Source organism: Alteromonas sp. AWJ4_197 (assembly GCF_056160285.1).
Genome location: NZ_JBSWWW010000008.1, coordinates 57,672 through 115,342 on the forward strand (window position 1 = coordinate 57,672; position 57,671 = coordinate 115,342).

The 57,671-nt window shown below is 49.0% G+C and carries 48 protein-coding genes (2 of these 48 cut by a window edge); 19 read left to right on the forward strand and 29 right to left on the reverse strand.

Annotated elements, in window-relative coordinates:
* Positions 1–1,265 carry the 3' portion of a mechanosensitive ion channel family protein gene (locus tag ACXAGC_RS18180; RefSeq protein WP_474846081.1) on the forward strand. The gene continues 85 nt to the left of window position 1, outside the view, so the window shows 1,265 of its 1,350 coding nt (coding positions 86–1,350); its start codon lies off the left edge, out of view; the stop codon is at positions 1,263–1,265.
* 93 nt (positions 1,266–1,358) lie between these two features.
* On the opposite strand, the gene ACXAGC_RS18185 is transcribed toward ACXAGC_RS18180, so the two are convergent.
* The gene (locus ACXAGC_RS18185) at positions 1,359–1,550 is read right to left on the reverse strand and encodes a hypothetical protein (RefSeq protein WP_119503482.1); all 192 of its coding nucleotides are present in this window, start codon (positions 1,548–1,550) and stop codon (positions 1,359–1,361) included.
* Positions 1,551–1,918: 368 nt separating this feature from the next.
* On the opposite strand from ACXAGC_RS18185, the gene ACXAGC_RS18190 reads away from it, so the two are divergent.
* Both ACXAGC_RS18190 and ACXAGC_RS18195 read left to right on the forward strand, forming a co-directional pair.
* On the forward strand, positions 1,919–2,719 hold the full coding sequence (locus ACXAGC_RS18190) for a DUF2884 family protein (protein ID WP_474846083.1): 801 nt from the start codon (positions 1,919–1,921) through the stop codon (positions 2,717–2,719).
* Between the two features lie 48 nt (positions 2,720–2,767).
* The gene (locus tag ACXAGC_RS18195) at positions 2,768–3,613 is read left to right on the forward strand and encodes an NAD-dependent epimerase/dehydratase family protein (protein WP_474846084.1); all 846 of its coding nucleotides are present in this window, start codon (positions 2,768–2,770) and stop codon (positions 3,611–3,613) included.
* A gap of 4 nt (positions 3,614–3,617) precedes the next feature.
* Here ACXAGC_RS18195 and ACXAGC_RS18200 read toward each other — a convergent pair whose 3' ends face one another.
* The 3 genes from ACXAGC_RS18200 to ACXAGC_RS18210 form a co-directional block, all read right to left on the reverse strand.
* The gene (locus tag ACXAGC_RS18200) at positions 3,618–5,039 is read right to left on the reverse strand and encodes a sodium-dependent transporter (RefSeq protein WP_474846086.1); all 1,422 of its coding nucleotides are present in this window, start codon (positions 5,037–5,039) and stop codon (positions 3,618–3,620) included.
* Positions 5,040–5,319: 280 nt separating this feature from the next.
* Positions 5,320–6,054: an SDR family NAD(P)-dependent oxidoreductase gene (locus ACXAGC_RS18205; protein WP_474846088.1), complete on the reverse strand. Its 735-nt coding sequence runs from the start codon at positions 6,052–6,054 to the stop codon at positions 5,320–5,322.
* A 1-nt stretch (position 6,055) separates the two neighbouring features.
* Complete coding sequence (locus ACXAGC_RS18210; protein WP_474846090.1) at positions 6,056–6,451, reverse strand: thiol-disulfide oxidoreductase DCC family protein; 396 nt, start codon at positions 6,449–6,451, stop codon at positions 6,056–6,058.
* Positions 6,452–6,621: 170 nt separating this feature from the next.
* Here ACXAGC_RS18210 and msrA point away from each other — a divergent pair, with 170 nt between their 5' ends.
* Together msrA and dps are read left to right on the forward strand one after the other, a co-directional pair.
* On the forward strand, positions 6,622–7,158 hold the full coding sequence (gene msrA / locus ACXAGC_RS18215) for a peptide-methionine (S)-S-oxide reductase MsrA (RefSeq protein ID WP_474846092.1): 537 nt from the start codon (positions 6,622–6,624) through the stop codon (positions 7,156–7,158).
* A 265-nt stretch (positions 7,159–7,423) separates the two neighbouring features.
* Positions 7,424–7,936, forward strand: a complete 513-nt coding sequence (gene dps, locus ACXAGC_RS18220) for a DNA starvation/stationary phase protection protein Dps (RefSeq protein WP_474846094.1) — start codon at positions 7,424–7,426, stop codon at positions 7,934–7,936.
* Between the two features lie 53 nt (positions 7,937–7,989).
* On the opposite strand, the gene ACXAGC_RS18225 is transcribed toward dps, so the two are convergent.
* Positions 7,990–9,765: a sigma 54-interacting transcriptional regulator gene (locus tag ACXAGC_RS18225; RefSeq protein WP_474846096.1), complete on the reverse strand. Its 1,776-nt coding sequence runs from the start codon at positions 9,763–9,765 to the stop codon at positions 7,990–7,992.
* 105 nt (positions 9,766–9,870) lie between these two features.
* Positions 9,871–12,294, reverse strand: a complete 2,424-nt coding sequence (locus ACXAGC_RS18230; protein ID WP_474846098.1) for a TonB-dependent receptor — start codon at positions 12,292–12,294, stop codon at positions 9,871–9,873.
* Positions 12,295–12,728: 434 nt separating this feature from the next.
* Here ACXAGC_RS18230 and ACXAGC_RS18235 point away from each other — a divergent pair, with 434 nt between their 5' ends.
* The 3 genes from ACXAGC_RS18235 to ACXAGC_RS18245 are packed head-to-tail and all read left to right on the forward strand — an operon-like array spanning position 12,729 to position 16,232.
* On the forward strand, positions 12,729–14,222 hold the full coding sequence (locus ACXAGC_RS18235; RefSeq protein ID WP_474846100.1) for a benzaldehyde dehydrogenase: 1,494 nt from the start codon (positions 12,729–12,731) through the stop codon (positions 14,220–14,222).
* Positions 14,223–14,241: 19 nt separating this feature from the next.
* Positions 14,242–15,351, forward strand: a complete 1,110-nt coding sequence (locus ACXAGC_RS18240; RefSeq protein WP_474846102.1) for an NAD(P)-dependent alcohol dehydrogenase — start codon at positions 14,242–14,244, stop codon at positions 15,349–15,351.
* Positions 15,348–16,232, forward strand: a complete 885-nt coding sequence (locus tag ACXAGC_RS18245; protein WP_474846104.1) for an alpha/beta fold hydrolase — start codon at positions 15,348–15,350, stop codon at positions 16,230–16,232. The genes ACXAGC_RS18240 and ACXAGC_RS18245 overlap by 4 nt, the downstream gene beginning before the upstream one ends.
* On the opposite strand, the gene ACXAGC_RS18250 is transcribed toward ACXAGC_RS18245, so the two are convergent.
* On the reverse strand, positions 16,183–17,307 hold the full coding sequence (locus ACXAGC_RS18250; RefSeq protein WP_474846106.1) for a hypothetical protein: 1,125 nt from the start codon (positions 17,305–17,307) through the stop codon (positions 16,183–16,185). The genes ACXAGC_RS18245 and ACXAGC_RS18250 overlap by 50 nt on opposite strands.
* Before the next feature lie 113 nt (positions 17,308–17,420).
* On the opposite strand from ACXAGC_RS18250, the gene ACXAGC_RS18255 reads away from it, so the two are divergent.
* The 5 genes from ACXAGC_RS18255 (at position 17,421) to ACXAGC_RS18275 (ending at position 22,362) form a co-directional block, all read left to right on the forward strand.
* Complete coding sequence (locus tag ACXAGC_RS18255; protein WP_474846108.1) at positions 17,421–19,286, forward strand: metallophosphoesterase family protein; 1,866 nt, start codon at positions 17,421–17,423, stop codon at positions 19,284–19,286.
* A 10-nt stretch (positions 19,287–19,296) separates the two neighbouring features.
* Positions 19,297–19,836 carry a flavodoxin FldB gene (gene fldB, locus ACXAGC_RS18260; protein ID WP_119502549.1) on the forward strand — a complete coding sequence of 180 codons (540 nt, stop codon included), beginning with the start codon at positions 19,297–19,299 and terminating at the stop codon, positions 19,834–19,836.
* Positions 19,820–20,623 (forward strand): CLCA_X family protein, encoded by an 804-nt coding sequence (locus ACXAGC_RS18265; protein WP_474846110.1) that lies wholly within the window; start codon positions 19,820–19,822, stop codon positions 20,621–20,623. Before fldB ends, ACXAGC_RS18265 begins: the two co-directional genes overlap by 17 nt.
* A gap of 141 nt (positions 20,624–20,764) precedes the next feature.
* Entirely contained in the window at positions 20,765–21,172 is a 408-nt protein-coding gene (locus ACXAGC_RS18270; protein ID WP_119503483.1) for an ExbD/TolR family protein, read from the forward strand.
* 185 nt (positions 21,173–21,357) lie between these two features.
* The gene (locus ACXAGC_RS18275; RefSeq protein WP_474846112.1) at positions 21,358–22,362 is read left to right on the forward strand and encodes a choice-of-anchor A family protein; all 1,005 of its coding nucleotides are present in this window, start codon (positions 21,358–21,360) and stop codon (positions 22,360–22,362) included.
* Here ACXAGC_RS18275 and ACXAGC_RS18280 read toward each other — a convergent pair.
* The 7 genes from ACXAGC_RS18280 to ACXAGC_RS18310 all read right to left on the reverse strand — a co-directional run bounded on the left by ACXAGC_RS18280 (position 22,342) and on the right by ACXAGC_RS18310 (position 32,156).
* The gene (locus ACXAGC_RS18280) at positions 22,342–24,645 is read right to left on the reverse strand and encodes a cellulose synthase subunit BcsC-related outer membrane protein (protein WP_474846114.1); all 2,304 of its coding nucleotides are present in this window, start codon (positions 24,643–24,645) and stop codon (positions 22,342–22,344) included. The two genes, ACXAGC_RS18275 and ACXAGC_RS18280, sit on opposite strands and share 21 nt — an antisense overlap.
* Entirely contained in the window at positions 24,635–25,675 is a 1,041-nt protein-coding gene (locus tag ACXAGC_RS18285) for a family 8 glycosyl hydrolase (RefSeq protein ID WP_474846116.1), read from the reverse strand. The genes ACXAGC_RS18280 and ACXAGC_RS18285 overlap by 11 nt, the downstream gene beginning before the upstream one ends.
* Positions 25,675–27,945, reverse strand: a complete 2,271-nt coding sequence (locus tag ACXAGC_RS18290; protein WP_474846118.1) for a cellulose biosynthesis cyclic di-GMP-binding regulatory protein BcsB — start codon at positions 27,943–27,945, stop codon at positions 25,675–25,677. Before ACXAGC_RS18290 ends, ACXAGC_RS18285 begins: the two co-directional genes overlap by 1 nt.
* On the reverse strand, positions 27,945–30,152 hold the full coding sequence (gene bcsA / locus ACXAGC_RS18295) for a UDP-forming cellulose synthase catalytic subunit (RefSeq protein WP_474846120.1): 2,208 nt from the start codon (positions 30,150–30,152) through the stop codon (positions 27,945–27,947). Before bcsA ends, ACXAGC_RS18290 begins: the two co-directional genes overlap by 1 nt.
* Before the next feature lies 1 nt (position 30,153).
* Positions 30,154–30,633: a hypothetical protein gene (locus tag ACXAGC_RS18300; protein ID WP_474846122.1), complete on the reverse strand. Its 480-nt coding sequence runs from the start codon at positions 30,631–30,633 to the stop codon at positions 30,154–30,156.
* Positions 30,634–30,792: 159 nt separating this feature from the next.
* Entirely contained in the window at positions 30,793–31,464 is a 672-nt protein-coding gene (locus ACXAGC_RS18305; protein WP_474846124.1) for a tRNA1(Val) (adenine(37)-N6)-methyltransferase, read from the reverse strand.
* Between the two features lie 53 nt (positions 31,465–31,517).
* On the reverse strand, positions 31,518–32,156 hold the full coding sequence (locus ACXAGC_RS18310) for an NAD(P)H-binding protein (protein ID WP_474846126.1): 639 nt from the start codon (positions 32,154–32,156) through the stop codon (positions 31,518–31,520).
* Positions 32,157–32,216: 60 nt separating this feature from the next.
* On the opposite strand from ACXAGC_RS18310, the gene ACXAGC_RS18315 reads away from it, so the two are divergent.
* Positions 32,217–34,430, forward strand: coding sequence for a S9 family peptidase (locus ACXAGC_RS18315; protein WP_474846128.1), 2,214 nt, complete (start codon positions 32,217–32,219; stop codon positions 34,428–34,430).
* A 52-nt stretch (positions 34,431–34,482) separates the two neighbouring features.
* Here the strand turns inward: ACXAGC_RS18315 and ACXAGC_RS18320 are convergent, their stop codons facing one another.
* Together ACXAGC_RS18320 and ACXAGC_RS18325 are read right to left on the reverse strand one after the other, a co-directional pair.
* Positions 34,483–34,857: a PH domain-containing protein gene (locus ACXAGC_RS18320; protein WP_474846130.1), complete on the reverse strand. Its 375-nt coding sequence runs from the start codon at positions 34,855–34,857 to the stop codon at positions 34,483–34,485.
* A 21-nt stretch (positions 34,858–34,878) separates the two neighbouring features.
* Entirely contained in the window at positions 34,879–37,767 is a 2,889-nt protein-coding gene (locus ACXAGC_RS18325) for a putative bifunctional diguanylate cyclase/phosphodiesterase (RefSeq protein ID WP_474846301.1), read from the reverse strand.
* Between the two features lie 140 nt (positions 37,768–37,907).
* Here ACXAGC_RS18325 and ACXAGC_RS18330 point away from each other — a divergent pair, with 140 nt between their 5' ends.
* Positions 37,908–38,915, forward strand: coding sequence for a serine/threonine dehydratase (locus ACXAGC_RS18330; protein WP_474846303.1), 1,008 nt, complete (start codon positions 37,908–37,910; stop codon positions 38,913–38,915).
* Positions 38,916–38,918: 3 nt separating this feature from the next.
* Complete coding sequence (locus ACXAGC_RS18335; RefSeq protein ID WP_474846132.1) at positions 38,919–40,580, forward strand: amidohydrolase; 1,662 nt, start codon at positions 38,919–38,921, stop codon at positions 40,578–40,580.
* 75 nt (positions 40,581–40,655) lie between these two features.
* On the opposite strand, the gene ACXAGC_RS18340 is transcribed toward ACXAGC_RS18335, so the two are convergent.
* Positions 40,656–40,886 (reverse strand): DUF1653 domain-containing protein, encoded by a 231-nt coding sequence (locus ACXAGC_RS18340; RefSeq protein WP_474846134.1) that lies wholly within the window; start codon positions 40,884–40,886, stop codon positions 40,656–40,658.
* A 1-nt stretch (position 40,887) separates the two neighbouring features.
* Complete coding sequence (gene dinB / locus ACXAGC_RS18345; protein ID WP_474846136.1) at positions 40,888–41,964, reverse strand: DNA polymerase IV; 1,077 nt, start codon at positions 41,962–41,964, stop codon at positions 40,888–40,890.
* A gap of 186 nt (positions 41,965–42,150) precedes the next feature.
* Here dinB and ACXAGC_RS18350 point away from each other — a divergent pair, with 186 nt between their 5' ends.
* Together ACXAGC_RS18350 and ACXAGC_RS18355 are read left to right on the forward strand one after the other, a co-directional pair.
* On the forward strand, positions 42,151–42,663 hold the full coding sequence (locus ACXAGC_RS18350; protein WP_119502565.1) for a glycoside hydrolase family 108 protein: 513 nt from the start codon (positions 42,151–42,153) through the stop codon (positions 42,661–42,663).
* A gap of 453 nt (positions 42,664–43,116) precedes the next feature.
* Positions 43,117–44,739, forward strand: a complete 1,623-nt coding sequence (locus tag ACXAGC_RS18355; protein WP_474846139.1) for a S8 family serine peptidase — start codon at positions 43,117–43,119, stop codon at positions 44,737–44,739.
* Between the two features lie 73 nt (positions 44,740–44,812).
* On the opposite strand, the gene nqrM is transcribed toward ACXAGC_RS18355, so the two are convergent.
* From nqrM to ACXAGC_RS18405, 10 genes are all read right to left on the reverse strand, one after another.
* Positions 44,813–45,046, reverse strand: coding sequence for a (Na+)-NQR maturation NqrM (nqrM, locus tag ACXAGC_RS18360; protein WP_119502567.1), 234 nt, complete (start codon positions 45,044–45,046; stop codon positions 44,813–44,815).
* A gap of 9 nt (positions 45,047–45,055) precedes the next feature.
* Entirely contained in the window at positions 45,056–46,075 is a 1,020-nt protein-coding gene (locus ACXAGC_RS18365; RefSeq protein ID WP_474846305.1) for an FAD:protein FMN transferase, read from the reverse strand.
* Positions 46,076–46,141: 66 nt separating this feature from the next.
* Positions 46,142–47,371 carry an NADH:ubiquinone reductase (Na(+)-transporting) subunit F gene (gene nqrF, locus ACXAGC_RS18370; RefSeq protein ID WP_474846141.1) on the reverse strand — a complete coding sequence of 410 codons (1,230 nt, stop codon included), beginning with the start codon at positions 47,369–47,371 and terminating at the stop codon, positions 46,142–46,144.
* A gap of 20 nt (positions 47,372–47,391) precedes the next feature.
* The gene (gene nqrE / locus ACXAGC_RS18375) at positions 47,392–48,000 is read right to left on the reverse strand and encodes an NADH:ubiquinone reductase (Na(+)-transporting) subunit E (protein ID WP_119502569.1); all 609 of its coding nucleotides are present in this window, start codon (positions 47,998–48,000) and stop codon (positions 47,392–47,394) included.
* 3 nt (positions 48,001–48,003) lie between these two features.
* A complete protein-coding gene (locus ACXAGC_RS18380) occupies positions 48,004–48,636 on the reverse strand; it encodes an NADH:ubiquinone reductase (Na(+)-transporting) subunit D (protein WP_119502570.1) in 633 nt (210 codons plus the stop codon).
* 12 nt (positions 48,637–48,648) lie between these two features.
* Positions 48,649–49,413, reverse strand: coding sequence for a Na(+)-translocating NADH-quinone reductase subunit C (locus ACXAGC_RS18385; protein WP_474846143.1), 765 nt, complete (start codon positions 49,411–49,413; stop codon positions 48,649–48,651).
* On the reverse strand, positions 49,403–50,602 hold the full coding sequence (locus ACXAGC_RS18390; protein WP_119502572.1) for an NADH:ubiquinone reductase (Na(+)-transporting) subunit B: 1,200 nt from the start codon (positions 50,600–50,602) through the stop codon (positions 49,403–49,405). The genes ACXAGC_RS18385 and ACXAGC_RS18390 overlap by 11 nt, the downstream gene beginning before the upstream one ends.
* 3 nt (positions 50,603–50,605) lie before the next feature.
* Positions 50,606–51,943 carry a Na(+)-translocating NADH-quinone reductase subunit A gene (locus ACXAGC_RS18395; RefSeq protein ID WP_474846145.1) on the reverse strand — a complete coding sequence of 446 codons (1,338 nt, stop codon included), beginning with the start codon at positions 51,941–51,943 and terminating at the stop codon, positions 50,606–50,608.
* Between the two features lie 684 nt (positions 51,944–52,627).
* Positions 52,628–53,806: an enoyl-ACP reductase FabV gene (gene fabV / locus ACXAGC_RS18400; protein ID WP_474846147.1), complete on the reverse strand. Its 1,179-nt coding sequence runs from the start codon at positions 53,804–53,806 to the stop codon at positions 52,628–52,630.
* A 146-nt stretch (positions 53,807–53,952) separates the two neighbouring features.
* Positions 53,953–54,573, reverse strand: a complete 621-nt coding sequence (locus tag ACXAGC_RS18405) for an FKBP-type peptidyl-prolyl cis-trans isomerase (RefSeq protein ID WP_474846149.1) — start codon at positions 54,571–54,573, stop codon at positions 53,953–53,955.
* Positions 54,574–54,806: 233 nt separating this feature from the next.
* Here ACXAGC_RS18405 and ppc point away from each other — a divergent pair, with 233 nt between their 5' ends.
* Positions 54,807–57,431 carry a phosphoenolpyruvate carboxylase gene (ppc, locus tag ACXAGC_RS18410; protein ID WP_474846151.1) on the forward strand — a complete coding sequence of 875 codons (2,625 nt, stop codon included), beginning with the start codon at positions 54,807–54,809 and terminating at the stop codon, positions 57,429–57,431.
* Positions 57,432–57,513: 82 nt separating this feature from the next.
* On the opposite strand, the gene ACXAGC_RS18415 is transcribed toward ppc, so the two are convergent.
* Positions 57,514–57,671, reverse strand: partial view of a DUF2271 domain-containing protein gene (locus tag ACXAGC_RS18415; protein ID WP_474846153.1) — the 3' end only. It continues 1,249 nt past the right edge of the window; only the last 158 of its 1,407 coding nucleotides appear in the window; its start codon lies off the right edge, out of view; its stop codon occupies positions 57,514–57,516.

The following is a 57,671-nucleotide window of genomic DNA, read 5'->3' on the forward strand; positions in this document are numbered from 1 at the left end:
ACAACACCCTTGCGATCTCCGGCATTCTGCTGGTCGCAGCGGTGTTTTATATTGTCAGTCGTATACTGCTGAAAGTGCAGATCGCCATGCTGGTGAAACGCAGTAAAAACAGCTGGGACGACGCATTACTGAATCACGGTTTCTTCCGGCGGTTAACGCACCTTGTTCCGGCCATTGTGATTTTTCTGCTGACGCCGGTACTTATCAATGAAGAAAACCTGTTACACGGGTTCATGATAAAAACCTCCATGCTGTACATGATGATTACAGCGCTTATCGGCTTATTTGCCCTGCTGAACACGGTTCAGGATGTGTATAACGCATCTTATCTGGCCAAACGGGCATCAATAACCGGCTTCATTCAGGTCGCCAAACTATTCTTCTCAGTCATCGTATTGTTGCTGTGTGTTTCACTGATTGTCGACAAGAACCCGCTGCTGATCATGTCAGGCCTGACTGCACTGGCCGCGGTACTGTTACTCATTTTCCGTGACACCATTTTAGGCTTTGTGGCAGGTATTCAGATTGCAGCGAACCGGATGTTTAACACCGGAGACTGGATCCAAATCACCAAATTTGAGGTGGACGGAGAAATACTGGAAATCGGTCTGACAAATGTGAAAGTGCAGAACTGGGACAAGACCATTTCTACGCTGCCAAGCTATTCACTGACAACAGAAGCGGTCAAGAACTGGCGGGGTATGCAGGAATCGGGAGGACGCAGGATCAAGCGCTCGGTTTACATCGATATTCATTCCATCAAACTTTGCGACAGCAATATGATGGCCCGCTTCAGTAAGATCCGCTACATCTCAGAGTATATCGATAAGAAAGTAAAAGAACTGCAGGCGTACCACAAAGACTATTCCATTGATGAGTCGGACCTGCTGAACAGCCGCCGACTTACCAACATTGGCACTTTCCGCGCATATCTGGAAGCCTATTTACAGAAACACCCCAATATTAATCAGTCACTGACTCTGATGGTAAGACAAATGCCCCCTAACGAGTTAGGGTTACCACTGGAAGTTTACTGCTTCAGTGCGAAGAAAGAGTGGGTTGCCTATGAGAAAGTACAGGCAGATATCTTCGATCATATTATGGCAATGCTGCCCATGTTCGATTTACGGGCTTATCAGCGGGACAGCCATTTAATGCTGGCCAGTCACTATGACGATGCCCCGGAAGCCGTGTATGAAGGCAAAAGGGAATCAAAGGATAACGCGGACGGAGAAGAAAGTTCAGCGGGAGACCGTCCGCAATAGCAGAGACAGTTAAGGCTTGCCGTCACCGGCAAGCCTTAATCAATGGGAATATCTGAAAGGATTTTCCGGCGCAGAGTAAATCTGCCGGAAACATCAGGAAAGGGCGTATGCCATCAGTACGCAAACTACCAGGCCTGACACGCCGAAGAAACCATATTCAATTTTCTCCTGCATACCTTCCGCCCCGGCTTTAGCACTCATGAATCCCATGATAATACTGGACATACCCAGTACAAAAGCAATCAGGCCGGCGCCAAAACCAACAGCACTTATCCACTCACTCATCACATTACCCTTCACTGTTCTTTTCATTTTTAAACCTGCCTGTCATACAGAAGACAAAGTGCAGGTTTTCAGTCTGCTTGTATTATGCAACAAAATCCTGAAAATGCGTAATTAATCATCACTCTGTGCAAGGTCTGTTTGATCCTGGTCAATTGCGCCACTTTATCGGAATTTACACTAATCCACAGAGTAAAAATGCGATCTCACTCTATTTAAAACATAAGCAAACCATTGATAAATAATAATTTTTAAAGTTGGCCTCAGGGTTGCTATATCAGCACAAACGTTACTGAATCATTCAGGCTGTTTACCGGAACACCACCCGCCGGACAAGCTGCCGCAACCGACAGATTTAAAAAGGAAGAGACATGAAAACTTTAGCTGCCCTGACAATGACCGCTGCCCTCTGTGCTTCACCCGCCTTCGCAGGCATGGACTCTGAGCACTGCGATATGAACCTGCAGGGCGATGTTAACTGGCAAAAAGGCGTACTGACGCTCTTTACGGCCAACGACGAGCATGTGGTGATTAATGGTTCAGGCCAGATGACTGTAAACAACCGCTCAGTGTCACTGACCAGCGAGCAGCAACAATGGGTGAATGACTATTACCACAACATTGAAACGGCAATTCCAATGACACTGGAAATTACCTACGACGCACTGGAACTTGCCGGCAACTCCATCAATGAAGCCTTCGGTGAACTGCTGGGAGAGGACAACGGCATCGTGACGGATTTAAATGAAATGTTTGCCGGTTTGCGTACTGAAATGGACAGCCATTTTTATGATGTTGACGGTGAAGTGCGTATGAACAGTGAGGATTTCGAAGAAGATGGCTGGATTTCAGAACGCTGGGAAAACAAATTTGAAGACCAGGTAGAAAACATCATTGCCAATTCCACCGGTCGCCTGCTGATTGCTATCGGCAAGGCCATGCTAAGCGGTGACGAAGACTTTGCTAACTTTGAACAACACATGGAAAACTGGGAAGAAGATTTCGAACAGCGTGTTGAGGCAAAATCTGCGGCTATCGAAAAACGCGCTGACGCCCTGTGTGAAGTGCTGAAAAAAGCCGATTACGCCGAGCTTAAAATGCAAAAACACATTCCGGGCCTCGAAAACCTGAATGTGCTGACCATCAACAGTGACTCTGATTTAAAGATGTAAAAATACGTATCGTGCTACACTGCCGGAAACTTGTTTTCCGGCTTTTTTATGTCTGATATATCTGCAAACTCAATTCACTCCCTTAACCTCACACTGTGTGGCTGTGGGTGGCTGGGTCAGTTCCTGGTTGATGCATTGCCTGAAGCAACCATTACCGGTACAACCCGTTCACAGGAAAAGGCAGACGCGCTGCGCGAAAAAGGCGTGACCCCGGTGTTGTTCGCGCTGGGTGATGATGCCACATCACTGATAAAACAGAGTGCTGACAACGCAGTAATACTGAATATTCCGCCGGGACGAAAAAAAGCGGTGGGTGATGACTTTACCCGCGCAATGACGGCTCTGGCGACTGACTTCCTGAACGCAGGGACAAAGAAGCTTATTTTCATCAGCACCACTTCTGTGTTCGGGAATGCTGAAGGAGAGCTGACAGTCAACGCCCCTGTAGCGCCGGCTACAGATTCAGGCAAAGTGCATTGCGACATCGAAAGGTTCTTACTGGCCGGGCAGGATCCCCGCGTTCATGTGGTTCGTCTGGCCGGACTGGTGGGAGGTTCCCGTCATCCGGCAAAATTCCTGGCCGGTAAAACGCTGGATAAAGGCGAGCAGGCGGTAAACCTGGTGCATGTGTCCGATGTGGTCAACGCACTGATTTGTATTCTGAAGGAAGTTGACGGTACTTCAGCGTTTCCCCCATTGATGCAACTCTGCAGTCTGGAGCATCCCCGCAGGGATGACTACTACCGTTGGGCAGCAGAGGCTCTGACGTTACCTGCACCGCAATTCAGTGCTGAACATAATAATGCTGCTGACGGGAAGAAAATCCTCAGCAAAGACTGCTGGGAAGCACTGGGACTGACGCCGGAATACGCCAGCCCCTTTGATATGCTTTGAATCATTAGCCGAACAGGCTGTGACCGAAATACTTTACAGCCACGGTATTGATAAATACCAGCAACAGGATGACCGGAATGAAAGTGCCCACTGACACATCAACATACTTCTCGAAGAAGCTGCCTTTGTAGTTCTCTGCACCTTCATCCAGCGCCTTGTTGAAGTTATGTTTCTTCCAGCGATAGATAACGAAGATACAAATTAAGAAGCCGTTCAGCGGCAGAATGGTGTCGTAAAACACGTCATACACCACATCAAAGAACGATTTCTTCGCACCGGCATAGCTGACGAACTCAGTCAGAAACGCGTTGTAACCGAACGACAGTGCACACAGCACCGCAAGCACAACCATCAAAACACCCAGTACAAACAGTGCAGGCTTCCGCCCCATGTCTTTCTCGTCCATCAGCGCTGCCACAGGTACTTCGAAAATCGAAACCAGTGAGGTGATAGCCGCAAAAAACACCTGCAGGAAGAAAATCGCTGCCACAATGCTAGCGCCGGTATAGCCAATGGAGTCCTGCAAAGCGAGGAATATCTTAGGCAAAAACGTGAAAATCATACCGATTGACGACTCACTGAGTTCGTCCGGATTGGTATTCGGGTCGAATGAGAAGATCGCCGGCAAAATCATCAGGCCCGCCGTAAACGCCACAGCCGTATCAGTCAGAGCCACCAGCTTGGCAGACCCGGGCACATCAGCACGCTTATCGATATAGCTGCCGTAGGTGATCATGATCCCCATACCCAGTGACAAAGAGAAAAATGCCTGAGACAGTGCCCCGTTGATCACCGATGCGTTGATTTTAGAAAAATCAGGTACCAGGTAGAACTCTACGCCTTTCATGGCGTTGTCCTGCATAAGTACGAAGCCCACCAGCAACAGCAGCATGATAAACAATGTTGGCATCAGCAGCTTGGCCGCTTTCTCGATACCTTCTTTGACACCACCCTGCAAGATCAGATAGACCACAGCCACAACACCGGCCATGTAGACAAAGATTTTTTCGCTGTTTATAAAGGTGCCGAAGGTATCCGGGTTAGCCAGAATATCTAAATCACCGGTGATGATTTCGTACAGATAGCCGAATATCCACACCGTGATCACCAGATAAAACACGGCAATCATAAACGGCGTAATAATCGATAACCAGCCGGCCAGCTTCCAGTGCGTGTCGTTATTACTCAAATCCCGGTATGCGCCTAAGGGATCTTTCCTGGCATGACGGCCCACTGACATTTCTGCCAGCATTACCGGCAAACAGATAGCCACAACGAAAATGGCATACATCAGCAAGAAAGCGCCACCGCCATTTTTTGCAGCGCCCACCGGAAACCCGACCAGGTTACCGATACCTACCGCAGACCCGGCTGCGGCTAAAATGAATCCGATGCGCGATCCGAACTGTTCTCTCGCCCCGCTCATATCATCTTTCCTCTTCACTTATTGTTATAATCGGGTGGTGATGATTTTATATTCTTCCAACGAAGATTATTGTCGTTCACACGTGCGACAACCGGATTACCCTAAGTCATTCCGGCTGTCACCTTCCCCACACTACCTGCACTTTTAGCTGTGCCTGGGCAGTTATATCGTTGTCATTTTCACGCGGATATAAGGGCGAATAGTATCAGCGTCCCTGCCGAATGTCCCGTATTTGAGCGCTGGAATGGCCTGTTCCGGCCCGGCTCAGTGTAGTGATCTCTTACCAGGGAACAGGTTTATGCGCCCAGTCGATGAAATGCGGATTATTTTCCGGCGTCGCTTTGTCAATGAAATCAAGTAACTGTGAAGCAGTAAAGGCAGGCGTAAAGAGTTTTCCCTCAGGTACGTTGCCCTGAAATGGTTCTGACAACGCACTGTCCACTGTGCCCGGATGGTAGCTGATAAGCACCGTATTTTTACTCCGGCGGGAAAATTCTGCAGCCGCGGTTTTCAGCATCATATTCAGTGCCGCCTTTGAGGCCCGGTAGCCATACCAGCCGCCCAGCCTGTTATCACTGATACTGCCCACCCGGGCACTTAAGCATGCAATGGTACTTCTCTCTTTATCCAGCACATTCACAAGTGCTTTCAGCCAGATTGCCGGTACCACAGTATTCACCGAAAAGTATGCCAGCAGTTTATCCGCACTGATGTCTTCGATTTTCTTTTCAGGACTCACCTCCGTGCCGCCTGCGTCGCCATGCAGGACCCCGGCGGTACAAATGACTGTCGAAAATACGATGCCACGTGCTTTCTGTTCAGCCGTCCATTGGTTTACTGCTTCTTCATTTGCAGATTCCAGCGTGATTGCAGTCACGTTGCCGGCTTCAAAACTCTGCTGGTGTTGCCTTGCGACGGCAAAGACACGGCTTTGAGGCTCTCTGGCGGCCAGTGCTTCTGTCACTGCCCGCCCGATAGCACCGCCGGCGCCAATAATGAGGTGAGTATGCGCCATATTATTTGTCCGTCCTGTAACCGCACTGGCCATCATCACAGGTCCGGCGGCGGCCGGTGAGCAAATAGGAAATGGTATAACGGTTTCTGGCAAAAAGGTTGTAGGCCATGTCGGCAACAATGCGGATCACCGGCCAGCGAAGAGGCGCGTAAAGCCAGCCCCGCCCTACAGCCTGCCAGGCTGCGTGGGTAGCGTCCAGTCCGGTAACCATTTCACCGTTATCCAGCTCTACGTGAATTCTGGCATCCAGTTGCGCTCTGTCCAGCCCGGGATAATGCTCACTGAAGGCAGGATCCTGAATATCTACCAGTTGGATCCTGTCATGCTGATCACGCTTTTTGATATGAGACATTTCAGCACAACATAAGGGGCAGTAACTGTCATAGAAGATTTTCATGATTTCTCCGTTTACCGGGGCCTGAATCACCGCCGGCCCGACGTACCACTTTACCTGTATAATAGTACGCGGTTGCACATCATTCAGAGATTAAAAAAGCGTAACTTGAGGTTGAAGTCAGCGACTAACGTAACCACATTACAGGAAATCTGATAACAGGAGCTTTAATAATGGCAACGACAGAAACTGCGACACTCGGCGGAGGATGCTTCTGGTGTATTGAATCGGCATTCAACAGTGTGGAAGGCGTAATAAGCGCTATTTCCGGATATGCCGGCGGACACGTTGAAAATCCTTCCTATGAGGCCGTCTGTAAAAAAGATACCGGGCATGCTGAAGTCGTGCGGGTTGAATTTGATCCGGCCAGCATTTCTTACCGTGAAATCCTCGAAATTTTCTTTGCTTTGCATAATCCCACGCAGGTTGACCGCCAGGGGAACGACACTGGCCCGCAGTATCGCAGCGCAATCTTTTATCATTCCGAAAGCCAGCGGGATGAGGCACAGAAAATTATTCAGGAAATTAATGACGATGAGATTTGGCCTGACCCCGTCGTTACTGAGGTAACAGAAGTTAATAATTACTATCCGGCAGAAGACTACCACCAGAATTACTTCAAAAATAATCCGCAGAATCAATACTGCGCCATGGTAGTGGCACCTAAGCTGGCTAAGTTTAAAAAGACGTTTGCTGCCAGATTGCGTTAAGTCTGCATCCCGGCACATTCATTTATCAGGCAGCCTTCAGGGCTGCTTTTTTTTGCACAATTTACAGATGTCTGCATGTTTTTCTTACCCGCCAGCCATTTTGCCTCTGTCGCAATCCGTTAAAAATCCTCTGCAGCCCGCTTTCTAAAAGGTGAAAAGAGAAAAATGTTACAGCCGGTACGTGGTTTGCAGCTACTAATTCACTAACTTAGAGGCTGCCCGCTCAGAGAGTCTGCAGCCGTAAACGACTAAAGCAGGAGAAATCATGAGTAAGAGTAATGTTGCTGCATTTACTGCACCGGGTATGAAAAAAGACGCTGCTAAAAAAGCTGTTGCTGTGCTTGAACAACGTCTGGTGGCACTGCTGGATTTACAGCTTACGCTGAAGCATATTCACTGGAACGTGGTTGGCCCGAATTTTATCGGTGTACATGAAATGCTGGACCCGCAGGTCGATGCCGTGCGCGATATGACAGATACCATTGCAGAACGAATTGCTACCCTTGGCGGAGTACCTCACGGTACGCCTAAAGCGATTGTTGAAGGTCGTTCATGGGAAGACTACAAGATTGGCAAGGCACTGGTCACTGATCACCTGGTAGCGCTGGATGCCGTGTACAACGGTGTGAATGGCGACCACCGTAACGCTATTGAAGAACTGGAAGAGCTGGACCCTGTATCAGAAGATATGATCACCGGTCAGCTGGCTGATCTGGAACAGTTCCAGTGGTTCGTAAGAGCGCACATCGAATCTGCCAGTGGCGAATTGAAAAACTAAACAGAGATCTGTCTGACTTAAATTTGCGCTCCGTTCAGGAGCGCAATTTTCCGTTAACCCAAATTGTATTTTTTCATACGGTAGGCCAGCTGAGCACGACTGATACCTAATTTTCGGGCCGCAGCGGACAAATTATTATCGTTCAGTAAAACCGCTTCTTTTAGCAAAGTTCGCTCCAGAGAGTCGAGGGAAAAGCCACCGGATTGCAAAGTTTCTACTTTTTCTAAAATGTTTTCTGACGAATAATTTGATTGCTGACCCAACTGCCCCTGTGCATTCACTGAGAGTAAAAATTTTTCAGGTAAAGGCTCTTTGTGAAACATATGATGTATATCGACACTATCGTGGTCTTCCGCCCATATGACACCGCGCTCAACAATGTTTTGCAGCTCTCTGATATTGCCCGGAAAATCATAGTTTAGTAAGGCTTGAGAGGCCCTGAGAGTTATTCCGGATAGTTTTTTTTCATGAAGGATGCAGTATTTTTTGAAAAAATGATTGACCAGCAGTGGGATATCATCGCGCCTCTCCCTGAGAGGAGGTAGAGCAATGGGAAACACATTTAACCGGTAATATAAATCTTCGCGAAATTCTCCCTTTTCAACGGCATCTAACAAATTCAAATTTGTCGCAGCTACAACTCTGACATCGACAGAAACAGGTTTAGTACCGCCCACTCTTTCGATCTCCTTCTCCTGTAAAGCACGGAGTAACTTGCTCTGTCCGGACAGGCTTAATGTGCCCAGCTCATCGAGAAATAAAGTCCCACCTTCAGCCCGTTCAAAGCGGCCTTCACGGCTGTGTGTTGCTCCTGTAAAAGCACCTTTTTCGACACCGAACAATTCAGCTTCGAGAAGATTATCCGGAATAGCTGCACAGTTAAAAGCAACAAACGGGGACCGGTGCCTTTTACTGGAATAATGCAATTGTTGCGCAAAGAGCTCTTTACCCACTCCAGATTCACCAGTTAACAAAACCGTAGCGTTTGTTCGCGCCACTTTGCTAAGCGCATGACTGACTGTCAGAAAGGCAGGGGAAACACCGACCATACTTTCCTGCTCCTCACTCTCATCATGAGCAACTGGAAAACTGTTTTTTTCGGAATATGGTTCACCTTTCTTTTTCTTTCGGTGTTTCACAAGAAAATCTACATCTTGCTGCCCCTCTGGCCATTTATTGGCATTCTTCCCTACTAACTTGCAATGGGTATGCCCCATACCGAGGCATCCGGACTCGCGGAAAATAACCAATGTACCAAGAAGACAACTGACATAGCCGATAGCATAGCCGATTTCCATCCAGCAAACAGGCTGGCTACTAACTCCATAGGAAGTGAGATGCTGCTCTGCCTCAAGGCTGTTGTGCCAAACAAACTCGCCATCATAAAGACCTTCCGATTTGTCAAATTCAAAATGTACTGTCTCCACTTTCACGGCGCCTTCAAGCGAGTGCAAGTTAGTACCTGCGGCAAATATTGAAGCAGGATCGGCTTCAGGCCACTGAGATTTAACCAGTTCACCATCCCTCGCACCTGACAAATACCCTACCCGCATAAACAGCTTCCTTGCTTCATCCAGACCAAGCGTATCAATTATTTGTTGTCTTAAAGCTCCGAAAGACTTTCCGTGGAGCAATATCATGCGCTGGTCATTCATCCAAATTCGCCCGTCTCCGGGTGAAAAAAATAAACATTCGGTCAGCTCATCAATAGTCGGGCTGGTAGATTCATCCAGTTTTGATGATGAACCGTGCAGTGCCCCAGATCCATCCTTCGAAACGAGTCCCGCAAGAGAGACTTTGTTGTGAATTTGTTTTTCGTACCTTTTCATGACCGGAAATTCTTATACAACTGGATAAACTAAGAGTAGCGGGATTAGTGGGGATTTACACTAAAAGCGGACCGCATATCACTTACGGTCCGCTGGATGCTTATTTCAGTAACGGAAACTGAAATTCAAAGACCACATACGCGGCGCGTTGTACACAACTTGCGTAGTGCCCACATCGTTGTTTCTGAAACCTGTGACGATAACGCGATTATCCGTAATATTTTCGCCACGGAGTGACACATCCCAGTTTCCTTCGGCGGAAATATACTTCACAGATGCATTTGCAAGATGATATGCAGGCTGATTCGTCCCCGGCGAGTTCTCAGTGACATTCGCTGTCTCCGTTCTGAATGCCCAGTCCGCCATCCATACCCATTCAGCACCTGATTCAAGCATATAATGGTAGCGAACTCCCAGGCTGCTGGAGAATTCTGGTGTATTCACGAATTTGGCATCTCCGTCTATTACAGCTCCCTCTTCCAATTCGGTGTATTTTGCATCTATATAGCCTAGTGATGCATCCACATACAAATTTTCCGTGACGATAAACTGACCCTCCACTTCAAGACCGCCGATTTCGCCTTTCGCTGCGTTCTCAAAGAAAGGAGATAGTCCGCGATTTACTGTGATTTGAATATTGTCATAATCAGTGTAAAACGCAGCAGCATTGACCTGTGCCGCTCCGTCCCAAAATCGTGACTTGATGCCCAATTCATAGCTGTCGGCTTCTTCAGGTTCAAAGGTAGGTGGCACATTCCCGGGCTCGGGTACTGTTAGTCGTGTTGTCCACCCGCCGGATTTAAAGCCTTGAGAATATGACGCGTAGCTCATTATGTCTTTAGTAATATGATATTCAAAACCGAGATGTATAGAGGTATCATCAAACGACAACGTATTTTTCCCTAATGGATAAACTCTCGTCAGGTCATCTTGATCAGGATAGAGGCTAGACGGAAAACCCACCTTTATGCCAAACTGGTTAAGCTCGAGTTGCTTCCCTTCAAATTCTTTATCTTCACGGGTGTAACGGATCCCGAAGGTCGCTCCCCATCTGTCATTAATTTCATAATTAATGTGCGCAAACCCGGCTACTGCTTCGTTCTGCAAGTCATTCGGTCCGTAAACCTGAACCAAACCAGCAGCAAATACAGGCGTGTCAACGAGTGTGCCTTCTTCTGTAAAATAATATAGACCTGTCACCCATTTCATTTTGTCGTTAAATGCGGTACCGGTCAGTTGCAGTTCTTCGGAAAACTGGCTCTGCTCCATGTAAAATGATGTGTCGACCATCGTGAACGGCCCACCTGAATTGTCAACGCCGAAGCTGGACGCCAATGAACGGTACGCAGTAATCGATTTCAATCCCAGATCACCGTTGAGATCCCATTCTGCGGTAAGAGCAGTTCCCCAAGCTTCAAGCTCTGAGAAATTACTGCCCGCGGCATAGGTAATATCCGGATCACCCGTGATATATCGATCATCGATGGGCAGACGATTATTTGACGGGTCGTCATCTGCATTTGCTCCTGCCAGTGCCGTTCCGATAGTTGCCCGTGTTCCACATACCGCGCCTAAGCCAATACCATCAAGTGTAGCTGTATCCAGACTTATACATGTATTATATAATGAAGCAAGGCTGGCTGTATTGTCGACTGAAATCAGTGTCGAAGGGGCAGCGCTTTCATCGGTATCGGTATAATCAGCTGATAATGTTAAAGTCAGATCGTCTGATACAATGTATTCCGCTTTTATACGACCATTAACTGCATTTTCAGCTCCCGCCGCATCTCCGTACGTCAACTGATTTTTAGTAGTGTTGAAATGCCCGATGTCGTTTACAAATGCTTCACTGCCCGGAAATCTCAATCGCTTTTGGTAACCGTCCCTTCGTTTTGATGAAAACGAGACCTGAGTCAGTAAATCATCAGAAAGCGGAATATCGGCAGCCACACGTAGATCTTGCCGGTTAAAACTGCCTACAGTCACTTCCGATTTAAATGCAAATTCGTCTGATGGACGACTTGATATTATGTTAAGCGCACCACCAATAGTGTTCCTGCCAAATAAAGTCCCCTGAGGGCCTTTCAATACTTCAATTCGCTCAAGATTCAAAGTATCAACTACGGCACCAAGAGTACGGGCGTAGTACACACCATCAACATAGAGACCCACTCCCGGTTCGAGATTAAAGGCAAAATCGTTTTGTCCGATCCCGCGAATAAAAGCACTCAGAACAGACGACGAACCAGCAAAAGGCGAAGTCGCGTCCATCTCTACGTTGGGGATAAAAGCAGACACTTCAGTTACATTACCAATATCATTATCGCGGATACCATTTGCAGAAATAGCACTAATTGCTATAGGAACTTCTTGTGCATTTTCTACCCTTTTCTGGGCTGTGACACTGATGACTTCCAAAGTGCCTTTATTATCCTCCTGTGCACTCGCTTGATTAGTCACTGCAATACACAAAGTAGATGCGAGCGCAGTTAATCTTAACGGCACGAGCGGGGTGGTTTTTAATTTCATTTTATTTTCCTCAGGGTCTTCATTTAATTTACATTTATCACTCAAAAAACTAACAAAGCAAAAACAAAGCCAACCAAGAAAGATAAAAACATATCATTGATATTTAATGCTATTTTAAAAGAAAAAGATAATTAAGTATGATTTTATCATCATCAAAAATGAGTACCTAATCGAACTTAAATGTTAAAAAAAATAGTACTTTTCTACACTATCACCTTACATTCAGCTCAGGTATCGTGGGCATGAGTCGTCCTGATTGATCAAATGAGCAATCACTTAGGACAAAATTGATCATTTGAGCAATTATCAGATAGTAACCGTCATATATTCGTGTCTTCCAGCCGACCAGACTATCCACCGAGCCCTTACCATCACCGCCAACGTAAATAAAATGTTATCCACATGTGTATTTTGGCACATGACTTGAAATACCCATGGCGATATTTATGAAAATTGAGGAAGAAACCGTGGTCAATCAATGGCTAAAAGAACAACCCTGGAAAAGCTGTATATATACTGGCAAATGGACAAAAAATGGACGAGAAACTATCGCTGTCGATGAACCGGCCAAACAGATGTGGCTAACAGAAGTCGGTAGCGCCGGCGAAGAGGATATCCGTAGAGCAGCAAAAGACGCATCCCGCGCAGGCATGGCGTGGGCAATGATAGCTGCCAGAGAAAAAGCAGATGTTTTTTTGAAAGCCGCAAATTTTCTGCAAACACATTTCACATCATTTAGCGAGATTGTGGCCAGAGAAACAGGTGGTGCCAGATTCAAAGGCGAACACGAGGTACGGGAGTGCATCACACTTTTAAAACTTGCTGCAGGAATGGCTCTACAACCTCACGGGATCACCTTGCCTGACGATGAAGGAAAGCTGTCTTTCGCAAAGAGGAAACCAATTGGCGTTGTAGGGGTAATATCACCATTTAATTTCCCGATGGTACTTAGTACAAGAAGTGTGGCTCCCGCTTTAGCCACCGGAAACGCCGTAATATCGAAACCAGATCCCCGCACGCCGCTCTCAGGTGGTTTTTTACTTGCATTGGCACTTGAGCACGCTGGATTACCAGCCGGAACATATCAAGTATTGCCAGGTTACGGAGACGCTGGAAATGCACTTTGTACATCAGATGAAGTAGGTATGATCGCCTTTACCGGATCAACGCATGCCGGCAGGTTAGTAGGAGAAACTTGTGGAAGACACCTGAAAAAAGTGTCATTGGAATTAGGTGGAAAAAGCGCGCTTATTATTTTAGATGACGCAGATATTGATATTGCTGCCAGTAACATCGCATGGGGGGCATTTTTACATCAGGGTCAAATTTGTATGGCCTCAGGACGAATATTAGTTCACCGTTCAATTGCTAAAGAAGTCATCGCTAAGATTGTAGGACGGGCGAAAACACTGTCTTACGGCGACCTGGACAGCCAATGCCCCATCGGCTCTCTGATTAGCGCGCAACAACTAGAGAAAGTCAGCAAAATTGTCGAAGATTCTGTCGAAGCCGGCGCGATTGTGCAATGCGGGGGGTATCACGAAGGTCTATTCTACGCCCCGACAGTTCTCACTGATGTCTCGCCCGGTATGCGCTGTTTTGAGGAAGAAATCTTCGGGCCGGTTGTAAATATCGTCACATACGATACTGACGAGGAAGCTATTGAACTGGCTAACAGTGGTGACTACGGACTTGCAGGCGCCGTTATCTCCAACGACCTCACAAGAGCTATGCAAATCGGCGCTCAACTCGAAGTAGGACTGCTCCATATCAATGATCAAACTGTAAACGACAATTGTTGCAACCCGTTTGGCGGATTCAAATCATCAGGAAACGGTTCTGCAGTTTGTGGCCCGGCCGACTGGGATTTATATACTCACTGGCAGTGGCAGACCATCTCTCCCAAAGCTCAATTAAAACCTTTCTAAGTAAAGTGAGATTCAAATAATGAAAATAACCGCAGCCGTAGCCAGAGAACATAATAAGCCTCTGACGCTTGAAACCTTAACGTTATCCCAGCCTGCCGCAGACGAGGTAATGGTCGACTTAGTAGCAACCGGAATATGCCATACAGATCTGGTAGTACGTGCAGGAATGCTCCCTACCCCCCTTCCAGTTGTCTTAGGCCACGAAGGGGCTGGAATTGTCAGGCAGGTGGGGGAAAAAGTAACGAAAGTAAAAGTAGGTGATCACGTGGTAATGACGTTTGATCACTGCGAAACATGTCCCAGTTGCAAGGAACAGATGCCAAGTTACTGTCATGAATTTTTTCCGAAAAATTTCTTTGCTACACGGAAAGACGGCACCACCGCTCTTAAAGACGCAAACGGCCCTGTGCACAGTCATTTCTTTGGTCAGTCTTCGTTTGCCTCCACTGCCATTTGCAGGCAAACCAACGTAGTGAAAGTCAGTAAAACTGCGGATCTGAAAATGCTGGGCCCGCTGGCTTGCGGACTTCAGACAGGTGCCGGTGCCGTTATAAATGCGTTGAAGGTAGCTCAAGGTAAATCCTTTATAGTCTTTGGCACCGGCTCAGTAGGCCTTGCCGCAATAATGGCGGCAAAGATACAAGGCGCTTATCCAATTATTGCGGTCGATAAAAACCCGTCCAGGCTCGCCATAGCAAAAGAGTTAGGGGCTACACACACATTATTGTCTGAAGGCGACACCGTTAACTCGTTGATAGCGATAACCGGGCACGGTGCCGATTTTTCGCTGGATACAACTGGAATACCCGCTGTTATCCGAACCGCCGTAGAATGTTTGGCCCCTCGTGGCACCTGCGGCATATTGGGGGCATCCGGTCCGGATGCTGAAATTGTGTTGAACGAAACCCACTTTATGAGTGGTGGCCGTCATCTGATTGGCATCGTGGAAGGGGAATCACAGCCTGAAACATTCATACCAGCTCTAATCGAACTCTACGAAAACGGCACGTTTCCCTTTGACAAACTCATTACCTTTTACTCCTACACAAACATTAATAAGGCCATTGCAGATATAGAGAACGGCGCTGCTATTAAGCCTGTCATATTATGGAACGGGGCCGGTAAATGACACTGACAGAATTTAATTTCTCTGCACCAGAGCACTCAATCCGGCTTGATCAATACGTCATCCGATACTGGGACACACAAACTCAAAACAAACCTCTGCTCCTGCTCTGTGGTGGTGTAGGAAGTAGCGTTGAGATTTGGGCTAACCAATTCTGTAGTCTCTCGCAAGACTACAGAATTATAGCCTGGGACTATCCTGGACACGGCCTTTCTTCTCCAGTCAATGGTCACGAAGACTTAAACGTATTGGCTATACTCGGCTGCCAGCTACTGAAACAAATTGCTGATGGGCCAGTGCACTTAGCGGGTAACTCTCTGGGTGCGGCTGTCGCTACAAGGATATACGAAATGATGCCGGAAAAAGTGCTTTCACTGGGCTTACTGAATAGTGCGACACTAGGACATGCGACACCATTTCCTTTTCGCCTGATGGGATTGCCGGGAATCGGCGCACTATTATCGCAACCCGGCAGAGTCGCTTTTACAAATCAGTGCAAAGCTATTTTCTATCAAGCGGAAAAGGTTGACAAGCTGATACTCGAAGCTGTTCGGCGAAACAGCTACCACAAACCAGCCCAGCAAGGCTTGCGTCACTTCGTATCTGTCATAAACTCGGTGTTTGGTCAACGCAATCATCTGATCCGCACCACGCAATCGATTTTAAACAGTCCACCGCCTGTTACCTGGTTTGTACATGGCAGGGAAGACATGGTGATACCCGAATTGCACAGCAGGCTTCAATCGTCAAATACACCTTCAGCAACCCTTCATGTCTTTTCAGCTTGTGGCCACACACCGCAAGCTGAAAAACCGGGCGCAATCAATCAACTTATTAGAACCATGCTGGATCGAGGGGAACAGAAAAAAGTAGCGGAGCCATAGCTTGATAGGCTACCGAATTTGAATCACAAATTATATTTTTCAAATAGTTTTCCTTCCAGGGATCGTTTACCAGATAAAGTGTGTTTCCCAGAACCGTTAAACCTTCTATGGATGCATTATCCATCCGCTCTTCCGTACTGCAGTTATCACCTGATGCCGGAGCGGTGAAATGTAACGGGATGCGTTTCGTTTCTTTTTCAGGATCAGTACTGATCACCCACAATTCATTATCATTACGCGCAGAAGCCAGCAAGTAACCCTGTTCGCCTTCCCCGTCATACCATGCCAGACCATTCAGAGGATGATTTCCGCTGTCAAAAACAGGCACAGCAAGTCCGGGATCCTCAACCGGAACAAAATCCGTGGTATCCCAGAAGTCGTCATCCAGGGTTAATGAAAAGATACGGGGCTGTCCCGCTGCGTCTTTTTCCAGTCCGAGATACAGGGTGTTATCTGCGCTTATTGCCAGTCCCTCAATGCCGTCGTTGGGGTAGTCCCCCACATTCAGAGACAGCGGGAATTGCAGTGGCCTGACACCTGTCATTGTAGTGCCGAACTCATGGCGCTCAAGCCGTATCAGCAATGACGGATAATCTGTCGAACCGGTATTCTGATAACGCTGCTGGCATCTTACCGACAATGCGCCGGTACGGGTGGCATCTTCGGTTACGGTATAGAAAACGCCGGGCTGAGCGGGATCAGCGACCAGCGCCTCAAGATCAGGCGCATCTGCCAGATAACCTGAAAAACAACTGCGTCTGACAGTGGTGCCAATACGCATTTTTTCTTCATCACTGGTTACCGTTGCAGTTTGAGGGTCAATAAAATGCAACCGGCGCTGCATGTCCGCGCCGGCACTGGCATCAGACAAGGACACCAGTTTCCCTTCCCACACGGTAAGGGCAGATGTTTGCGGATCGGCCATTACATTCCCGCTTTCATCTTTTATCCACGTGCCCTTAGCCTCCAGCGACGTGACTTTGGAAGCCGTGGCTACTTCAACTTGCTCCGGCGCTTCGCTGCATGCACCCAGTGCAAATACCGCCACACCGGCCAGGCCAATAATTTGTTTCATTCTTTTCCTTTAACCCGTTGAAGAATTGCGAAATAATTTAAAACGTTTAAGAGTATATCACTGTAAGAAACTCACCTGCGAATCTCATCAAAACACAGGAGCTTTACATCGTCATGTCATCTTTACCACTGGTAGTGGCGGGGCCGGTTCTCAGGCACACCCACTCACAGGGCTTCACACTTTGGCTTGTTACCAGTGAACGGGTTGATGCACAACTGATATGTAATCAGCAGCAAACAGAATGCGCTCAGCATACCGTACAGGCCGGTGAACGGGCCTTCGTTACTTTGCTGGAAGCCCACCTGGCTTCACCACTCACCGCCGGCAGATTAAACGAATACGAACTGCTTTTTGCGTCGCAATCACAGCAAAGTCAGTGGGATAATGAAAAGCAGACCGTGTTGTTTGAAGGGCAATCAGCCCTTTCTTTTTACTGGCAACCGGCACTGACAAACGTGTTACACGGCTCCTGCCGGAAACCTCATCATGATGAAAAAGATGCGCTTACCCGTGTTCACGGATTAATTGAAGAGGAATTCAAAGGCGGTGTCTGCCGGCCGGACATGCTGCTGTTGACCGGCGATCAGGTATACAGCGACGATGTCGCCGGTCCAATGCTTCAGGCGATACAGCAAGTCATTACTGCGCTGGGGCTTTTCGGTGAGCCCCTTGAAGGCGCAGTGGTGGACCACAGTGATGCACTGACCTCTCACTCATTGAATTACTATCAGCGGGACGAAATCCTCCCCAAAATAGCCATGAACACGGCACTGTCGAAGCTATTTTTCGGCGCCAAGAAAAAGCCGGTGTTTACTTCAGTAAATGCAAAAAACCATTTGATTTCATTTTCAGAAATCATGGCCATGTATATCCTGGTGTGGTCGCCGGCGATGTGGCGCGACATCAAATTTTCAGACAGTCACATCCCTGAACCCTACAAAGCTCAATTTAATCAGGAACTGACAGTTATTCAGGCTTTCGCAGCCACCTTGCCGGAAGTGCGCCGTTCTCTGGCACACCTGCCGGTCTACATGATATTCGATGATCACGACGTGACCGATGACTGGAATCTGACCCGAGGGTGGGAGCAGGAAGTGTATGGTCATCCCCTGTCAAAACGTATGGTGGGTAACGCACTGATGGGTTACTGGCTTTGCCAGGGCTGGGGTAACCAACCGGATAAGTTTACGGACATTCTGGAAACTGCTGCCGGCGTTTTCACTCCCGCCGGCCTGAAGGAACATGATGCCTTTATTGATACGCTGCTGGATTTCGAAGAATGGCACTACACACTGGAGACGTCACCGCCGGTGTATGTGATGGATACCCGAACCCGCCGGTGGCGTTCAGAATCCAGTCTGAATAAGCCATCCGGTTTGATGGACTGGGAAGCACTTTGTGAATTCCAGCAGGCATTAATTGGAAAGGAAGCGGTGATTGTGGTGTCTGCCGCCCCCATTTACGGCGTAAAGATGATTGAAGCCATCCAGAAAGTATTTACGTTTTTTGGCAAAGCACTCACCGTAGATGCAGAAAACTGGATGGCCCACCGTGGCACGGCAAACGTCATTCTGAATATTTTCCGCCATTATAAAACGCCGCCGGAATTTATTATTTTGTCCGGCGATGTGCACTACTCTTTCGTGTATGATGTGCGCCTGCGCTTCCGCCGGAACAGCCCCCATATCACTCAGTTTACCTGCAGCGGTATTAAAAATGCTTTTCCTGAAGGACTATTGCGCTGGCTGGAAAGATTAAACCGTTGGTTTTATGGTCATAAATCGCCGCTAAACGTGTTTACACGGCGCCGGAATATGTCGGTGAGATCGCGCTCTCCCGATGGCATCGACGGTAAAACCTTGTTGAACCGCTCTGCAATCGGCCAGCTTGTTTTACACAAGAATGACACCACTGTAATTTGCAAAGCGTTGTGCAGTAACGGGGATACGGTAGAAATCCCGCCCAGGAAAGAAGAATAGAGGTAAAAGAATGAGCGATGAAGCCCTGTCCATCGGTTTGTTTTATGGTTCCACCACCTGTTATACCGAGATGGCAGCCGAAAAAATTCAGGCTCAGCTGAACAGTATTTTTGATGCGCAGGTCGTCAGCGTTTTTAATATCAAAGATACTGCGCTGCAACAGGCAGAAGCTTTCGACATTCTTATATTCGGCATCTCCACCTGGGACTTTGGTGAGCTGCAGGAAGACTGGGAATCCAGTTGGGAAGACGTGCACAAGCTGAACCTTGCCGGAAAAACTGTTGCCCTGTTCGGATTGGGTGATCAGTTCGGCTATGCCGACTGGTTCCAGGATGCGCTGGGCATGCTGCATGAAGCCCTTGAGCCGTCAGGTTGCCGCTTTATCGGCTTCTGGCCCAATCAGGGCTATGAGTTTGCCGAATCAAAGGGACTGACGGAAGATAAGTCTCAATTCGTCGGCCTTAGCCTCGACGATGAAAATCAATTTGATCAAACCGATGAGCGCATCAACACCTGGTGCCTTCAGCTGTTAGATGAACTCGCCGGCTAACGCCTCTTCAGGCAGACTCCACCGCGAGTTCTACCGCAACGGTCCATCCCACCGCGACGGTGCGGACGTCAGCTTTAATGACATCCGCAAGTTATTTAATTTCTCTGCAATTACCATTGGCAAATGGGTCACGGCTGAAGAACAGCAGCTTGCTGCCAATTTGTTCTTCGATGCCCTGTACGATCTGATCGAAATATTACAAATAAACGAACAGGTGATCTCGCTGAACGGCACATTATCGCTGGCGTTTGGCAGTGGCGGCCAGAAACACGCCAGCGCCCACTATAACAGTGCTAAGCGGCAACTGGCTCTGGCAAAGAACGCCGGTGGCGGCGCACTTGCGCACGAATGGTTTCATGCCTTCGATCACTACATTGCATCCCGCGTTTTTAGCGATCTGCCGCCGGGATCATTTGCTTCCAAAGCCTGGCTGGACAGTGCGCCAATGCGTGCTCACCCCCTGAATGATAAGCTCTGCGAGTGTTTTCAGGTTATGTTCCTGAACGATCAAAAAGCACCGAATGATTATCTTTTGCGATCAATAGAGGCTGATCGCACGTTAAAAATGTATTACTATGCTATGCCACAAGAGATGGCGGCGCGGGCATTCGAAGCTTGTATCCAGGATCATCCCGTGAAGAATGCGTTTCTTGTGCAGGGAACAAAAAAGTCTGCTGAGGCTAGACTTGGTATTTATCCTCATGGTAATTTGCGTAAACAGCTTAATGATGCATTAATGTTGTATTTTTACCAGTTGGGTAAGGCCCTGACTAAAAAATCATCGTAATAATATAACTCACCGGTGATTTTGGCTAAAAAGCCAGCAACAAGTGTTAAGAATGGTGTCTGTTTATTACAAAATGCTACCAGTTTTGATAACAAACAGTATACTAGGGTGCTCGAACTTAAAGAGAAGAATGACTACGAGATGAAAAGAAAAAAGCATACCAGTGCCGATGACGAGGCTCAGATTGACATGACCCCCATGTTGGACATCGTGTTCATCATGTTGATCTTCTTCATTGTTACCACCTCTTTCGTGAAAGAGAAAGGTCTGGACGTAAACCGTCCTGATGACAGCCAGGCAAACAACAACAAGCCTTCCAAATCACTGTCTATCCGTATTGACGCGAATGGCGTGATTACAATGGGTGGTCGTGAAGTTGATATCCGTCGTGTTGTTGCGAACGCGCAAACGTTCCTTGCAGAAAACAACACTGACTCTGCAGCAATTCAGGCAGAAGAAAATACCGAACACGGTATCGTTGTTGAAGTAATGAACCAGGTTAAAATTGCAGGTATTGAAAAGGTATCTGTTCTGGTGAAAGAATCCTGACCATCAGTATTTCTTTTCTATCAAATTAAAAACGCGGCTTATGCCGCGTTTTTTGCATCAGTATTGTTCAACATACCTTCCTTTGCTGGTGTTGACCGGCCAATTAACATACAATCTTTACGTTATCTTTATTCATGCCTGAAATCACAAAAGGGAAGCATTCGGGCAAGCTTAGCGGAGCGTTTATGCGTCATTTACGTTTAAAACATCTTTTCATCGGATTGTTATTCGGCAGCCAGCTGGCCAGTGCCGCGCCTGTGTATCTGAATGAAGCTTTTGATTTCAACGCGTACATCATGGAAAACATGACAGGCACTCAGTCTGATGTAGAGGGTACGCTGGCCGTGGGTGGCGACTTAAACCTGCAGCACTATGGTATTGGTCTCGAACTGCCGGAAAATGGTCAACAAAACACCCTTACAGTGGGCGGCAACGTCACCATGCGGGATGCCCGTATTTACAATGGTGACGCTGTTGCCGGTGGCACCATTGATATCGACAGTTCTGTTGGCCTGTATGGCGTTAATGCAACGAATAATACACACAGTTTTTATAATGACAGCTCCTTTGATTTCACCAGTATCAATCAGGATCTGCTGACCACGTCTTCGTTGTGGGGCGTTTTGTCAGACAATGCTACCACCACGGTAACCGGTAACGGCACAGACGTGTGGAGTATCAGCTTTGATGGCAACAGCGATTTTAACGTGTTCTCTATTGATGCCTCGACCCTGTCTGCAGCAAACAAAAGCATTTATCTGAACGTTGATACAGACAGCTACAACATTATCAATGTGACCGGTACGGATGTATCTCTGTTTAATACCGGTTTTTATGGCGCAGACGGCAATAAGATTGCAGATAATCAGCCGGGGGTTTACCGTCACGACGGTACGTATGCGAATAATGTGTTATTTAACTTTGTTGATGCCACATCACTGACCCTGAACGCCATTGGTTTTAAAGGCAGTATTCTGGCTCCGTTGGCAGACACGGTATTCTATGACGGGCATATTGATGGCAACTTTATTGTGAAAAGCCTGACATCGCCTGTGGGTACACTGACAGGCCAGATTAATAACTATCAGTTCGGTAACTTTACTGTCAGCGAGCCCGGCGGCGCGTTGTTTTTCGTCATCCTGATGGCATTTGGTCTCCGTCAGTATTTATTAAAAAGCAAAGCCTTTTAATTCCACAGACGACCCTATCAGTGTTTCGCTGGTTACGCCCTTACGTGGGGCGGCATACCAGCGAAGCTCAATACCAGCATACGTTGCCTGATACGCCACAGCATGTGAGCGGCTGACATAACCCGCCAGCGACCAGTGATTCCCAAACAAATACTGACCTTCAATCAGCAACTCACCGTTGACGCCTGACACATTGGTTGACGGTAACACCGTGACTGAATCCTCAGTTAACGGAAAGCGCGGCCCGCCATCCTGTTTGATTGAAGACCAGCCGAGACTGAAACGGCCTCTCAACTGCCACAGTCTACCTTCGGCGGTAAGAAGGTCAGTGCTGACCCCAGTACTGAAGAATCTCTGCGGACTGAAATAGCCGCCATGTCCGGCCGTAAAACCACTTAAATCGTGATCATACTGCTGCCAGCCGAGATACGGTGCCACGCGAAAATAGTCCAGCCAGTCTTTCTTATCGCCGGATAATTCTCTGCTAACTTCAACCCGCAGGCTGTGCATGGAGTTATCTTTCACCTGCTCTCCGTCAAGCATGGCGGTTTCTGCTGACAAAGATGCTGACCACACATCGTTCAGGGCCACTACACCCAATCCACGCAGACCTGTTTGCATAACACCGCCCCACGCTGCGCTACTGTCACGTGATGAGGTATCAAACCAGGTGCCGGTCTGACTGAGAACACTGTCTTTTCTGCGTTCTCTGTAAGCCAGACCTGATACTAAGAAATCAGCCTGATACCAGGTAGCCCCTAAGGCACCGGTCAGACGGGTAGAGACAGGTTGATCAAGCAGCAAGTACCCGGCCTGACCGTACCAGGTCCAGTCCTGTTCCTGACGGGTTAAGGAAACATCGATGCCCTGCCCGGCCTGCTTTGCCTCACCGGCAAAGTCAGCATCAGACAAGCCTGTACCAAACCAGCTACCGGCATCCGGTGTCCCGCTGAACACCTGCTCGTGACGCACACTGACATCGACACGGGTATCTTTAAAGACATCAGTGAAGCCGGTATAACCGGCATGCTCATCAAGATGGCCAAGCCCCCTTTCACCGCTACGGTGACGGGCTGATAAGCCGGCATAAACCTGCACATCGCCGGCGGTTGATTCTTTTGCCGGATTAGCATTGTAACGATCAGCCAGGTCGAACTGTTTTCTCCCGAATGCCTGTCCGCCTTCCTGACTGCTGATAAACGTGGCAATAAAGGGATACTTTGCTGACAGCGGCATCAGCGCTTCAGCATTGTAATCAAAACTGTGAATAACGGCAGACTGAACCTCTTCGTCAGCCGGGGAGTCTGCCAGCACAGACAGAAACACCTTCGAAGCGGCCGCTTTATTACCGCTTTCATCCAGTGCCCAGCCGTACAGCATTTCCTGGTCACGGCTGAGAAGGTTACGATCTTTGAGGGATTCTGCAGCACGGATGCTGGCTGCATAATCTTTCGCTTCCCATGCAGCTGTTTGCTGTGAAGACAATCCGTCACGGCACCATGTTGTTAATTCAGTCGTGGCAGGAGTAGTACAAGCCAGTACAAGTGCGTCTTTACTGTGTCCCTGCCCGTCCAGGCTCAATACCTCACCGTAACGGTTACCGGTTATCCTGAATAAAGATCCCGAGCGGGTAAACTCACCGGCATCAAAAGCCTGCCAGGCAGCACCGTTTATCAGTGCGGCAACTTGCTGCGGCCATGCATCATAAAGCGCTTGCAACCCGTTAAGATCGTCTGCAGCCATGGCCTGAAAGCTGAGTGCATCCACAGCCGCACCAATGGCATCTTTTTTCTGTCCGGCACTGCCTTCACTGACCAGAGAGAACAGAGTCATGGCTTCGTTATATTGCTGCCTGGCCATGTAAATCCAACCGGTCAGTAACAAGTCCGCGTCATTACGTTTGCTGTTAGCAATGGTTGCAGCACGGGACACTGCAACGACAGAAAGCCTCTGCCACTGCTTTTCTTTCATCGCTGCCAGCCGGCCCATAAATGCCGCATCGGGGTCTTCTTTAACGGTCTCTTTTTTCCTTTCGACAGGGACCACCGGCTTTAACGGTTTATTCAGCAAGCTGATAGCCTGCTTAAGAGATTCTTCCGGCTGCCAGTCAGGATAACGGCTTTGTAAACGCTGATATTCGGCGTTCGCCAGCGCCACCTGCTTATGTTTAATGTGATACCACACGCCGGTGAGATCCGGTGCTTCAGCCGCTTGAAGGGGCGCATTCAGGCCCAGAGTCGTCAGTACTGCTACGGTTAAAAGTGACAACCGCTTAACTGCCATGCCGGTTTCCTTCTTGAATTGCCAGACGGCTAAGCATAATGAGACTTGCTGAATAGTAATCAAGCTCACCGTTAAGGGTAAATACACCGGCGGCGTTATCCCCCTTCACCGGCTTACCATAAAGCTGTGCCGTCGCGGCACTTGCCGCTTTCATGCCCGGCGTCAGGGGATATTCTGCCACCGCACCGGTAAGTAAGTTTTTAGTTGCCGGTGCAGCGGTATCTGCCCAGTAATCCAGAAAAGGCTTCGCTACCTGCTTATCGATATTTTGCCAGCCAAGTTGCAACGGAATACGACAGGCATTGAACCCGAACTCAGGGGTTACTACACCTTCAAGACTGATGCCATCGTCTGTCACTCTTAACCAGTCCGGGGTTAATGACCATTGGTTATTACTCTGCTGTATCAGTGAAATGCCGGATACGGCCAGATCGTCCCAGGTTTCATCGCCGGTAGCATCAGCGGCAGCATTCAGCGCCGGAAATACCCAGTAGGATAAATTCACCTGCACATCGCCGTTGGGGTAAATAAAACCATTTTCCCCCGGCAGCAACAGTACGTACGGGTGTTTAGCCACGACCATAGTGGCCCTTACAGCCTCCAGAATCGCCATGGCTGATTTACGGTACACAGGTTCCTGCCATTTATCTGCCGCTTTAATTAACGCCCAGGCGATAAGTATATCCCCGTCCGAGGCGTTATTGGGATCATCCACACAGGTTCTGTCCTGTTGAGGACACGGCGTGTACCGCCAGCTGAACAGCTTATCGGCCCGCTGTAAGGTAGTGGCTGTCCACTGCCATAATTCGTCAAACCGTGCCTTGTCGTCAGCCGCCACAGCGAACAACATACCGTACCCCTGCCCTTCACTGTGGGACACATTATTGTTACCGGTGTCGATAATACGACCCTGGTCGTAAAATCTGGCCGCGTAGGTGTCCCAGGCGAGGGCGAACTCACTTTTGCGGGCAGGAGAGCAAGCAGTCACCAGCACCGCCACAGAAAGTAAAACAAAGCTAAACCGTCTCATCACCATTGGTCCTGCATCTTGTTATTCCGGCGGCGTAACAACCAGTAAGCAATGAATGAACAGAACAGGACCAGCACAATAAACGCAATTAGCCAGTACCAGGGATGGTTCGACAGCCACATGCGGGTTTGCAGCCAGCTATCTTCAAATTCTCCGACCACGTAAACATCGGCAACCTGCATCACCAGCGCCGGCTGCTCAGGGTTTTCCCAGGCAAAGAAGTCTCCCCCCAGTTGCCCCCAGATGGACGGTGAAATCAGATCCTGCACACGGTCATTGAGTTGTGAGGGGGTATCAGCGGCCATCATAAATATTGTGCCGGTACCGTCACTCTGCGGGTTCTTTTGAGCAATCAGGACTGCCAGGTCGCCCAGCCCGCTTTGCTGCACTGTCACGCCGTGCATGATCAGATTTTTATGCTGTTTGTCTTCTGCCGCTTCCCGCAGACGGTTGTGCAGCATGTTTTGCAGGCGGTAGGGCCACTTTTTGGCACTCTCCAGCGACGCGCCGAACGCAGTGGCATACCCCTGCGGTACAGAGTCCGGTGTGGTCATCAAAAATGCGGTATCGGTTGTCGTGCCGGGCACGCCTTCAATAACGTGAATATCGGGAAGCAGCGTACCCGCTGTCTGCGCTAGTTTACCGGCCAGTGTCAGTGCACCACCGGTCATGTCCGGCCGGGTCACGTAAATATCAGCAGACTTGCTCACAACAGATGCCATGGGGTAAGCGGTTTCCCCAAACAAGCGCAGATCAGGCTGCCTGGCCACATGTCCCGCTTCCGGCAACTCTATACGACTTTCAGGTAACAACTGGAAGTAAAGATGACGCCCTGCCACATCATCACAAACCACATCAGTAATAGGTGCACGCATCGCCACGTCGAAATCGAGACGGTTGCGGCCTCCTTTCAGGTGCCTTGCAGGCACATTTAACTGATACTTGCGGAAGGAATCACCATTGGGATTTGACAACGGCAATCCATGCACCAGTTTGCCGTTTATCAGCACATTCATCATTGAACCCTGACCAAACTCAGCACCGTAGGCAAAATCCAGCAACAAGGTTACCGTGGCATTTTCAGGCACATAGAAATCCGCCGGTAAATTGAATTCAACTCGCTTGGTAGTGGCAGTTTCTCCGCGGTATTCCGCACCACCGTCGCCCATATCCTGAAACGAATAGCTTTCCCCGGGCGTCAGGGTGTCGGCCACCAGCGGTACCTGATTGCTGGCAGTCTGGAAGCCGTCAATCAGAATGAAGGGATCCGGATTCAGTGCATCATCCATCAGAGCCAGTGTAGTTGCAGCACGCTGTACCTGCCCCTCATTAGTACCGGAAACAATCAGGCGCTGCCGCGCCGGCACCAGCACCTTGTCATCCACCACAATGGCTGGAGTGGACTCGATACCTAAATATGCATCTCCGATTTGATTGAAGGTTTGCTCAGATAAAAACGGACGCAAAGAAGACGCCGTTCCCACTACCACATGTAAGGCTTCCTTCGACCTGTTATCAAGATAAAAACTGCTGATGCGATAGCGTTCCGCCTGTTCATCGCTCCACGGCGTCAGATCATCTCTGGCCGGCAGCGCACGGGTATTGTCCAGCACGCCATGGCGGATTGCCAGATTCTGGTAATCTGCACGTAGAGCCAGCGCCTGAGCAACCAATGGCAATGCAGTGGTGAGAGTAGATTGTTCAGCTCCGGACGCAGTAAACAATGTGACGCCCTGTTGCCGGCCGATACCGGGATTAAACCGGTTCTTTAAATCAGCCAGCACGGCCGGGCCATTAACTGCTGATGTTTCTACAGACAGCACCGAACGGTATAAATCGATTTCACTCCACAGTTCCGGCGCGGCGTTATCAACACACTGGTTGGCATAATGCTGACTCACAGCAAACGTCAGGGTATTGAATCCTTCACGCCAGAGTTCAGCAGGAATATCAATTTCCGGACGGAAATTCGGCGCATTAGGATCCAGTGCAATCTGACTGATGGTGGCATTGTTAAACCGGACCGCCAGAACCGAACGCTGCCGGATGAGAGCGATAGAATTTACCGCCCGCATGTCCAGTGTGGCTTTTTCCACCTTCAGACCACCGGACAATGGCACAGATAATTCAAATTCTGCCACTGCCCCTTCCATTCTCAATGTACTGTCACCTGCATACAAATCAGACAGTCGCACTTTGTGGGTTTCTGCTGCTATTGCCTGACTTAGCAGACTCAGGCCAAATAACAGGACGAAAACCATTTTTTTCATTATGTGCTTCCTTTAGCTGTGCGCATCTTTTGCCAGTAGCGGCGGCTGTTCAGATACAAATGCTGAAATGCCGGTCTGACACTTACCCTCAGTACATGTTTAACACCGAACCAGTAGGACACCGGGCGGGTTCTGCGACGCTGAAAACTCTGCCAGCGCCGGCTGTCGCCCAGAACAAAACGGACGATCTGGTCAATATTACCTTCGTCCTGAACAAACTGAAATCGTACAAATTTATTGTCAGGAGATACAGACAGCACCTGACACGGCAGGCGGACCTTGCCTAAGTCCCCTTCTCTGTCTGTGATCAGCGTCACTTTTTCCGGCAATCCCGCAGTGTCGCCGCTCAGCCTGAGCTTTGCGCCCCCCAGTGACAAATCTATCAGGTGACCGGTCCAGGCATTACCATCAGAGCCGATAAGACTGATGTAATCATTGGCCGGCAAGCGGGCCTGTTCCCGCACCTGTTTACGCTCTACCAGCACCCCCATCACACTGACAAGCAGCAACAGATTAAATGCGTTCCAACCCAACACCACGGCGGTGAGCTCACGGGTAAGGGGTTCATTCACCATTTTCACCACTCCGGCTACCATGGCAATGCCCACCAGCAACAGCAATGCATAAAATACACCGGAAAGAGGTGAAATAAAGGTTTGAGTCAGGTTCTCCCCTTTCGGGGTCACTACAAACGATGGCGCACGGGGATTCCTGAACACTTTGGTAAGCGCCCTGAGAGTAAAAATACACTGCAGGATCTCGTAAAGCTCTGATACCAGCGGCCATCGGGTTTTACCGAATAGCATGGTGGAAAGCATGTAAGTCGCAATGACGTGGGGCATGGTGTAAGCCATGATCTCAGTCATGGAGGCGTGATAAACCTGCATGCCGAAAACCAGATAGGCCAGCGGCATTAAAAGAAAAATAATACGTGCGAAGGGAAACAGCCAGAACAGAATTGAACTCATATAGCCCATACGCTGATGCCAGCTCAGCTTCTTTTCCATAAACGGCTTTTTCAGCAACAGGATCTGTGTCATGCCCTGCGCCCAGCGCATACGCTGCGTCACGAAAGCGTCGAAAGTTTCCGGCGCCAGACCGCTGACCATCGGGCGGTCTACATAAACGGACTCGTAACCCATGGCGTGCAAATCGAAAGCGGTCTCAGCATCCTCTGTGATCGACTCTCCGGACAACCCTCCGACCATTTCAAGGTGACTACGCCGGAGTACCGCCGCAGAGCCGCAGAAGAAGGAGGCTGACCAGAAATCCAGCCCCCGCTGAATGGTGCCGTAAAACATGTCGTTTTCTGAAGGCATCCTGCTGAATGCAGAGAAATAGTTCCGCTCCACCGGGTCGGGGTTCGCCATAAAGTGCGGTGTTTGTACCAGAAAAACTTTTTCGTTTTCCACCAGCCAGGGCACGGTATGATCAAGAAAATCCATGGTCGGCACATGGTCAGCATCCAGCACAACGATGAGTTCACCATTGGTTTCCAGCAACGCATCGTTGATGTTTCCCGCTTTCGCATGATGATTCAGTTTGCGGGCATGATAATGTACGCCAAGCCGCTCACACATGGCCGACAGTTCAGCTTTACGTGCCCTGGCGCGGTTTGCCGCCGCGACATCCTGCTGCGTGATTTTCTGCTCTGTACTGCCATCGTCAAGCAGATGCACAGCCAGTTTTTCCTGCGGATACTTCAACATCAGCGCCGCGCGCAGGGTCACTTCCAGCAGTTCCGCAGGCTCATTGTAAGTGGGAATAAGCACATCGACGGTGGGTAACTTTTCTTCAGGAATATTACGGATGGTTTTGAGAGGCCGGCTCAATGGCAATGAATTCACAATACATCCCATTACATGGGTAATGCCGGCGTAAATTTCAGCCAGATAAAGCAACCATACAGCCACCAGCGACAAAACGTCTGTTGCCGTAAGGGTATACAGCCCGCGCCAGATCAGGTACCGGACAGTGAGCGCCAGGCCAAGGAAAATAGCCACCATGCGAAAAAACTGCTGATAGCTGTGATAGGCCCGCGACTCCTGAGAACAGAGATGCACGGCAATAAGGAGGACAGCGGAAACCAGTAACTGGGACCAGGCATCCATAGGCACCAGTAACAGCAAACCCAGCAGGCTTAAACCGGCAATAAAAACAATCACCAGCCCCCCGGAACGGGAACCGGAAACAGAATTTGAAAACAAATCAGCGCTCCAAAATGGGAACGCGGGTAACTGCTGAATAATTCCCGCGGTTAATCAGTACAAGGTGACTGTCAGTGACTTCAACTTCATGATTACTCTGGTAAAAACGTTTTGATAAAGCATCTCTGTGACGACGCTGCTCTTTAACCAGCAGATAGCATACCGGCTGCACCACACAACCACTGAAGAAAGCAATGAACTCCAGCGAAAACAGCCATACCGGTGATACGGGCGAGACAAATAGCGAAAAACACAGCATACAAAAGCTGATCACCACGACGACCAGCCAGATTGCCATCATACGTTTTGCCCGTTGCAAGGCTTTCTCTGCTGCACAGAACTGCCGTAAACGGTTCTGCCATAAGTTCTCCAGTTGATAAACCGTGTTATCACCGAAGTGTTCTGTGCCGGAGAAACTCTCAGACTCACTGCTAAAAGCTTCGCCTTCACTGACCTGCAGCGGAAAATTATCAAACGACATTACACAAGGCTCCCGGAAATGTAGCGCCTTTCCGGATAACCGGAAAACGTGCTGATTTCTTAGATCATAGTTTAAAGCCGTGCCCTGGCAGGATAAATTCAACTTATGGCTGATACTTATATGAAGTTATAACACCAGAAAAATGGATTCAATGATGCGCTAAAATTTTAAGTAGAATTCACGACATAAGCGGCGAAATTCTGACGTGTACTCTCCGTTACCGTCCCGAATCGCCAGTTGCTTACTATCTAAGCAATTTCTTTGCCGTTTAAAACGCCAGGCGATCAGATAAGGCTGCTTATCAACCTCTGCACTGACGTACAGCCTTTGACTGGCGTACAGTCCGGCCTTTTCTGCAGTTTCAGTAATCAATGTTTCCCGGGAGGCAGGATATACGCAGTAGAAGATCCCATCGTCAGTCAATTGACGGGAAACAACATCAAAAAGTGTAGCGGGCGACAAGCTGTCGTCAATTCTGGCGGTTGCCCGTTCTGTGGTCAGCGTTGTGTATGCCCGGGAGCCCCCGGACACTGATTCAAAGTAAGGCGGGTTCGTTATAATCACATCAAAACGGCCAGAGAATGCAAGGGAAGTGATGTCACCGGTTAACGCCTGTAACTGAGTTGACCAGGGGGATGCAGCAAAATTCTGTGCAGCCTGTGCGGCTGCCGGCTCGTCAATATCCACCGCCGTTATTTGTGCAGCAGAACTGGCCTTTTGCGCCATCATCAGAGCAAGTATGCCGCTGCCTGTACCAATATCCAGCACCCGCTTTGCATTGCCGGGCTGCGCCCAGCTTCCCAGCAACATGCTGTCAGTATTTACTTTCATGGCGCAGTTATCCTGGACCACCGCGAACTGCTTACAACGAAACCCCTTTCCCATTACTGGCTGTCAAACTCCTGCAAAGTAATCATTTTATGGGCCACTTCCGTGGCAGACACGGGGCGGTATTTATTCAGTGGACCGGCCATAAACACACCCAGAGCAGGTGCTATCATTTGCCCGAAAGCTTCCAGCGGACGGCTTTCATTTCGCTCACCCAGCAGTAATGAAGGTCTGACCGCGGATGCGTTTGGTAGTTGAGGCATCCGCATTAATGCATCTTCCAGTTCTCCTTTTACGCGCAGGTAAAAGTTGCTGCTTTTCGCATCTGCTCCCACTGAGGATATCCACACAAAACTGTCGGCGCGCTGCGCCCTGGTGAGCTGCGCGGCAACGTGGATATACTCGAAATCGACTTTACGGAAAGCCGCCTTTGAACCGGCCTGTTTAAGGGTTGTACCTAAACAACAATAAACATGGTTAACGCTGAAATAGCCCTGATAATCCTGTAGCTGCTCAAAATCGATAACCAGCGGTGTCAGCTTACCCAGCGGATCGCTGAACAAGCTAGCCGGCACAGGTCGCCGGACCAGGATAGTAATAGAATCATATCTGGGATCGAGCAATAGCTGGCGAACTAACGCCTTTCCCACCAATCCTGTCGCACCCAGCACTAAAGCGGTTTTATTGCTATTCACCTTGTGTCATCCTTTAAATATCCGACAGACTTTTATAACTAACGATTGCCAAAGATAATAATGAAAAAAACGTTACTACTCGGAGCCCTTATGCTCAGTTCACTCGTTCACGCCAAAGATTTATCCATCGAACGTATATTTGAATCACCGTCACTGGACGGAAATGCCCCGCGGAATTTACAGGTCTCCCCTGACGGACAACGGGTAACCTTCCTGCGCGGAAAGCAGGAAGATTATGATCAGCTGGATTTGTGGGAATACCACATCCAGTCCGGTGAAACCCGCATGTTATTCGACTCAGCCACCCTTGCACAAGGCGACGGTGAACTGTCTGACGAAGAAAAGGCCCGCCGTGAACGTATGCGCTTATCCGGCAGCGGTATTGTCAGCTACCAGTGGTCAGCCGACGGCAAAGCCCTGCTGTTTCCTTTAGGTGGTGACGTGTTTTATCACGAACTGGGAAAAGCAGGCGCCAGACAACTGCTTGATACGGACGCATTTGAAACAGATATCAGTTTGTCTCCGAAAGGCAATTTCATTGCTTACATCCGTGATCAGAACCTGTATGTGAAAAACATCGCCAGTGGCAAAGAAACGGCGATTACCCAGGGCGGTGGCGGCAACATCAAATATGGTATGGCCGAGTTTGTTGCACAGGAAGAAATGGGTCGTATGACCGGTTACTGGTGGTCACCCGATGAAAAATACATTGCTTTTACCCGTGTAGATGAAAAGCCGGTAGACATTATTACCCGCTCTGAAATTTATGCGGACAGCATAAAAATGATTGAGCAGAAGTATCCCGCCGCTGGCACCCCGAATGTGGAAGTGACGCTGGCAATTCAGGAAATTGGCAGCGGCGCCCGTCAATGGGTGGATTTGGGCAAAGATAAAGATATTTATCTGGCCCGCGGAGCCTGGATGCCATCCTCCGGCGTTTTCACTTATCAATGGCAAAACCGTACCCAGCAGGCGCTGGAGTTACGCGCTTATGATCTGAATAGTAAAAAACAGACCGTACTGATTAAAGAAAACAGTAATACCTGGGTTAATCTGAACGATGATTTGACCTTCCTGCCAGAGCGCAATCAGTTCATCTGGGCATCAGAGCGCGACGGCTACAAACATCTTTACCTGTATAACAATGATGGTTCTCTGGTAAAGCAGCTAACAAAAGGCAAATGGGTCGTGGATGAGCTTGAAGCCATCGATCCTGAAACGGGCAACATTTACTTTACCGGCAGGAAAGACACGCCTCTTGAGCGTCACTTATACAGTGTTTCAATTGATGATGGTGACATTCAGCGTATCTCAGAGAAAGACGGCTACCACAGCATCACTTTCTCTTCCGACGCCTCGATTTATGTAGACAGCATGTCAACGGTGAATCACCCTGCTCAGGTGAGTCTGCACAAAGCCGGTGGCGAACAAATTACCTGGCTTGAAGAGAATGCTGTAGACGACAATCATCCTCTCAGTGCCTACATGGACAGCTGGACAAAACCTGAATTCGGCACCATTACCACTGACGATGGCGCAGAGCTTTACTATCGTCTGTACAAGCCGGAAAATCTGGAAAAGAAACACCCCGTAATTGTTTATCTTTACGGCGGCCCTCATGCACAGGTTGTGACTAACAGCTGGGGCGGAAACCGCGGCCTGCTGATGCAATATTGGGTAGATCAGGGTTATGTGGTGTTCAGCATCGACAACCGTGGTTCAAACTATCGCGGCAAAGCGTTTGAAGATCCTATTTTCAAGAAAATGGGAACGGTAGAAGTGGACGACCAGGTGGCGGGTGTGAAATTCCTGCGTACACTGCCGTATGTGGATGCAGACCGCATCGGTGTTCATGGTCACAGCTATGGCGGCTACATGACACTGATGTCGATGTTCAAAGCCGGTGACTACTTTGCTGCCGGTGTCTCCGGTGCGCCTGTCACCGACTGGCGTTTGTACGACACGCATTACACTGAACGCTACATGGGTAACCCGAAAACTGATGATGATGCTTACACAGCCTCCAGCGTCTTTCCTTACGCGAAAGACTTAAAAGGCGATTTGCTGATTTACCACGGTATGGCAGACGACAACGTACTGTTTACCCACAGCACTAAACTGTACAAGCATCTTCAGGATATGGCGATCCCATTTGAAACCATGGATTACCCGGGTAAGAAACACAGTATCCGCGGCAAAGAAACCGGTATTCACCTGTACAAGACCATCACCAACTTCTTTAACCGTAATCTGCATCCTTCGAAAGCGGATTAAACAAAAAACGGGCTGCAATTGCAGCCCGTTTTGATTTCCATGCAGTCCGGATTTAACCGAACATCTGATTAGCCAGTGCGTTCTGTACGCCCTGCGCGGCATTTTTGCTCAGCTCAATTTCAACTGGTCCATCCTGACCCGACACCCAGATTTTCAGTTCAGAATCCGTATCGAAGTGTCCCGCCGTTTCCACTACAAACTGGGTAATGGATTTGTAGGGAATTGAATGGTAATTCACTTTGCGACCTGTCAGCCCCTGCTTATCAATGAGGATCATTCGCCCGGAAGTAAAGACTATTAAGTCCCTGACAAGTTTGTAAGCACTTACAACGGACTCACCTGCGCCCAGTACCGGTGCTAATTCTTCAGCCACAGCCTGCGCATCAGTTTCACTGGCATTACCTAACAACGCATCAAACAATCCCATGGGTTCTCCTTAAAATGACGTTTATGCCCGAAGCAGATTAACATTATCACGGGTATGCAGACGATTCATCAATGGTAGTGGTTTACCCAGAGCAAAACCCTGACCGTAATCTACGTTCAGTTCCCGCAATGCATCACAGGTAGCCTGGTCAGTAACGAACTCAGCGATGGTTTTCTTGCCCATACTTTGCGCGATAGCACTGATCGCTTTCACCGTTTCATGGTCGATACTGTCTCTGGCCATATTTTTCACGAAAGAGCCGTCAATTTTCACAAAATCGACTTCCAGATTTTTCAGATAGGTAAACGATGACATCCCTGCGCCGAAATCATCCAGTGCAAACAGGCATCCTTTACTACGTAGAGTTTCAATGAAATGTCTGGCTGCATTAATATTGGTTACTGCGGCAGTTTCCGTAATTTCAAAGCAGATTTTGTGTGCAGGCACTGTTGAGCGCATTACCCTGTCGACGATACCTGCGAGCCCCGACGGGTCGCCTAAAGTCAGACCGGACAGATTAATTGCCACTTTACCCAGTCTTTCCAGATGAGCAGGATGTGCTTCCAGTACCGACAAGGTGCGGTCAACCACCCAGCCGTCAACCTGATTCATCAGGCCATGTCTTTCAGCCAGCGGAATGAACAATGCGGGACTAATCAGCCCGCCATTGCCATCCGGCAGCCTGAGCAATATTTCGTAGTGTTCCAGCGCCTGCTCTTCTTTATGCATTGGCACTATGGACTGACTGTGCAATTCAAACAGCCCGTGCTGGATTGCCCGCTGCAGTGCATGTAACACACTGCTTTCTTTATTCAGCCCGCTTCCGCAGCCATCAGGCTGATGCACCACATAGCGGTTGCGGCCCTGATATTTTGCCTGATAGCAGGCGTTGTCAGCCGCCTGGATCAGTTCTGCCGCTGAACCGCTGTTTTGATCAATAGAAATGACGCCGATACTGGCGCCTACGTAGAAAAGCCGGTCTTCATAGACAAAACGGTATTCAGACACGGCTCTGATAATTTCATCAAGCTTTGCCGTAACTGCTTTCAGCGTTTGATTGGAAAAAATAATGCAGAACTCATCACCGCCAATGCGCGCCAGCAATTCATTTTCAGTAAGATGGCGGGCAAAAATACCGGCGACTTCTTTCAGTAAACGGTCGCCGGCGGGATGACCGCAGCTGTCGTTCACCAGTTTAAATCTGTCCATGTCGATAAAACACATCACACCGGTTTGCTCTCCCCGTTTAACGCTTTCAAGCAACACGTGCAGTTCGTTATCAAAAGCATACCGGTTCACCAGTCCTGTGAGCTGATCATGACTGGCCTGAAACACCACCTCTTCCTGCAGAGCCTGCTCTTTTGTCACGTCCCTGGCAATCCCTTCCACGGCAATGAGTTTGCCGTTGTCGTCACACACCGGTGTGTCGGTGAATTCAATGACAAAAATCTCTCCGTCTTTTCCCTGATAATGAACAAGATACGGTTCAGGCTTAACTCCCTTTGCGATTGCATCTGTAACAGAGTGAATATTATCCGGTACGCGGTAAGTCAGACTGGCAGACTGTTCACAAAATTCGTCAGCACTCAATCCGGTAATGGCGCTGAGTCCGGCACTGACAAAAACAAACCGGTGATCAGGTGTTCTGGTGTACACGAAGTGGCGCTGCATGTTGTCCAGTAGACGCCGGTAACGCTCCTCGCTTTTCTTTAAATCAATTTGTGCACGGAACCGCTCTGATACATCCCGCATGGTCAGCGCCAGGGTTTCTCCTGCCTTCACCATCTGAATTTTCAGCCATCCTGCCGCCGTAGCATCTGTATCGACTTTTACATAGGTCTCGTAAGGCACTCCCGAGTCTGACACTTCCTTTGCTGCGGTTGTCAGCTCAGGATGACCAAGAAATGCCATCAGGTAGTGCAGTGTGTGTGGCAATTGCCGGTTTTTCAGAGAGGGAAACAGTTCATAGCTAACGGTATTGGCTTCAAGCAGTACAAAGCCACCGGACGCGGGCTGGTAAATCATCAGTGCATCCAGACCGGCTTCGCTGGCTATCTGATAGCGCTTCTGGCTGACAGATAACCTGACTGCACCTTTTAACTGTTTATGGAAAATCCAGCTTACCAGCAACGACATCAGCACACCCGCCGCGCCCAGCAACCATCCGGCGTCGAACCTGGCGGGCCGGCTCTGTATTTGCAGTGACCAGTCGCGCCCCAGAAAAGCAATTTTGCCGGTTTCGACAATTGAACCGTCATCAGCAAAATCACCGGCTTCCAGTAAATGTGCATCAATATCGCGGATCATGAAATTAAACTGAGGCCCAACCAGCTCCCCGACCATGGCGTTAAGAATTTCACTGACATCGAAAGTGGCTACCAGGAAACCCAGTTCAGGCTCCTGCGTACTGATGGCGCGGGCGTATACTAAGAAATAATGGCCACTTGTCCGTGACTGCACCAGCATACTCTGAAAATCATCAGACAGGCGAAGTGAAGGGAGCCTTAGCGGCAACTCTTTCCTTTCAGGCTTTGCAAAGCCGGCAGCTTCTGCCCCCTGCCCTTCCGGAATAGTCATCCAGCGGATCTTCCCGCTTCTGTCTGTCACAGACAATGACGTATAGCCGTGCTGAATATTCATCAGCGACACAGCCTGAACGTTGAACCAGTCAATTTCATTGGGAGAGAAAGCAGGCCAGGTCTGCATCAGACTGATCATTGCCTGACGACGCTCTGCAGAAAACAGTTCAAGGCTGTTTTTCAGCTGACTGGCCAGTGAGGTGGCCTTGGATATACGTGACTGGCGTTCATCGTTAATGAGGTAAAAGCCTGCCGCGACGAACAGGAAACTCAATAACAAAAACAGCATGAACGGGAGCAGGTAAACCCTGCTTTTCTTTCGTTCTGGCATCACATCACTACCCGGCTATGTTGAAACCGGGGAAAATACTACAAAAGTATGAAGCTTTTATTAAGTCGCAGCATCACAGAAACAGTGATAGTGTAGAAGGTTGAAATAGCGAAGACTATCAAGGAACAAAAGTGACAGATATCCGCCTTCCCACCTTCGATGACGTGCATGCGGCGTCATTACGGCTTAAGGGAAAAGTAAGCCGCACACCTCTGCTGGAATCCTCATTATTAAACCGCTGGCTGGGTCAGCGTATTTTGTTTAAAGCAGAATGCCTGCAAACTACCGGCGCATTTAAAATGCGCGGTGCAACAAACTTTATCAGCAAGCTGGCAGAGCAAAATGCTCTCCCTTCACGCATTGTGGCAAACAGTTCAGGTAACCATGCCCAGGCCGTGGCTTATGCTGCTGCACAACAGAATATTCCAGCAACGATTTACTCCACTGAAAATATCTCTGCGGTAAAAGCCGCTGCGACTAAAAGCTATGGCGCGACACTGGCGTTGTACCCTACGCGGCCCGAAGCCGATGCAGCGGTGGCCGAAGCAGCAAAAGAAGAAGGAACTGTATGGATCCCGCCCTTTGATCATCCGGATATTATCGCCGGTCAGGGCACAGCATGTATGGAAGCGCTGGAAGATGCCGGTAAAGTGGATGCCGTATTTGCGCCTTGCGGCGGCGGTGGCCTTATCAGTGGCACCTTACTTGCTGCCAGAGCCCTGCAACCGGATGCCAAAGTCATCGGCGCAGAACCTCAGGTAGCCAACGATGCATCGCGTTCTCTGCAAAGCGGTATTATTGAATCACTACCGGGGCCCGCAAACACGCTCGCAGACGGTGCGGCCACACCTGCAGTTGGCTTGCATACCTTCCCGCTTTTACAGCAACTGAATGACTTTTACGAAGTTGATGAAATCCAGATTGCCTACTGGACCCAATGGTTACAACATTTGCTGAAACTGCATGTAGAACCCACCAGTGCCATGAGCATGGCAGCGGTAACCTCATGGGCACTGGAAGCACCAAAAGGCCAGACCGCCCTGGTAATACTTACCGGCGGTAATATCAGCCAGCAGAGCATGCAAAAAATCTGGGCGACAGACTATTTACTTCAGCCACCTAACTTAACTGAACAGGAGCAGGACTAAGCCATGTCATTGTTTAAACGTTCATTACGGTGGAGTGCCGCCGTATTGCTTACTGCCTCATTTAACTCCCTTGCCGGCACGACATTAATCAATAATATCAGCGGCTATACCCTGAATAAAAAAGGCGAGCTGATCGCCTTTTCTTCAATGCTGATAGAAAACGGCAAAGTGAAAAAACTGGATCCGGAGTCTCCCCGCGCCGATGCAGTTGTAGATGGCTATAACAATGTCTTACTGCCCGGTCTTATTGATGCCCACGGTCACCTGCTTGGCCTTGGCAGCAGTTTACTGGAAGTGGATGTCCGTGAGAGTAAAAGTGCGCAGGATGCGGCTAAGCTGGCTGCTGCCTACGCATTTGCCAATCCGGAACAGCGCTGGATCACTGGCAGTGGCTGGAATCAGGAAATGTGGCCGGACCGCAGCTTCCCGGACGCAGGCATTCTGGATAAAGCGATCCCGCGTCGCCCGGTGTGGCTGACCAGAGTTGATGCCCATGCAGGCTGGGCCAATTCAGCCGCATTAAAACTGGCCGGTATTACCCGTGATACGCCAGACCCGGTGGGCGGAAAAATTATGCGTGATGCCGGTGGTAATCCTTCTGGCGTGCTGATTGATAATGCCATGGGATTGATGGAAAAGGTGATGCCTGCCCCGGGCGCAGAACTTTACCATCAGCAGTTAAATGCCGCCTGTCAGCATTTACTGTCTGTGGGTGTTACCGCCATGCATGACGCCGGTGTACCTCATCAGGTTTACGATTTTTATCTGGCCCGTGCGGCAGAACAATCGTTGCCGGTACGTATTTACGCCATGGTCAGTGCTACAGACAAGGACCTGGACGCCATGCTGGATAACGGACCGGTACGCAGCAGTGACGATTTTCTGTTTATCCGCAGCGTAAAAGCTTATGGTGACGGCGCACTTGGAAGCCGTGGTGCGGCTTTGCTGGCTCCCTATACCGACGATCCCCATCAGACAGGTTTACTGCTTACCCAGCCTGAAGAAATGGCTCCCCTGTTCAGTAAAGTCATGAACGCCGGATTTCAGCTCAACTTTCACGCTATCGGCGACCGAGCAAACCGTATGGCGCTGGATCAATTTGAAAAGGAAATGAAAAAACATCCTGATGCTGACTTCAGAAACCGTATTGAACATGCTCAGGTGATTCATCCCGACGATCTGCCCCGGTTTGCGGAGCTGGGTGTACTGCCTTCCATGCAGCCCACCCACGCTACCAGCGATAAGAATATGGCAGAAGACCGCCTCGGAAAGGATCGCATGGCCGGTGCATATGCGTGGAAGACGTTGCTGGATTCAGGGATCCCCATTCCGCTGGGTTCAGACTTTCCTGTAGAGCTGGCCAATCCGTTTTACGGTATTCATGCTGCCGTTACCCGTCAGGACAGAAACAACCAGCCGGTAAAGGGCTGGTATGCTCACGAAGCGATGACCGTTCAGCAGGCTTTCAGAGGTTTTACGCTGGATGCTGCCTACGCCGCACATATGGAAGACAGTCTGGGTACGCTGACCCCGGGGAAATGGGCTGACTTTATTCTTGTGGATCAGGATATCTTCGATGTGGATCCGAAAGATATCTGGCGCACCCGGGTGCTGCAAACCTGGACAGCCGGAATTAAGGTATTTGATGCTGAACGCAACCAGTAACGGCCAAAACAGCGGATACAAGTAATTCAAAAGGGGCGCTTTGCGCCCCTTTTGTGATTTTATTCTACCGGATGATTAATCCCGGTCCTGCTCTTCAATATGTCTGAAGCGGGGAACCGTTTCTCCGTTCACTTCCACCTGCTCAGTGAACATGGTCAGCGGACGGACCCAAAGCCCTTTTTCACCATATTCCGGCCGGTACACCACCAGTTCCGATTCATCTTCTGAGTGCTTAGCCACACCGATGACAGTATAAAAGTTGCCTTTGTAATGTTGATACGTTCCGGGCACAACCGGCTTTGACATATTATTCATCCTCCAGTGGCAATAGCAGTTGCTCTGCCGGCAAACCGCCGGCTAATCCAATGTGAATGCCCACCAGCCTGACACCCCGGCCTCTGGCCCGCTGCCACGCTTCATCCAGCAATTCATAAAAAAATGCTTCTTCGATATCGTGATGACGGTGCTCAACGGTGGTTTGCTGGAAGTCCTGAAACTTGAGCTTCACGCCCTGAGATTTTATCAGACATTTCCGCTCACCGGTCTTTTTTAAATGCCCTTCAATGCGTTGCTGCATCTTCTCCCACAACACAGGCAGTACCGCCTTGCATTCATCAAGTGTATGCAAATCGCTGCTGAAGGTACGTTCCACTCCGATTGATTTTCTTACCCGGCTGACATTGACATCCCGCTCATCCACACCGTGAGCACGGTTCCACAGCACTGAACCGAATTTCCCCAGCTCTTTCTGCAGACGTTCAAAGGGATATTGCCGGACATCATTACAGGTAGTCAGGCCCAGACGCTGCAACTTCTGCTGTGTGACTTTGCCCACGCCGGGAATTTTTGACAGCGACATATTTCTGACAAATGCATCCAGCTTATCCGGTGTGATCACACATAACCCGTCCGGTTTATTTTCGTCACTGGCTACCTTAGCCACGAATTTGCATGATGCCACACCAGCCGAGGCAGTCAGATTCAGTTCTTCTTTAATTCGCCGGCGGATATCCTGTGCTATGAGTGTGGCGCTGCCGTTAAACAAAGTGGTGTGAGTGACATCCAGATAGGCCTCATCCAGAGACAAAGGCTCGATGAGGTCGGTATAGTCATTGAAAATTTCACGGATACGCTGACTCTCGCGGACGTACATATCCATTCTGCCGGGTACAAGAATGAGCTCAGGGCACAAACGCTTTGCATAGGCTGTTGCCATGGCAGAGCGCACACCAAATTTTCTTGCCGGATAGTTACACGTTGATATCACGCCACGGCGATCGGCGCTGCCGCCAATCGCTATGGGCTTATTGATCAATGACGGATTGTCGCGCATTTCAACTGCAGCGTAAAAGCAATCCATATCAACGTGAATAATCTTTCGCACTCTGCCACCACACTGTATATATGAACAGCATTTTAGCGGATTATGTCAACTATGCCAGTGCAAAGTTCAACACCGAATAAAAGGTCAAAATATTGCAAAAAGTTAATACAACAGGATTGTAAAACCTTATTGAAAAGATAAACTGGTAATAAGCGTAAAATTTAACCATTCATCAGGGAGGATGTCATGGCTGCTTTTTTACCCGCCTTTGAAAAAATGATTGATAACGAAGGGGGCTATACACTTCATCGTGTGGAGGGTGACCGCGGTGGTGCTACCTACGCCGGTATAGCCCGCAATTTTCATCCTGACTGGGAAGGCTGGCCACTACTTGATGCCGGCGTCCCCGACAGTCAACTGATGCCTCATGTCGCAGCGTTCTACCAGCAGCACTTTTGGGAACGGATCCGCGGAGACTTTATTGATTCTCAACGTGTAGCTGAAACCCTCTTTGATTTCGCCGTTAATGCCGGCCTGTCTGCAGCGTCGAAACTGGCTCAGGAAGTTGCTGATGTGTACGTTGACGGGATCATCGGTACGAAATCCTTAAAGGCCATCAACAACATGCCACCGGAAGTATTTCTGCATGGCTATGCACTCAAGAAAGTCGCCCGTTATGCGGAAATTGTTAATCATAATCCCTCACAGGCAAAGTTCCTTCTTGGCTGGATAAACCGGACACTGAAAGGTATTGCATAGCAAACCTTTCCGGCTCCGCCCCCAGATACGCTATCGTCCCTTTTTCCTGATTACATATTTACACAAAATTTAAGTTGGATTTCGGGATAAATCTGTTTTTATTTATCTTTTTCTTAACTTAAATTTTAGTCAGTTTTTGTTTCTCCGCTGCCCGTAATGTCTGGCCGGCATACCAATACCCCCGTTTTTTATACGTATTAAATGCCATTCATAGTTATACGGCTATATGCGTAACTCCCGATAGACTTAAGTAGTATGGATTTCGAGCTGCAGAAAAAAGCAGCGTTTACAACGTTTGTGCATAGCCGGTTTATTTCTCCTGAATGACAAGCTGACGGAACAGTTTTTGTCATCACTAAAGCAGATAAACCGATGTGTACAGACCCGGTAAAAATACCCCGTAGTAACACGCCACAGAGCGGGAGGGGATAACAACAAGACAGGAAAAAAATAATGTCCATATTACGCACATTACCATCCAAATCGGTACTCGCTACATCGTTAAGTTTAATCACATTAACCGCTACTGCAGCGTCTGCCGGCAACGGGCCGGTCAGTGTTTCCCCTGAACCACTTACCTTTGAGCAGTTAAAGAACCTGCGCCAGGATCTGCGTTTACAGGAAAGCAATGAACGCTACATTGTCACCTTTAAAAATGGTAAAGGCGCAGTGGCGGGCAAAGGCAGCATTAATGCCAGTGATAAGGCGCTGGATGTAGCATCAGTGAAATCTGCCATACAACAGGCAGGTGGCAAGACTCTTAAAGTGATGGAACGCCATGGCATGGCTGTCGTCACATTAAACAAGAAAGCACTTAACGCCCTGCGCAAGAATAAAGATGTTGATATCGCCCCTGATCTGGTGCGGGAGTTAATGGCCCAGTCCACGCCATATGGCTACACCATGATACAGGCGAATCAGCTAATCCAGTCTGATACCAGCGCCCGCAAAGTCTGTATTATTGATACCGGTTATAATCTGGGTCATCCGGATTTACCGGGCACCAATGACGGGGTAACCGGAATTGGCAATAACAGTGCAGTGGGTAACTGGTATAACGATGGTAACGGCCACGGAACACATGTTGCCGGTACGATTGCCGCCTATGACAATTCAGAGGGTGTGATCGGTGTCTATCCCGGTGCCAGCCTGCATATTGTGAAAATATTCAACGACAACGGTGACTGGACTTACGCCTCTGACATCATCACTGCTATCGACCAGTGTCAGGATGCCGGCGCTGATGTGGTTAACATGAGTTTAGGGGGTTCAGGCTCGTCTTCGGCAGAAGCGTCTGCCATGCAGGGTTTCACAGACGATAACATGCTGCTGGTCGCCGCAGCCGGTAATGCCGGCAACAGTTCACTGTCTTACCCTGCCTCCTACGATGCCGTAGTGTCTGTTGCAGCAGTTGATTCCGGTAAAAACCGCGCCAGCTATTCACAGTACAACTCACAGGTGGAAATTGCCGGCCCCGGCAGTTCAGTCTACTCCACCTATCCGGACAGCTCCTACGCCACCCTGAGCGGCACATCTATGGCCACGCCACACGTTGCCGGTGCGGCGGCCCTGGTGTGGAGCTTTCATCCCCAGTGCAGCGCCACGCAGATTAGAAACGCGTTAAATGCCACCGCAGAAGATCGTGGCAGTTCAGGCAGAGATAATCAGTACGGTTACGGCATTGTGCGGGTAGCGGAGGCGAACAGCTACCTGAATAACAACGGTTGTGATGGCAGCAGTAACGGCGGTGGAGACCCGACCGATCCGGGTGTGGAACCGGTATCAGGACAATTAACAGGATTATCAGGTTCACGGTCATCCTGGGATCGCTACACCTGGGATATCCCGGCTGGCGTTTCCACGATGACAATTCAAATCTCCGGCGGCAGTGGTGATGCCGATCTGTATGTGAGATACGGCAGCCAGCCTTCCACATCGGCCTATGATTGCCGTCCTTACAAGAACGGCAACAGTGAGGTATGCACGTTTACTGCACCGGCTGACGGCACCTGGCATATCGGCCTGAGAGCTTACAGCACTTACAGTAACGTAACGTTAAGTTACAGCTACGAGTAGAAACAAAAAAAAGGCCGGACATTCGTCCGGCCATTTTTATCATCACTTGATGTGTACTGATAAACCTGAAAATTTACAGGATCTGGTTATCCTTCCACTCAGCAATTTTTTTCTGTCTGGCTTCTTCACGCTCCAGGCGCATCTTCTTACGGTCACACGGCTCAGGACAATCACAGGCTTTCTCAATACCCAGTGCGCCTAAACCGCCGCAACTACCGGAAATGGACTTCTTCTGGATCAGATAACCCACGGCCATTGCCAGTACCATGGCAAGAAAAAACACAAACGCGAGGATAAATGTAGACATCATCGTCTCCTAATTCTTAACTTCAACCATAGTATCAAACTCAGGAGATGCATACTCCTCAAAGCCATCTGCTGTGCGACGAATTAAGAAAACGGCAAGATGTTCTTTCTCCGCCAGCGCTTTAGCTTCATCCCACCCCATCACATTGAACGCAGTGGCAAGGCCATCAGCAGTCATAGATGACGGGTCCACCACCGTTACCGATACCAGATTATGAGTAATGGGTTTACCGGTTCGGGGATCAATCAGATGAGAATAACGCTTACCGTCCATTTCATAGTAATTGCGGTAATCCCCTGAGGTGGCAATGGCATTCGTACCAATAGAGACAATTTTCTGCACCGAGCGTTCCGTTGAGACCGGCTTCTCAATGGCTATTAACCATTCCTCACCATTCCCCCGCTCGCCTTTAACACGCATTTCACCGCCGATTTCCACCAGGTAGTTGTGCAGATCATGCTTTTCCATAATCGCAGCAACCTGGTCTACACCGTAGCCTTTGGCAATAGTCGACAGGTCGACATAAACCATTGGATGCGTTTTCTTCAGACCCTGTTCTGAAATACTGATTTTATCCAGCCCGACATACTCTCGGACTTCAGAAATCTGCTCTTCAGATGGCACCTTTTCAGGACGTTTGTTCGGACCAAATCCCCACAAATTCACCAGCGGCCCCACAGTTACGTCCAGTACGTTATGACTTAGCTTGCCGAGCCTGATAGCTTCAGTCACCACCAATGACGTTTCGTCACTTAACGGAAAGGGCGTGGTGTAACGATTCTGGTTAAAACGGGATAATTCTGATGTAGGGTCATAGGTCGACATCAGTTTATTAATTTCTACTAACCGGGCATCAATGGCCTCTTGCAGACCATCAACCTGACCACGCTCATCCACTACATACTTAACATTGTATGTGGTGCCCATGGTATTTCCGTGTAAATGCACAACCTGTTTGGCTTCCTCACCACAGGCACTAAGAAAGAGTACAACGAAAGCAAGTACACTAAAACGCAGATACTGATTAATCACTTCTTATCCTTATCTATTAAAAAAGGGGGCGATGCCCCCTTTTTCAATTATACCGTTTGCTGATTAACCACCAAAGTCATCAAGCAGGATATTTTCGTCTTCTACCCCAAGATCTTTCAGCATGTTGATAACAGCTGCGTTCATCATGGGAGGACCACACATATAGAATTCACAATCTTCAGGAGCAGGGTGATCTTTCAGGTAGTTCTCAAGCAAGACATTGTGGATGAAGCCGGTATAGCCATCCCAGTTATCTTCAGGTTGAGGGTCAGAAAGTGCAACATGCCATTCGAAGTTTTCATTCTCGGCAGCCAGCTCATCGAAATCTTCTACGTAGAACATTTCGCGCAGTGAACGGGCACCATACCAGAATGTGATCTTACGATCGGTTTTCAGACGACGAAGCTGGTCGAAGATGTGTGAACGCATAGGTGCCATACCTGCACCACCGCCAACAAACACCATTTCTGCGTCAGTTTCTTTCGCGAAGAACTCACCGAACGGACCAGAAATCGTTGCTTTATCACCTTCTTTCAGGCTCCAGATGTACGAAGACATTTTACCGGCAGGCAGAGTCAGGTTATTAGGCGGCGGCGTAGCAATACGCACGTTCAGCATAATAATACCTTCTTCTTCCGGGTAGTTCGCCATGGAGTAAGCACGGATAGTTTCTTCGTCGACTTTAGACTCGATGTCGAAGAAACCAAAGCGCTCCCAGTCACCGCGGAACTTCTCAGGAATGTCGTAATCTTTGTACTTCACGTGGTGAGCAGGTGCTTCAATCTGAATGTAACCACCAGCACGGAAAGGTACGCTTTCACCGTTAGGAATTTTAAGCTTAAGCTCTTTGATGAACGTGGCTTTGTTGTCGTTAGAAATAACTTCACAATCCCACTTCTTAACACCAAAGATTTCTTCTTCCAGTTCGATCTTCATGTCCTGCTTAATAGCAACCTGACATGATAAACGGCAACCTTCACGGGCTTCACGCTTAGTGATGTGGTCAAGTTCGGTTGGCAGAATTTCACCACCACCTTCTTTGATGTCTACACGACACTGACCACAAGAACCACCACCACCACATGCAGATGATACGAAAATACCCGCTTCAGCAAGTGCGCCAAGCAGTTTACCGCCAGGCTGCGTGGTAATCGCTTTTTCAGGATCATCGTTGATCATGATGGTCACGTCACCGCTTGGTACTAACTTAGATTTGGCAAACATGATAATAAATACCAGCGCCAGAACGATGACAATGAACATGCCAACGCCAAGTAACATTTCTATACTCATTTATATGCTCCTCTGCGTTATTACAGTGCGATACCAGTGAAAGACTGGAAGCCTAACGCCATCAGACCTGCGATCATGAACACAGAGCCCAGACCACGTACACCATCTGGCATATCAGCATATTTCAGTTTTTCACGAACAGCGGCCAGCAGAACGATAGCTAACGCCCAGCCCATACCACTACCTACACCGTAGACAATACTTTCAGTGAAGTTATATTCACGTTGAACCGCGAATGCCACACCACCGAAGATTGCACAGTTAACTGTGATTAGCGGAAGGAAGATACCCAGAGCGTTATATAACGCAGGGAAAAACTTATCTAACGCCATTTCCAGAATCTGTACTAACGCAGCGATAACGCCGATAAACGTCAGGAAGTTCAGGAAGCTTAAGTCTGCATCAGGGAAACCGGCCCATGCCAGCGCACCCGGAGCAAGAATGTTTACATAGATAACCTGGTTTACCGGTACAGAGATACCCAGTACCACAATAACGGCTACACCCAGACCCATCGCTGTTTTTACTTTCTTAGATACGGCCAGAAACGTACACATACCCAGGAACAACGACAGCGCCATGTTCTCGATAAAAATCGAGCGAACGAATAAAGACAGATAATGTTCCACGAATTACTCCTTAGGCTCGACTTGTTCCGGACGGAAAGTACGAATAATCCATACCATGCCACCGATCAGGAAGAATGAGCTGAATGGCAGGATCAACAGGCCATTGCCCTGATACCAGCCACCGTTTTGTACCAGCGGCAGAATTTCGAAACCAAGGATGGTGCCGAAGCCGAACAGCTCTTTAACTGTACCGATACAAATCAGAATGAAAGAGTAACCCAGACCATTACCAATACCGTCCAGGAAGCTCATCAGCGGAGGACTCTTCATCGCATACGCTTCTGCACGACCCATTACGATACAGTTGGTGATGATCAGACCAACGAATACTGAGAGCTGTTTGGATACCTCGTAAGAGTAAGCCTTCAGGATTTGGTCTACCACGATTACCAGAGAAGCGATGATGGTCATCTGAATGATGATACGTACGCTTGACGGAATCTGGTTACGGATTGCCGAGATAAACAGGTTAGAGAACGCCACAACGCTTGTCAGCGCCAGCGACATAACCAAAGCTGTTTCCAGCTTAGTTGTAATCGCCAGTGCAGAACAGATACCCAGTACCTGCAGGGCGATCGGGTTGTTGTCTAAAATCGGTCCAAAGAGGACCTTTTTCATTTCTTTAGTGTCAGCCACGATAAGACCCCTTTATGAACGCCATGCTTGTTTCTTAAGGAACGGACCGAAGCCCTGCTCGCCTACCCAGTACTGAATTGTGTTTTCAACACCATTACTGGTCAGGGTTGCGCCGGAAAGTGCATCTACAGAGTAAGGATTATCAGGGTTAGCATTTTTCTTAACCTCGATAGCAACATCGCCGTTTTCATATAGCTTCTTGCCATCCCACTTTGCCTGCCATGCAGGGTTTTGCACTTCACCGCCAAGTCCCGGCGTTTCTTTCTGCTGGTAGTAAATCAGTTCTTTCACAGTTTCACCGTCGGCATCAACTGCCAGGAAACCATACATCAGATCCCACAGACCGCTACCGTGTACCGGCAGGATCACGCGGGTAACTTCACCGGCGTTATTGTGAACCAGATAGACACTGGCAACATTAGGACGACGTTGGAAGCCAACATTGCTGTTTACCACTTTCGTGCTTGTCTCAGTTACTTTTGCAGCTTTGTACATGTCGAAATCAGGTGAAGGCATTTCAGTGAATTCACCAGAGTCTAAGTCGACAAAACGGCGCTCAACAAACTCATCAAATTTTGCATTGATGGTGTCGTTGCTCATGCCAGTCTCGTACAGACCTGCAGCAGTAAGAATGTTTGTTTGCTTATCCAATTGGGCGTTTGTTTGTTGCAGTGAACGCAGGCCAACAGCCGCACCCGACACAACAATTGAACAAACCAGACAGACGGCAACTACTACGCCAACTGTTTTTCCTAAAGATTCTTTCTTAGCCGACACGAGCTACCCTCCGCTTGATATTGCTTTGCGCGACGAAATAGTCGAACAGTGGCGCCCACAGGTTGGCAAACAGAATGGCCAACATTACACCTTCAGGGAAGGCAGGGTTGAGGACGCGGATCAGTACCGTCATGAAACCAATGAAGATACCGTATGCCCACTTACCTTTATTGGTAAACGACGCTGATACAGGGTCAGTTGCCATGAAGAACATACCAAAGGCGAGACCACCTACAACGAAGTGCCAGTGAGCAGGCATTGCAAACATCGGGTTCGTGTCGCTGCCAATCATGTTAAGCAGAGTAGCAAAGAAGGCTACACCTACTGCAACACCGGCAACAATACGCCAGCTTGCAATTCGCATATACATGATGAACAGACCACCAATCATGATAGCCAGTGCAGATACTTCACCCGCAGAACCTGAAATGGTTCCGATGAAGCTGTTCATCCACTGATCCATGTTGCTGTAATCTAAGTTACCGGAAGCCGCCTGGCTTAAAGATGTAGCACCTGAGAAACCATCGGCTGCTACCCATACCTGGTCACCTGAAATTTGTGCAGGGTACGCAAAGTATAAGAAAGCACGGCCAGACAGTGCAGGGTTAAGGAAGTTACGGCCAGTACCACCAAAGACTTCTTTAGCGATAACAACACCAAAAGTAATACCCAGAGCAACTTGCCATAATGGAATCGTTGCGGGCAGTGTCAGTGCGAACAGAACAGAAGTAACAAAGAAACCTTCGTTAACTTCGTGCTTACGAACTGATGCAAAAAGGACTTCCCAGAAACCACCTACTGCGAACGTTACTGCGTAGATTGGTAACCAGAAGCAGGCACCGTAGAAGAACAGGCCTAACCCGCCGGCACTGGCCAAATCACCACCTAATGCAGTGAAAATAGCTGCCTGCCAGCTGTCTGGTACAGTTGCACCGGCACCCAGCGCGTCTTGCGCTTGCAAACCGATGTTGTACATACCGAAGAACATGGCCGGGAATGTTGCCATCCATACCATGATCATAATACGTTTCAGGTCGATGCTGTCACGAACATGAGTACCGGCTTTGTTTACTTTACCGGGAGTATAAAAAATCGTTGCCGCTGCTTCATACAGCGCATACCACTTTTCATACTTACCACCCGGTTCAAAATCCGGCTCGATTTTTTCCAGATACGCTTTCAAACCCATGACTTAACCCTCTTTCTCAATGGTGGTTAAACAACTGCGCAGGATTGGACCGTAGCTGTATTTGCCCGGGCACACGTAAGTACACAGAGCTAAATCTTCTTCGTCCAATTCAAGGCAACCCATTGCCTGAGCACTGTCCGTATCGCCCGCAATCAAATCACGTAACAACAGTGTAGGAAGAATATCTAATGGCATAACACGCTCATAGTTACCGATTGGTACCATTGAACGCTCTGAACCATTAGTGGTGGTTGTCATGTCGTAATCTTTCGACGACAGGTGACCCAAATAAGCACGGGTTACAGAGTGCTTATCAGAACCCGGCGTGATCCAGCCGAGGAATTTCTTCTCACGACCTTCTTTTAACGCAGAAACCTGTAAGTGATAACGGCCTAAGAAACCGTGAACACCTTGCGCTGTAGTACCGTTCAGGACAGAACCTGACACTGTACGTACTTCACCGTCAACCAGTTCACCGGCTGTCAGCTCTGCAATGTCAGCACCCAGAAGTGTTCTGACCAGGCGAGGATTTTTCGCAGCAGGACCTGCCAGCGAAACAACACGACGGTTATCCAGTTCACCGGTAGTCACGGTAGCACCAAACGCAAGAACATCCTGGTAATTAACAGACCAGACTGTTTTCTTAGCGCCAACCGGATCAAGGTTATGAATGTGCGTTCCCGCAAGACCTGCAGGATGCGGACCACCAAACTCAGCAACGTCTACAGTCGCATCACCGGTAGACACTGACGCGCCTGCGGCTTTACAAACGTAAACCTTGCCACCACTCAGTTGCTTCAGCACTTTCAGGCCGGCAACAAAATCATCACTGCGCTCAGCGATGATTGCCGCAGGATCTGCAGCAAGGGGGTTGGTATCCATTGCATTCACAAAAATGGAGGATGGTACAGAACCTAAAGCAGGTACTTTACTGAACGGACGCGTGCGTAACGAAGTCCACAGACCGGAGTCTACCAGTAAGGTTTGCAGTTGTTCCTGAGAAGCGTTTGCGATCTGGTCTGCAGCAATTTTCTCAAAAGTAACAGCTTCGTTACCTTCGATTTTCACTACTACAGATTGAAGAACACGTTTAGCACCACGGTTTACCTCTACCACTTCGCCCGCAGCTGGTGCAGTAAACTTAACGCCCGGATTCTTTTTGTCTTCAAAAAGAATCTGGCCTTTAGCCACTTTGTCACCAACCTGGACATGCATGGTAGGACGCATGCCAACATATTCTTCTCCCAGAACGGCAACGCGCGTGACAGCAGATCCATCGGAGATTTGCTGTTGCGGCGCTCCCTTAATAGGGAGGTCGAGACCTTTCTTGATTTTTATCATACGTAATCGCACTACTCTAATAGAAGAACCCTTATGCATGACTGCAGCATCCGCTGCCTGCATGCAGAAGCGCACTTACTAAATTAGGTATCCGTCACCTAAACTATTTATTGATTTTCCGTTGCAGCGTTCATGCACTCACCTTGCGGCGTTGCAAACCTCGATACGTGCCGGGATATTATCGTTATATTTTTATAGGGCCGGACATCAGCTGAAACCTGCACACATGCTATTGCCGGTGCGGTACTGAAGCGTGAGCCGGAAGCAGGGATATAAATACCCTCTACTTAACTACGGGATTTTAGCATTATCGCAGCACTTTAGGCTATGCAAATAATGGATTATCCACAATTTTTGTTAATTTTTAATATAACCACTGTGTGTTTTTCGCTATGTAATCGTTACATCCGCCTCAGCCAAAACTCTTCAAGTGTAGTCTATCTTTGGTCTGACGCTTAACGGGGTCACACATTGTAATGCCATGACATAAGTCACTGGTTGGGATTGGCGGCGAAAGTTTACCACAAAGTTTTTCGAAACTGACTAAGACTTAACGCCTAATTACTGCGTGTTAACCCTTATTGCACAAATTTCATCCACATTGTCAAAACACACTTTGCAGATACATTAAAAAATGTACAAAAAAGCCGTCTGTCACGACGGCTTCTGCAAAATATTAATGAATTACCACTTCACCAGCGGATCCACATCGGCGTCGTAATCAACACCGTCAATGTCAAAGCCGAACAGTTTCAGGAACTCATGATGATAACCGGCATAATCGCTTAACTCATGGAAGTTTTCCTGCGTTACCTGATCCCACAGCGCTTTAATTTTCGCCTGTGTTGCATCATTGGTTTCTTTCCCGTCCATGCGGTAACGGTTCGCTTCGTCCAGTGTCGGGCTGTCGCTGTACAAGCACTCGCTGAACAAGCCGGCGATTTGTTCGATACAGCCTTCGTGGGTACCTTCTTCTTTCATCACTTTGTAGATCAGAGAGATATACAGAGGCATCACAGGAATAGCAGAACTGGCCTGGGTGACCAGCGCTTTCAGTGAAGATACATTTGCTTCAACCAGTTTTTCTGTGTGCTTGCCAATAATCGCAGCGGCTGCGCGATCAAGGTCTTCTTTGGCTTTACCGATAGTCGCCTGACCATATATCGGCCAGGTAAGTTCTTTACCGATATACGTATAGGCAGTGGTCTTACAGCCTTCAGCCAGAACACCGGCTTCGCCCAGGAAATCCATCCAGCGTTCCCAGTCTTCGCCCCCCATCACTTTGATGGTGTTGTGAATTTCTTCATCGTTGGCAGGCTCTAACGTCACATCATGAACTTTGTCTTTATCTGTGTCGTAGGTTTTAGTGGTATACGCCTGACCAACAGGCTTCAGCGTAGACTTATAGGTTTCGCCTGAAACGGGATCAGTACGGCGGGGAGATGCCAGTGAGTAAATAACAAGATCCACAGAACCCAGGTCTGCCTTAATTTGCTCAATCACCTGCGCCTTCATCTCGTCAGAGAACGCATCGCCGTTTAAGGTTTTCGCGTACAGTCCGTTACTCTCTGCCTGCTGATGAAAAGCCGCAGTGTTATACCAGCCAGCAGTAGCTGTTTTACGCTCAGACGGCTCTTTTTCGAAACAAACACCTAAGGTTTTAGCACCATAGCCAAAAGCGGAAGTGATCCGCGATGCCAGACCGTACCCTGTTGAACAACCGATCACTAAAACATTTTTCGGGCCTTCACCCGCAACGCCCTGCTGGCGAACGTATTCAATTTGCTCAGCTACGGAAGCTGCACAGCCTGCCGGGTGCGCATTTGTACAGATGAAGCCTCTGACTTTAGGCTTGATAACCATAGTAGTTTTTCCTTTATTAATTGTGCGCGTATTGTAATAGCGTCTGTCGGGATAACAACTCTGAGCAGATCCAGCTCTGAATTATTAAAGAGAAAAGTCGTCAAAGATGCAAAGAGCGGCAGTCCGGTGACTGCCGCAGCAGGCAGTTAGCCCAGAATATCAAGCAGTTCTACATCAAATACTAATGTAGAGTACGGTGCAATTGCGCCACCTGCACCTTGCTCGCCGTAGGCCAGCTCGTAAGGAATATACAGTTTCCACTTAGAGCCAACAGGCATCAGCTGCAGTGCTTCAGTCCAGCCACGGATAACACCGTTCACCGGGAACTCAGCAGGCTGACCGCGCTTGTAAGAACTGTCGAAAACAGAACCGTCAATCAGTGTACCGTGGTAGTGAACACGCACGTTGCTGTCAGCAGCAGGCTTGTCGCCTTCACCGGCTTCGATGACTTCATACTGCAGGCCGCTTTCAGTCACAGTGACTTCTTCACGCTCGGCGTTCTTTGCCAGATAGGCTTCACCTTCTTCGATTACCGCTTTGCTCTGCTCAGCTTTAGCAGCCTGCATACGCTGATGGATTTCACCGAACGCATTACGCAGGGTATCGGTGTCAACCTGTGCAGCCTGGCCGTTAAACGCATCGCTTAACCCTTCTACAACTGCTTCTAGCGCAAGGCCTTCGAATGGGTTAGATTTAAGTTGCTCTCCCATTTGGAAACCAACACCGTAACTTGCTTGCGTTTCTACGCTGGTATATTTATCGGTCACATTGACTCCTGAAATTAAATTACAAGATTTGTTTATTTTTTGGGCTAATTATGACTACATTGAAGGCCAAGAAATAACCTGCCGGCAAGTTTATCATATCGGGCTGCAACATGCTTGGGGCTTGGGATTTGTTAAATGAACTTTTCATTAAGGTTTAATTTATAACTCAAAGTGGTTAGACAAGTTTAACAATTTTGAAGTAAGGTTATGGGCATATACAGTAGGAGGATGCTATGCAATCACACTATGATGCCGAACTGAAAGACACAGTCCGGTACTTGGGAAAGGTCCTTGGCGAAACCATTAAAGCTGAACTAGGTCAGGAATGGTTAGACCGCATTGAGACCATCAGAAAAGATGGTCGTTCTTCATTTCAGGGCGATGCAACCCGTAGCGAAAATCTGAAAGAAATTTTCAAAAATCTGACGGATTCTGATCTTTTGACGGTCGGACGAGCTTTCGCACAGTTCCTGACACTGGGCAATATTGCCGAGCAGGAATACAACAGTGCAATGAGTGTTGATGCATCTATGGATGCATTGTTCAAACACCTCGATAAAGCTGATCTGTCAGTTGAAAACGTACAAAAAGCAGTGTCGAAGCTGAACATTGACCTGGTACTCACGGCTCACCCTACCGAAGTGACCCGCCGTACGTTAATCCATAAACAGAAAGAACTTGCCCAATGCCTGCAAAGCATTCACCAGGAATCTCTGGATGATCACGAGCGTACGCGTATTGAAACCCGTATCGCTGATCTGATTAGTCAGGCATGGCATACCGAAGAAATCCGTTCAGTTCGTCCGACACCTGTTGATGAAGCACGCTGGGGTTTCTCCGTCATTGAAAACTCTTTGTGGGAAGCCGTACCGGATTTCCTCCGTGACCTGGATGAGCGCTTAAAAGCCGATTACAACGTTAGTCTGCCGCTGGATGCAGCACCTGTGCACTTCAGTTCCTGGATGGGTGGTGACCGTGACGGTAACCCGTTTGTTACCGCAAAAGTGACTGAGCAGGTTCTGCTGCTGGCCCGTAAACGCGCCGCAAAACTGTTTGCCTCTGACCTCGACCGCTTACAGGTCGAACTGTCCATGTTCGATTGCAGCGCTGCCCTTCGTGAAGAAGTGGGCGAAGAAGCTAACGAACCATACCGCGCTCTGTTGCGTCCGCTGGTTCGCCGCTGTGGTGCTACCCGCGACGGTATTGCAGATTATCTGTCCGGCAAAAAAGTCGACCAGTCTGACTGGGTACAACATAACGATGAACTGCTGAAGCCTCTGTTACTGTGCTACGACTCACTGGTTGAGTGTGGCATGAGTGTAACCGCCAACGGTTTATTGCTTGATACCATCCGCCGGGTGAAATGTTTCGGTATTCACCTGCTGCAACTGGATGTGCGCCAGGACTCTGAGCGTCATGCTGATGTATTCAGTGAAATCACCCGCTATCTGGGTCTGGGTGACTACGCGCAGTGGAGCGAAGCTGACAAACAGGCATTCCTGTTACGCGAACTGAGCTCGAAGCGTCCGCTGTTTCCTGCCGAGTGGGATGCCTCTGCCGACGTTAAAGAAGTACTGGATACCTGTAAGGTTATTTCCCAGCACGGCAAGGAAGGTTTCGGCATTTATATCATTTCCATGGCCAGTGAACCGTCTGACGTTATGGCTGTGCAGTTGCTGCTTCAGGAAGCCGGTGTAGACTGGCCAATGCCGGTGGCTCCGTTGTTCGAAACGCTGGACGATCTGAACAACTCTCCTGCCGTCATGCGTAAGCTGCTGTCTATCGACTGGTACCGTGGCTATATCAAAGGCAAACAGTTTGTCATGATTGGCTACTCTGACTCAGCCAAAGATGCCGGCGCACTGGCAGCAGGCTGGGCACAGTACGAGTCTCAGGAAGCGCTGGTAAAAGTGGCGGACGAATTTGAAACCACACTGACCCTGTTCCACGGACGTGGCGGTACGATTGGTCGTGGTGGTCTGCCTGCACACGCAGCTATTCACTCTCAGCCTCCGGGCTCGTTAGACGGTGGCTTCCGTGTGACTGAACAGGGTGAAACCATCCGTTATAAGTTCGGTATGCCTAAACTGGCGAAGCAGAGTCTGGGCATTTACGCATCAGCCATTATTGAAGCGATGCTGTTCCCGCCACCGGAGCCAAAACCGGAATGGCGAGAGCTGATCACCAAGATGGCAGCAAATGGTCGCGATAACTATCGCGGTACCGTTCGTCAGGACAAAGACTTTGTGCCGTATTTCCGTGTTGCTACACCCGAACAGGAACTGGGTAAGTTACCTTTAGGTAGTCGTCCTTCCAAGCGTAAGCCGCAGGGCGGGATTGAAAGTTTGCGTGCGATCCCGTGGATTTTCGCCTGGGCGCAAACCCGTCTGGTTCTGCCGTCATGGCTTGGCGTAATGCGCGCCATAGATGCCGTTAAAGCGGATAGCGACCCGAAAGTGGTTGAGGAAATGTTCGCTGAATGGCCATTCTACCGTTCCCGTCTGTCTATGCTGGACATGGTATTCAACAAAGCCGATCCGCGAATCAGTGAAGCCTATGATGAGCGTCTGGTCCCTGCGGAACTGAAACACTTCGGTAAAGCACTGCGTGATGAGCTGCAGGAAAGTATTGACTCGCTGCTGAGTCTCACGGGCCAGGAAAGCATCATGGACAAAGATCCTATGGGTAAAGAGTCCATGAACATCCGCGCCGGTTACTTACAGCCTCTGCACTATCTGCAAATTGAGTTGCTGGAACGTATCCGTGCCGCCGGTGACGACGCGCAAAACCCTGTGCTGGAACGTGCCATGATGGTAACCATCGCAGGTATCGCAATCGGTATGCGGAACACCGGTTAATCCGCCGTCGGCGGTGCCAAATGCAAAAGCCGTCATTACGACGGCTTTTTTGCTTCTGTTGCGGCTTGTCCGCCACACACACTTACAACGATACGGTTATGTCACCAATCTCCCCTTTACCGGCTGTATGGAGGGGCTGCTTGATCAGGGCATCCAGGTCCAGCGGGATTTTCTGATAGTTACGACCGCCATCTTCTCTTGCAACTTCCACATTCAGCACAAGCTTCTTATCCGTTACCG

What these genes read in the sequence shown, in the direction of transcription:
- ACXAGC_RS18185 (WP_119503482.1), bottom strand. Translation starts at nt 1,550, where the DNA reads ATGAGTGAGTGGATAAGTGCTGTTGGTTTTGGCGCCGGCCTGATTGCT.
- ACXAGC_RS18245 (WP_474846104.1), top strand. Translation starts at nt 15,348, where the DNA reads ATGACACTGACAGAATTTAATTTCTCTGCACCAGAGCACTCAATCCGG.
- ACXAGC_RS18335 (WP_474846132.1), top strand. Translation starts at nt 38,919, where the DNA reads ATGTCATTGTTTAAACGTTCATTACGGTGGAGTGCCGCCGTATTGCTT.
- ACXAGC_RS18205 (WP_474846088.1), bottom strand. Translation starts at nt 6,054, where the DNA reads ATGGCGCATACTCACCTCATTATTGGCGCCGGCGGTGCTATCGGGCGG.
- ACXAGC_RS18255 (WP_474846108.1), top strand. Translation starts at nt 17,421, where the DNA reads ATGTCATCTTTACCACTGGTAGTGGCGGGGCCGGTTCTCAGGCACACC.
- fldB (WP_119502549.1), top strand. Translation starts at nt 19,297, where the DNA reads ATGAGCGATGAAGCCCTGTCCATCGGTTTGTTTTATGGTTCCACCACC.
- ACXAGC_RS18325 (WP_474846301.1), bottom strand. Translation starts at nt 37,767, where the DNA reads ATGCCAGAACGAAAGAAAAGCAGGGTTTACCTGCTCCCGTTCATGCTG.
- ACXAGC_RS18285 (WP_474846116.1), bottom strand. Translation starts at nt 25,675, where the DNA reads ATGAGACGGTTTAGCTTTGTTTTACTTTCTGTGGCGGTGCTGGTGACT.
- dps (WP_474846094.1), top strand. Translation starts at nt 7,424, where the DNA reads ATGAGTAAGAGTAATGTTGCTGCATTTACTGCACCGGGTATGAAAAAA.
- ACXAGC_RS18225 (WP_474846096.1), bottom strand. Translation starts at nt 9,765, where the DNA reads ATGAAAAGGTACGAAAAACAAATTCACAACAAAGTCTCTCTTGCGGGA.
- ACXAGC_RS18275 (WP_474846112.1), top strand. Translation starts at nt 21,358, where the DNA reads ATGCGTCATTTACGTTTAAAACATCTTTTCATCGGATTGTTATTCGGC.
- ACXAGC_RS18200 (WP_474846086.1), bottom strand. Translation starts at nt 5,039, where the DNA reads ATGAGCGGGGCGAGAGAACAGTTCGGATCGCGCATCGGATTCATTTTA.
- ACXAGC_RS18230 (WP_474846098.1), bottom strand. Translation starts at nt 12,294, where the DNA reads ATGAAATTAAAAACCACCCCGCTCGTGCCGTTAAGATTAACTGCGCTC.
- ACXAGC_RS18395 (WP_474846145.1), bottom strand. Translation starts at nt 51,943, where the DNA reads ATGATAAAAATCAAGAAAGGTCTCGACCTCCCTATTAAGGGAGCGCCG.
- ACXAGC_RS18305 (WP_474846124.1), bottom strand. Translation starts at nt 31,464, where the DNA reads ATGAAAGTAAATACTGACAGCATGTTGCTGGGAAGCTGGGCGCAGCCC.
- ACXAGC_RS18240 (WP_474846102.1), top strand. Translation starts at nt 14,242, where the DNA reads ATGAAAATAACCGCAGCCGTAGCCAGAGAACATAATAAGCCTCTGACG.
- ACXAGC_RS18340 (WP_474846134.1), bottom strand. Translation starts at nt 40,886, where the DNA reads ATGTCAAAGCCGGTTGTGCCCGGAACGTATCAACATTACAAAGGCAAC.
- ACXAGC_RS18300 (WP_474846122.1), bottom strand. Translation starts at nt 30,633, where the DNA reads ATGTCGTTTGATAATTTTCCGCTGCAGGTCAGTGAAGGCGAAGCTTTT.
- ACXAGC_RS18195 (WP_474846084.1), top strand. Translation starts at nt 2,768, where the DNA reads ATGTCTGATATATCTGCAAACTCAATTCACTCCCTTAACCTCACACTG.
- ACXAGC_RS18190 (WP_474846083.1), top strand. Translation starts at nt 1,919, where the DNA reads ATGAAAACTTTAGCTGCCCTGACAATGACCGCTGCCCTCTGTGCTTCA.
- ACXAGC_RS18390 (WP_119502572.1), bottom strand. Translation starts at nt 50,602, where the DNA reads ATGGGTTTGAAAGCGTATCTGGAAAAAATCGAGCCGGATTTTGAACCG.
- ACXAGC_RS18290 (WP_474846118.1), bottom strand. Translation starts at nt 27,945, where the DNA reads ATGAAAAAAATGGTTTTCGTCCTGTTATTTGGCCTGAGTCTGCTAAGT.
- ACXAGC_RS18315 (WP_474846128.1), top strand. Translation starts at nt 32,217, where the DNA reads ATGAAAAAAACGTTACTACTCGGAGCCCTTATGCTCAGTTCACTCGTT.
- ACXAGC_RS18250 (WP_474846106.1), bottom strand. Translation starts at nt 17,307, where the DNA reads ATGAAACAAATTATTGGCCTGGCCGGTGTGGCGGTATTTGCACTGGGT.
- nqrF (WP_474846141.1), bottom strand. Translation starts at nt 47,371, where the DNA reads ATGAGTATAGAAATGTTACTTGGCGTTGGCATGTTCATTGTCATCGTT.
- ACXAGC_RS18280 (WP_474846114.1), bottom strand. Translation starts at nt 24,645, where the DNA reads ATGGCAGTTAAGCGGTTGTCACTTTTAACCGTAGCAGTACTGACGACT.
- ppc (WP_474846151.1), top strand. Translation starts at nt 54,807, where the DNA reads ATGCAATCACACTATGATGCCGAACTGAAAGACACAGTCCGGTACTTG.
- ACXAGC_RS18355 (WP_474846139.1), top strand. Translation starts at nt 43,117, where the DNA reads ATGTCCATATTACGCACATTACCATCCAAATCGGTACTCGCTACATCG.
- ACXAGC_RS18265 (WP_474846110.1), top strand. Translation starts at nt 19,820, where the DNA reads ATGAACTCGCCGGCTAACGCCTCTTCAGGCAGACTCCACCGCGAGTTC.
- ACXAGC_RS18270 (WP_119503483.1), top strand. Translation starts at nt 20,765, where the DNA reads ATGAAAAGAAAAAAGCATACCAGTGCCGATGACGAGGCTCAGATTGAC.
- nqrM (WP_119502567.1), bottom strand. Translation starts at nt 45,046, where the DNA reads ATGTCTACATTTATCCTCGCGTTTGTGTTTTTTCTTGCCATGGTACTG.
- ACXAGC_RS18350 (WP_119502565.1), top strand. Translation starts at nt 42,151, where the DNA reads ATGGCTGCTTTTTTACCCGCCTTTGAAAAAATGATTGATAACGAAGGG.
- ACXAGC_RS18235 (WP_474846100.1), top strand. Translation starts at nt 12,729, where the DNA reads ATGGCGATATTTATGAAAATTGAGGAAGAAACCGTGGTCAATCAATGG.
- ACXAGC_RS18320 (WP_474846130.1), bottom strand. Translation starts at nt 34,857, where the DNA reads ATGGGATTGTTTGATGCGTTGTTAGGTAATGCCAGTGAAACTGATGCG.
- fabV (WP_474846147.1), bottom strand. Translation starts at nt 53,806, where the DNA reads ATGGTTATCAAGCCTAAAGTCAGAGGCTTCATCTGTACAAATGCGCAC.
- ACXAGC_RS18210 (WP_474846090.1), bottom strand. Translation starts at nt 6,451, where the DNA reads ATGAAAATCTTCTATGACAGTTACTGCCCCTTATGTTGTGCTGAAATG.
- msrA (WP_474846092.1), top strand. Translation starts at nt 6,622, where the DNA reads ATGGCAACGACAGAAACTGCGACACTCGGCGGAGGATGCTTCTGGTGT.